The 55829-nt window shown below is 70.0% G+C and carries 57 protein-coding genes (2 of these 57 running past the window's edge); 36 read left to right on the top strand and 21 right to left on the bottom strand.

Annotated features, from left to right (window positions below):
* On the top strand, window positions 1–426 hold the 3' portion of the coding sequence (locus tag QRN27_RS13210) for an FMN-binding negative transcriptional regulator (protein ID WP_285042621.1). Its footprint begins 192 nt before the window's first position; the window shows 426 of its 618 coding nt (coding positions 193–618); the start codon falls outside the window, past its left edge; the stop codon is at window positions 424–426.
* Here the strand turns inward: QRN27_RS13210 and QRN27_RS13205 are convergent.
* Window positions 344–1324: a DMT family transporter gene (locus QRN27_RS13205; RefSeq protein ID WP_285042620.1), complete on the bottom strand. Its 981-nt coding sequence runs from the start codon at window positions 1322–1324 to the stop codon at window positions 344–346. The genes QRN27_RS13210 and QRN27_RS13205 overlap by 83 nt on opposite strands.
* A gap of 32 nt (window positions 1325–1356) precedes the next feature.
* Here QRN27_RS13205 and QRN27_RS13200 point away from each other — a divergent pair, with 32 nt between their 5' ends.
* Both QRN27_RS13200 and QRN27_RS13195 read left to right on the top strand, forming a co-directional pair.
* Window positions 1357–1944 carry a TetR/AcrR family transcriptional regulator gene (locus tag QRN27_RS13200; RefSeq protein WP_285042619.1) on the top strand — a complete coding sequence of 196 codons (588 nt, stop codon included), beginning with the start codon at window positions 1357–1359 and terminating at the stop codon, window positions 1942–1944.
* 55 nt (window positions 1945–1999) lie between these two features.
* The gene (locus QRN27_RS13195; RefSeq protein ID WP_285042618.1) at window positions 2000–2824 is read left to right on the top strand and encodes an SDR family oxidoreductase; all 825 of its coding nucleotides are present in this window, start codon (window positions 2000–2002) and stop codon (window positions 2822–2824) included.
* Here the strand turns inward: QRN27_RS13195 and mmuM are convergent.
* A complete protein-coding gene (gene mmuM / locus QRN27_RS13190; RefSeq protein ID WP_285042617.1) occupies window positions 2821–3741 on the bottom strand; it encodes a homocysteine S-methyltransferase in 921 nt (306 codons plus the stop codon). The genes QRN27_RS13195 and mmuM overlap by 4 nt on opposite strands.
* A 236-nt stretch (window positions 3742–3977) precedes the next feature.
* Here mmuM and QRN27_RS13185 point away from each other — a divergent pair, with 236 nt between their 5' ends.
* Window positions 3978–5561 carry an MFS transporter gene (locus QRN27_RS13185; protein WP_285042616.1) on the top strand — a complete coding sequence of 528 codons (1584 nt, stop codon included), beginning with the start codon at window positions 3978–3980 and terminating at the stop codon, window positions 5559–5561.
* Here the strand turns inward: QRN27_RS13185 and QRN27_RS13180 are convergent.
* The 5 genes from QRN27_RS13180 to QRN27_RS13160 form a co-directional block, all read right to left on the bottom strand.
* Entirely contained in the window at window positions 5542–6009 is a 468-nt protein-coding gene (locus QRN27_RS13180; protein ID WP_285042615.1) for a twin-arginine translocase TatA/TatE family subunit, read from the bottom strand. The two genes, QRN27_RS13185 and QRN27_RS13180, sit on opposite strands and share 20 nt — an antisense overlap.
* A gap of 30 nt (window positions 6010–6039) precedes the next feature.
* The gene (locus QRN27_RS13175) at window positions 6040–6255 is read right to left on the bottom strand and encodes a twin-arginine translocase TatA/TatE family subunit (RefSeq protein WP_502929525.1); all 216 of its coding nucleotides are present in this window, start codon (window positions 6253–6255) and stop codon (window positions 6040–6042) included.
* Window positions 6256–6312: 57 nt separating this feature from the next.
* A complete protein-coding gene (locus tag QRN27_RS13170; RefSeq protein ID WP_285042614.1) occupies window positions 6313–7311 on the bottom strand; it encodes an intradiol ring-cleavage dioxygenase in 999 nt (332 codons plus the stop codon).
* Between the two features lie 78 nt (window positions 7312–7389).
* Window positions 7390–8403: a squalene cyclase gene (locus tag QRN27_RS13165; protein WP_285042613.1), complete on the bottom strand. Its 1014-nt coding sequence runs from the start codon at window positions 8401–8403 to the stop codon at window positions 7390–7392.
* Window positions 8404–8475: 72 nt separating this feature from the next.
* Window positions 8476–8751, bottom strand: a complete 276-nt coding sequence (locus QRN27_RS13160) for a hypothetical protein (RefSeq protein ID WP_056781457.1) — start codon at window positions 8749–8751, stop codon at window positions 8476–8478.
* Window positions 8752–8848: 97 nt separating this feature from the next.
* Between QRN27_RS13160 and QRN27_RS13155 the strand changes: the two genes are divergently transcribed.
* The 9 genes from QRN27_RS13155 to QRN27_RS13115 all read left to right on the top strand — a co-directional run bounded on the left by QRN27_RS13155 (window position 8849) and on the right by QRN27_RS13115 (window position 19290).
* A complete protein-coding gene (locus tag QRN27_RS13155; protein WP_285042612.1) occupies window positions 8849–9544 on the top strand; it encodes an HAD family hydrolase in 696 nt (231 codons plus the stop codon).
* 143 nt (window positions 9545–9687) lie between these two features.
* A complete protein-coding gene (locus tag QRN27_RS13150; protein ID WP_285042611.1) occupies window positions 9688–11181 on the top strand; it encodes a glycoside hydrolase family 32 protein in 1494 nt (497 codons plus the stop codon).
* A gap of 87 nt (window positions 11182–11268) precedes the next feature.
* Window positions 11269–12630 (top strand): ABC transporter substrate-binding protein, encoded by a 1362-nt coding sequence (locus QRN27_RS13145; RefSeq protein ID WP_285042610.1) that lies wholly within the window; start codon window positions 11269–11271, stop codon window positions 12628–12630.
* A gap of 70 nt (window positions 12631–12700) precedes the next feature.
* A complete protein-coding gene (locus QRN27_RS13140; RefSeq protein WP_285042644.1) occupies window positions 12701–13582 on the top strand; it encodes a carbohydrate ABC transporter permease in 882 nt (293 codons plus the stop codon).
* Window positions 13579–14493 carry a carbohydrate ABC transporter permease gene (locus QRN27_RS13135; RefSeq protein ID WP_285042609.1) on the top strand — a complete coding sequence of 305 codons (915 nt, stop codon included), beginning with the start codon at window positions 13579–13581 and terminating at the stop codon, window positions 14491–14493. Before QRN27_RS13140 ends, QRN27_RS13135 begins: the two co-directional genes overlap by 4 nt.
* Entirely contained in the window at window positions 14490–15530 is a 1041-nt protein-coding gene (locus tag QRN27_RS13130) for a LacI family DNA-binding transcriptional regulator (RefSeq protein ID WP_285042608.1), read from the top strand. The genes QRN27_RS13135 and QRN27_RS13130 overlap by 4 nt, the downstream gene beginning before the upstream one ends.
* A 10-nt stretch (window positions 15531–15540) precedes the next feature.
* The gene (locus QRN27_RS13125; protein WP_285042607.1) at window positions 15541–17001 is read left to right on the top strand and encodes a glycoside hydrolase family 32 protein; all 1461 of its coding nucleotides are present in this window, start codon (window positions 15541–15543) and stop codon (window positions 16999–17001) included.
* Between the two features lie 80 nt (window positions 17002–17081).
* Window positions 17082–18668 (top strand): glycoside hydrolase family 32 protein, encoded by a 1587-nt coding sequence (locus tag QRN27_RS13120; protein ID WP_285042606.1) that lies wholly within the window; start codon window positions 17082–17084, stop codon window positions 18666–18668.
* A 34-nt stretch (window positions 18669–18702) separates the two neighbouring features.
* A complete protein-coding gene (locus QRN27_RS13115; protein WP_285042605.1) occupies window positions 18703–19290 on the top strand; it encodes a DUF1349 domain-containing protein in 588 nt (195 codons plus the stop codon).
* 23 nt (window positions 19291–19313) lie between these two features.
* On the opposite strand, the gene QRN27_RS13110 is transcribed toward QRN27_RS13115, so the two are convergent.
* Window positions 19314–20294 carry a helix-turn-helix transcriptional regulator gene (locus QRN27_RS13110; protein ID WP_285042604.1) on the bottom strand — a complete coding sequence of 327 codons (981 nt, stop codon included), beginning with the start codon at window positions 20292–20294 and terminating at the stop codon, window positions 19314–19316.
* 98 nt (window positions 20295–20392) lie between these two features.
* On the opposite strand from QRN27_RS13110, the gene QRN27_RS13105 reads away from it, so the two are divergent.
* On the top strand, window positions 20393–20851 hold the full coding sequence (locus QRN27_RS13105; protein ID WP_285042603.1) for a VOC family protein: 459 nt from the start codon (window positions 20393–20395) through the stop codon (window positions 20849–20851).
* A gap of 102 nt (window positions 20852–20953) precedes the next feature.
* On the opposite strand, the gene QRN27_RS13100 is transcribed toward QRN27_RS13105, so the two are convergent.
* Window positions 20954–21547 (bottom strand): DUF805 domain-containing protein, encoded by a 594-nt coding sequence (locus tag QRN27_RS13100; protein WP_285042602.1) that lies wholly within the window; start codon window positions 21545–21547, stop codon window positions 20954–20956.
* 481 nt (window positions 21548–22028) lie between these two features.
* On the opposite strand from QRN27_RS13100, the gene QRN27_RS13095 reads away from it, so the two are divergent.
* Window positions 22029–23300, top strand: a complete 1272-nt coding sequence (locus tag QRN27_RS13095) for an HNH endonuclease signature motif containing protein (protein WP_285042601.1) — start codon at window positions 22029–22031, stop codon at window positions 23298–23300.
* A 428-nt stretch (window positions 23301–23728) separates the two neighbouring features.
* Window positions 23729–25132, top strand: a complete 1404-nt coding sequence (locus tag QRN27_RS13090; protein ID WP_285042600.1) for a BNR-4 repeat-containing protein — start codon at window positions 23729–23731, stop codon at window positions 25130–25132.
* On the opposite strand, the gene QRN27_RS13085 is transcribed toward QRN27_RS13090, so the two are convergent.
* The gene (locus QRN27_RS13085) at window positions 25104–25415 is read right to left on the bottom strand and encodes a GNAT family N-acetyltransferase (RefSeq protein WP_285042599.1); all 312 of its coding nucleotides are present in this window, start codon (window positions 25413–25415) and stop codon (window positions 25104–25106) included. The two genes, QRN27_RS13090 and QRN27_RS13085, sit on opposite strands and share 29 nt — an antisense overlap.
* Before the next feature lie 179 nt (window positions 25416–25594).
* On the opposite strand from QRN27_RS13085, the gene QRN27_RS13080 reads away from it, so the two are divergent.
* The gene (locus tag QRN27_RS13080; protein ID WP_285042598.1) at window positions 25595–26863 is read left to right on the top strand and encodes an ammonium transporter; all 1269 of its coding nucleotides are present in this window, start codon (window positions 25595–25597) and stop codon (window positions 26861–26863) included.
* A gap of 52 nt (window positions 26864–26915) precedes the next feature.
* Complete coding sequence (locus QRN27_RS13075; protein ID WP_285042597.1) at window positions 26916–27539, top strand: hypothetical protein; 624 nt, start codon at window positions 26916–26918, stop codon at window positions 27537–27539.
* Here QRN27_RS13075 and QRN27_RS13070 read toward each other — a convergent pair.
* Together QRN27_RS13070 and QRN27_RS13065 are read right to left on the bottom strand one after the other, a co-directional pair.
* Window positions 27530–28048, bottom strand: a complete 519-nt coding sequence (locus QRN27_RS13070) for a DUF3592 domain-containing protein (RefSeq protein ID WP_285042596.1) — start codon at window positions 28046–28048, stop codon at window positions 27530–27532. The two genes, QRN27_RS13075 and QRN27_RS13070, sit on opposite strands and share 10 nt — an antisense overlap.
* A gap of 44 nt (window positions 28049–28092) precedes the next feature.
* Window positions 28093–28602 (bottom strand): DUF4188 domain-containing protein, encoded by a 510-nt coding sequence (locus QRN27_RS13065; protein ID WP_194670815.1) that lies wholly within the window; start codon window positions 28600–28602, stop codon window positions 28093–28095.
* 70 nt (window positions 28603–28672) lie between these two features.
* On the opposite strand from QRN27_RS13065, the gene QRN27_RS13060 reads away from it, so the two are divergent.
* Entirely contained in the window at window positions 28673–29314 is a 642-nt protein-coding gene (locus tag QRN27_RS13060; RefSeq protein WP_285042595.1) for a MerR family transcriptional regulator, read from the top strand.
* A gap of 3 nt (window positions 29315–29317) precedes the next feature.
* On the opposite strand, the gene QRN27_RS13055 is transcribed toward QRN27_RS13060, so the two are convergent.
* Together QRN27_RS13055 and QRN27_RS13050 are read right to left on the bottom strand one after the other, a co-directional pair.
* Window positions 29318–30235 (bottom strand): carbohydrate kinase family protein, encoded by a 918-nt coding sequence (locus QRN27_RS13055; RefSeq protein WP_285042594.1) that lies wholly within the window; start codon window positions 30233–30235, stop codon window positions 29318–29320.
* Window positions 30236–30260: 25 nt separating this feature from the next.
* Window positions 30261–31313 carry a LacI family DNA-binding transcriptional regulator gene (locus QRN27_RS13050; RefSeq protein WP_285042593.1) on the bottom strand — a complete coding sequence of 351 codons (1053 nt, stop codon included), beginning with the start codon at window positions 31311–31313 and terminating at the stop codon, window positions 30261–30263.
* Between the two features lie 150 nt (window positions 31314–31463).
* Between QRN27_RS13050 and QRN27_RS13045 the strand changes: the two genes are divergently transcribed.
* The 6 genes from QRN27_RS13045 to QRN27_RS13020 all read left to right on the top strand — a co-directional run bounded on the left by QRN27_RS13045 (window position 31464) and on the right by QRN27_RS13020 (window position 37459).
* Entirely contained in the window at window positions 31464–32846 is a 1383-nt protein-coding gene (locus QRN27_RS13045) for an extracellular solute-binding protein (protein ID WP_285042592.1), read from the top strand.
* Window positions 32846–33796: a carbohydrate ABC transporter permease gene (locus QRN27_RS13040; protein ID WP_082456108.1), complete on the top strand. Its 951-nt coding sequence runs from the start codon at window positions 32846–32848 to the stop codon at window positions 33794–33796. Before QRN27_RS13045 ends, QRN27_RS13040 begins: the two co-directional genes overlap by 1 nt.
* An 8-nt stretch (window positions 33797–33804) precedes the next feature.
* Entirely contained in the window at window positions 33805–34638 is an 834-nt protein-coding gene (locus QRN27_RS13035) for a carbohydrate ABC transporter permease (protein WP_082456107.1), read from the top strand.
* Between the two features lie 68 nt (window positions 34639–34706).
* Window positions 34707–36029, top strand: a complete 1323-nt coding sequence (locus QRN27_RS13030) for a glycoside hydrolase family 32 protein (RefSeq protein ID WP_285042591.1) — start codon at window positions 34707–34709, stop codon at window positions 36027–36029.
* A gap of 116 nt (window positions 36030–36145) precedes the next feature.
* Window positions 36146–36712 carry a DUF2231 domain-containing protein gene (locus tag QRN27_RS13025; protein WP_285042590.1) on the top strand — a complete coding sequence of 189 codons (567 nt, stop codon included), beginning with the start codon at window positions 36146–36148 and terminating at the stop codon, window positions 36710–36712.
* Between the two features lie 69 nt (window positions 36713–36781).
* Window positions 36782–37459, top strand: a complete 678-nt coding sequence (locus tag QRN27_RS13020) for a DUF8175 domain-containg protein (protein ID WP_285042589.1) — start codon at window positions 36782–36784, stop codon at window positions 37457–37459.
* A gap of 64 nt (window positions 37460–37523) precedes the next feature.
* On the opposite strand, the gene QRN27_RS13015 is transcribed toward QRN27_RS13020, so the two are convergent.
* Both QRN27_RS13015 and QRN27_RS13010 read right to left on the bottom strand, forming a co-directional pair.
* The gene (locus tag QRN27_RS13015) at window positions 37524–38360 is read right to left on the bottom strand and encodes an alpha/beta fold hydrolase (protein ID WP_285042588.1); all 837 of its coding nucleotides are present in this window, start codon (window positions 38358–38360) and stop codon (window positions 37524–37526) included.
* A 125-nt stretch (window positions 38361–38485) separates the two neighbouring features.
* Complete coding sequence (locus QRN27_RS13010) at window positions 38486–40117, bottom strand: helix-turn-helix transcriptional regulator (protein ID WP_285042587.1); 1632 nt, start codon at window positions 40115–40117, stop codon at window positions 38486–38488.
* A 264-nt stretch (window positions 40118–40381) separates the two neighbouring features.
* Between QRN27_RS13010 and QRN27_RS13005 the strand changes: the two genes are divergently transcribed.
* On the top strand, window positions 40382–43411 hold the full coding sequence (locus QRN27_RS13005; RefSeq protein ID WP_285042586.1) for a CLIPPER-2 domain-containing protein: 3030 nt from the start codon (window positions 40382–40384) through the stop codon (window positions 43409–43411).
* 86 nt (window positions 43412–43497) lie between these two features.
* Here the strand turns inward: QRN27_RS13005 and QRN27_RS13000 are convergent, their stop codons facing one another.
* The 3 genes from QRN27_RS13000 to QRN27_RS12990 all read right to left on the bottom strand — a co-directional run bounded on the left by QRN27_RS13000 (window position 43498) and on the right by QRN27_RS12990 (window position 44765).
* Complete coding sequence (locus tag QRN27_RS13000) at window positions 43498–43743, bottom strand: DUF2795 domain-containing protein (protein WP_285042585.1); 246 nt, start codon at window positions 43741–43743, stop codon at window positions 43498–43500.
* A gap of 25 nt (window positions 43744–43768) precedes the next feature.
* Entirely contained in the window at window positions 43769–44023 is a 255-nt protein-coding gene (locus QRN27_RS12995; protein WP_285042584.1) for a hypothetical protein, read from the bottom strand.
* Between the two features lie 115 nt (window positions 44024–44138).
* Complete coding sequence (locus QRN27_RS12990; protein WP_285042583.1) at window positions 44139–44765, bottom strand: amino acid deaminase; 627 nt, start codon at window positions 44763–44765, stop codon at window positions 44139–44141.
* Between the two features lie 144 nt (window positions 44766–44909).
* Between QRN27_RS12990 and QRN27_RS12985 the strand changes: the two genes are divergently transcribed.
* Genes QRN27_RS12985 through QRN27_RS12955 form a run of 7 tightly spaced genes read left to right on the top strand, consistent with a single transcriptional unit; the run spans window position 44910 to window position 51622 of the window.
* Window positions 44910–45623 (top strand): HAD family hydrolase, encoded by a 714-nt coding sequence (locus tag QRN27_RS12985; RefSeq protein WP_285042582.1) that lies wholly within the window; start codon window positions 44910–44912, stop codon window positions 45621–45623.
* Between the two features lie 31 nt (window positions 45624–45654).
* On the top strand, window positions 45655–46665 hold the full coding sequence (gene phnD / locus QRN27_RS12980; protein ID WP_056013183.1) for a phosphate/phosphite/phosphonate ABC transporter substrate-binding protein: 1011 nt from the start codon (window positions 45655–45657) through the stop codon (window positions 46663–46665).
* 55 nt (window positions 46666–46720) lie between these two features.
* Window positions 46721–47545 carry a phosphonate ABC transporter ATP-binding protein gene (gene phnC, locus QRN27_RS12975; RefSeq protein ID WP_285042581.1) on the top strand — a complete coding sequence of 275 codons (825 nt, stop codon included), beginning with the start codon at window positions 46721–46723 and terminating at the stop codon, window positions 47543–47545.
* Entirely contained in the window at window positions 47542–48351 is an 810-nt protein-coding gene (gene phnE, locus QRN27_RS12970) for a phosphonate ABC transporter, permease protein PhnE (protein WP_285042580.1), read from the top strand. Before phnC ends, phnE (QRN27_RS12970) begins: the two co-directional genes overlap by 4 nt.
* Window positions 48348–49229, top strand: a complete 882-nt coding sequence (phnE, locus tag QRN27_RS12965) for a phosphonate ABC transporter, permease protein PhnE (RefSeq protein WP_285042579.1) — start codon at window positions 48348–48350, stop codon at window positions 49227–49229. Before phnE (QRN27_RS12970) ends, phnE (QRN27_RS12965) begins: the two co-directional genes overlap by 4 nt.
* On the top strand, window positions 49210–50082 hold the full coding sequence (locus tag QRN27_RS12960; RefSeq protein WP_056013189.1) for a MurR/RpiR family transcriptional regulator: 873 nt from the start codon (window positions 49210–49212) through the stop codon (window positions 50080–50082). The genes phnE (QRN27_RS12965) and QRN27_RS12960 overlap by 20 nt, the downstream gene beginning before the upstream one ends.
* Before the next feature lie 37 nt (window positions 50083–50119).
* Entirely contained in the window at window positions 50120–51622 is a 1503-nt protein-coding gene (locus tag QRN27_RS12955) for an ABC transporter substrate-binding protein (protein WP_285042578.1), read from the top strand.
* Between the two features lie 42 nt (window positions 51623–51664).
* On the opposite strand, the gene QRN27_RS12950 is transcribed toward QRN27_RS12955, so the two are convergent.
* Window positions 51665–52270, bottom strand: coding sequence for a hypothetical protein (locus tag QRN27_RS12950; protein ID WP_285042577.1), 606 nt, complete (start codon window positions 52268–52270; stop codon window positions 51665–51667).
* A 45-nt stretch (window positions 52271–52315) separates the two neighbouring features.
* Complete coding sequence (locus tag QRN27_RS12945) at window positions 52316–52945, bottom strand: isochorismatase family protein (RefSeq protein WP_285042576.1); 630 nt, start codon at window positions 52943–52945, stop codon at window positions 52316–52318.
* A gap of 126 nt (window positions 52946–53071) precedes the next feature.
* On the opposite strand from QRN27_RS12945, the gene QRN27_RS12940 reads away from it, so the two are divergent.
* From QRN27_RS12940 to QRN27_RS12930, 3 genes are all read left to right on the top strand, one after another.
* Window positions 53072–54019, top strand: coding sequence for a GlxA family transcriptional regulator (locus tag QRN27_RS12940; RefSeq protein ID WP_285042575.1), 948 nt, complete (start codon window positions 53072–53074; stop codon window positions 54017–54019).
* Between the two features lie 9 nt (window positions 54020–54028).
* On the top strand, window positions 54029–55117 hold the full coding sequence (locus tag QRN27_RS12935) for a hypothetical protein (RefSeq protein WP_285042574.1): 1089 nt from the start codon (window positions 54029–54031) through the stop codon (window positions 55115–55117).
* Between the two features lie 136 nt (window positions 55118–55253).
* A protein-coding gene (locus QRN27_RS12930) for a sensor histidine kinase (RefSeq protein WP_285042573.1) crosses the window boundary here: on the top strand, window positions 55254–55829 show its beginning. 1059 nt of this gene lie beyond the right edge of the window; the window shows 576 of its 1635 coding nt (coding positions 1–576); the start codon lies at window positions 55254–55256; its stop codon lies beyond the right edge, outside the window.

The raw sequence follows: 55829 nt of genomic DNA, 5'->3' as shown, positions 1-55829 counted from the left end.
CACGAGCTCGGCACGCACGAGATCCTCGTGATCATCCAGGGGCCACACGACTACGTGTCGCCGAGCTGGTACCCGGAGGGCCAGCTCATCCCGACCTGGAACCACGTCACCGCCCACCTGTACGGCACGCCGGAGGTCCTCAGCGAGGACGAGAACTACGAGATGTTGAGCAAGCTGACGGACCACTTCGAGGACTCCCGCCCGGACGGCCGCCACCTGTCCGAGGACGAGGCCGGCACCCGGCGTGCGGCGAAGGGCACGGTCGGTCTGCGCATGCGGGTGACGCGCTTCGACGCCCGTGCGAAGCTCAGCCAGAACAAGGCGCCGGAGGTGGTGGACGACATCACCGAGCACCTTGCCGAGCACAATCCGGAGCTCGCCGAGGAGATGCGTCGTCAGCGGGGGCTCCGGACGCCGGGTCACTGACCCGACTCCGAGCACCGACACGACCGCGGGCGTCACTGACGAGCACGAGGGCGACACCCGCCGCGCTGAGCAGGAACCCACCGGCGGTCAGGAGGGTGAACGGCTCACGGAACAGGAGCGCCCCGGCGACGGCCGTCGTCGGGGCGACGAGGAACAGCAGGGCGTTCAGGACCGTCACGCCGATCCGCCGCAGCAACCACCAGTAGAGGCCGTAGGCCGAGAGCGTCGGCACGAGCGCGAGGAAGAGCGTCGTGAGCCAGAAGGTCGCGTCGCCCGGCGGCACGGCCGCACCGGTCGCGAGGGCGAGGACGGCGAGGAGCACCGTGGTCGCCGTCGCGTGGACGGTCAGGGTGAGGAGGACCGGGGATCGGTGCGGCGAGCGCCGTTCCAGGATCGTCGCGGTGATGAGGCTGACCATGGCCAGTGCGGGCAGGGCGTAGGCGATGGGCGGCGCGTCCGAGGCGCCGAACTGCGACTGCACGATGAGGAACACCCCGACCGCGCCGATGCCGAGCCCGAGCCATTGCGCGCCGGGGACGCGCACGTGCAGCAGCGGTCCGGCGAGTGCCGCGATGATGAGCGGCTGGACGGCGTCGATGAGCGCGGTCGTCCCGGTCGAGATGCCCACGGCGACCGATGCGTAGACGAACACGACGTAGCCGAACTGGGCGAACAGGCCGATGACGAGCTGTGACCGCAGTTGGGCGCGTCCGACGTCCCGCCACCGCCCGCTGACCAACAGCACGATCGCGAGCCCCAGGGCGAGGGGCACGAACCGCCAGAGCAGGACGGTGAGCACGGGCACGTCCTCGGTGCCGATCTTCGCGACGATGAACCCTGAGCTCCAGGCGAGGACGAAGGCTGCGGCCGCGAAAACTACACCGATCTGTTTACTCATTCCCGCAGTATACAGACTGGTATAGTTTTCGCATGACGGTCGACACGCCAGAGCTCGCACCCCTCACGCCGGGCGCCCGACGGGTGCTCGACGCCGCGTCCGTCCTCTTCTACGAGAACGGCATCCACGCGGTCGGCGTCGACACCATCGCGGAAGCGGCCGGGGTCACGAAGAAGACCCTCTACGACCGCTTCGGCAGCAAGGAGGCCCTCGTGCTCTCCTATCTCCAGCACCGCGATGCACGGTGGCGGGCCTGGCTCGACGAGGTCCTCGCCCGGCACCCGGCCCCCGGGATCGACCGGGTGCTCGCGATCTTCGATGCGGCGATCGGCTGGTCCGACGACAACAGCCCGAAGGGTTGCAGCGCCGTGAACGCCCGCGCCGAGATCCCCGATCACGCGACGAGCGGCCTGGTCCTCCCCGAGGTCACCCGGCAGAAGCAGTGGCTGCTCGACCGCTTCGCCGAGCTCATCACCGAAGCCGGCCTGTCGGATCCCGGAGCACGCGCCCGCGAACTCATGCTGCTCTACGAGGGCGCCATCGTGACCGTCGGGATGCGCACCTTCCGAGAGCCGTTCGAGACCGCCCGTTCGATCGCCGGTCGGCTCCTGTCCGCCTGACCAGGCCCGCCGAGTGACCTGTCGGCATCCACGCGACATCGCGTAGGGTCGGCGGATGGACTTCATCGACGACGCCATCGAGACCACCACCGACCCGGGCACCGATCGCCTCGCCACCGATCGCCTCGCCATCGTGACCGGCGTGGGGCGCCGCCGGTCGATCGGGGCCGGTCTCGCCGTCGGCCTCGCCGCCGACGGTTGGAACCTGGTCCTCAACGCGTGGCGCCCCTACGACGAGCGCCTCGGCTACGAACGGACCCCCGACGACCCGGAATCCATCGCCGAGGAGTGCCGTGCGCTCGGCGTCGCGGTCGACGTCGTGTTCGGCGACCTCGCCGACCCGGCCTTCCCCGCCGAACTCGTCGAGCGGGCGGCGCGCTCCGGTCGTGTGTCCGGACTCGTGATGTCGCATTGCGAGTCGGTCGACAGCTCGATCCTCACCACGGACGTCGACAGCTGGGACCGCCACTTCGCCGTGAACGCCAGGGCCACCTGGCTGCTCATCAAGGCGTTCGCCGAACAGCTCCCGGTGCAGGAAGGGACGCCGGAGGTGGCCGGCCGGATCGTCGCGCTGACGAGCGACCACTCGGTGCACAACCTCCCCTACGGCGCCAGCAAGGGCGCGCTCGACCGCATCGTCACGGCGGCCGCGGTGGAGCTCGCCGACCGCGGGGTGCGGTCGAACGTCATCAATCCGGGGCCGATCGACACGGGCTGGATGACCGAGGACATCCGTCGCGCGGGGGCCGAGGCGACGCCGGCGGGCCGGCTCGGCACGCCGTCCGACACCGCGGACCTCGTCCGGTTCCTGTTCTCCCCCGCAGGTTCCTGGATCAACGGCCAACTGCTCTCGAGCAACGGCGGGTTCAACGTCGGCTAGCCGGGCCCTGCCACATCGACTCCGGGCTCGAACGCGTCGACCCTGCCCCGGATGACGGCGATGTCGTCGGGCAGGATCCGGCAGCAGCCACCGACGACGCTCGCACCGGCCTCCAGCCAGGCGTCGACGTCGCCGACACCGCCACGCCCGCGCCAGACCCGCGCCTCGGCGTCCCACCGCTCGCCGGAGTTCGGGTAGACGACGATCGCGCGGTCCGTCACGGCGCGAGCGGCTCGGATGGCCGGCAGCACCTCGTCCGGATGGGAGCAGTTCACCCCCACCGCCTGGAACTCGTCGATGTCGTCGACCACCCGGAAGCCCTCCTCCATCGGCTCACCCGAGCGCAGGCGACCGCCCGAAACCGTGAACGACAACCACGCCGGGACGCCGCCGCCGCGCACGAGTTCGGCGAGCGCCTTGGCTTCGTCGAGGGACGGGATGGTCTCGAGGGCGAGGAGGTCCGGTCCGGCGTCGGCGAGGACCGTCAATCGTCGTTCGTGCCACCGACGCAGTTCCGCTCGCGTGAGGCCACTGTCGCCCCGGTATTCGGAGCCGTCGCCGAGGGTCGCACCGTATGGTCCGACGGAAGCCGCGACGAGGAGGCGACCCTCGTCGGCCGGATCCGTCCGCGTGTCGCGTGCTCGACGCGCGAGGTCGACGCTCGACCGCAGGAGGCGTTCCGTGTCCGAAGCGGTGAAGCCGATTCGCTCGAACGCCTCGAAGCCGACCTGATAGGAGGCGGTGATCGCGACCTGCGCTCCGGCGGCGAAGAACTCCTGGTGAGCAGCCTGAACTGCCGCTGGCTGATCGACGAGCAACCGGGCGCTCCAGAGCGCGTCGGAGAGGTCGTGGCCACGTGCCTCGAGGAGCGTCCCGAGACCGCCGTCGAGCGTCCACGAGCGCCGCCTCAGATCCATGCAGCCCATTGTGCCCCCACCACCGCTGGGAGGGGTGGCACTGAACACCTGGTATTGTCTATACCCGTCCAGAGCCGAGAGGACGCGTTCGCACCCGAACGAACCGCCACCCGACGTGCAGCTCCCCCGAGCTCCGTGCCAGTGCAGCATGGCGATCCTCCGGCATTTCTCGGGCACTGAGCGATTCCGCGAGTGCCGAATGATCCAATACGACTGTCAGGAAACGAGTACTGCTTGTGAACTCCACCGACAACACTGCATCATCGTCCCCCGCATCCCCCGCACCGAAACCCGGCCGGAAGCCGGCCCGCAAGACCAGGCGCCTCCGCGTCGACGACGTCCTCGTCGTGAAGCGGTCGCGCATCCGCACCGCCATCTCGGGCACCGTGGTCGGCAACTTCATGGAGTGGTTCGACTTCGGCATCTACGGCTACCTCGCCGTCACCATGACCGTCGTCTTCACCGAGGGGCTGCCGCCTGAAGCCGGCATCCTCGTCACCCTGTTCGGCTTCGCCGTGTCGTTCCTCGTCCGTCCGCTCGGCGGTCTGGTGCTCGGGCCGCTCGGCGACAAGATCGGCCGGAAGAAGATCCTCTTCCTCACGATGTCGATGATGGCTGCGGCCACCGCGCTCATCGGTGTGCTGCCGACGGCCGCGCAGATCGGCCTGTGGGCCATCGCGCCGCTCTACCTGCTCAAGATGATCCAGGGCTTCTCGACCGGTGGTGAGTACGCCGGCGCCTCCACCTACGTCGCCGAGTTCTCCCCCGACCGCCGCCGTGGGTTCTGGGCGTCCTGGCTCGACGTCGGCTCCTACGTCGGCTTCGCGGCCGGCGCCGGAACCGTCGCCCTCACCACGCTGATCGCGGAGGGCCTCGCCGGGCCGGACGCGATGACCGAGTTCGGTTGGCGCATCCCGTTCCTCATCGCCCTGCCGCTCGGTGCCGTGGCGGTGTGGTTCCGTCTCAAGATCCCCGAGACCCCGGCCTACGAGGTCGCCGAGACCGCCGGTGGGATCGAGGCCGAGCACGCCGACCCGATGGCCCGTCAGGGGATCTTCGGGATCTTCCGCCACTTCTGGCGTCAGATCCTCATCGCGATGGCGATCGTCGCCGCGACGAACACCGCCGGGTACGCCCTCACGAGCTACATGCCGACCTACCTCGAGAAGGACGTCGGCGTCTCCAACCTGACGGCCGCGGTGGCCACCATCCCGGTGCTGCTCATCATGTCCGCCTGCCTGCCGCTCGTCGGCCGCCTGTCCGACAAGGTCGGCCGCAAGCCGGTGTACCTCATGGCCGTCGGCGCGACCCTCGTGCTCATGGTGCCGGCGTTCGCGGTCATGCAGATCGGTGAGATCTGGGCGATCTTCATCGCGCTGTTCATGGTCGCCGCCCCCGTCGCCCTGTGGGCCGGACCGTCCGCGGCCTCGCTGCCGGCGTTCTTCCCGACGGCGTCCCGCTTCGGTGCCATGGCGATCGCGTACAACCTGTCGGTCTCCCTGTTCGGTGGGACGACGCCGCTGTTCAGCGAGTTCCTCATCCAGCTGACGGGCAACACCTTCATGCCGGCGTTCTACATCATGTTCTTCGCGGCGGTCGCCGGCGTCGGCGTGCTCACCATGCGGGAGACGGCTCGTCGTCCGCTCATCGGCTCGGTGCCGACGGTCGAGACGAAGGCCGAGGCGGTGGAACTCGTGAAGGGGCAGGACGACAACCCACTCATCGACACCCACACGATGCCGCTCGACATCCTGCCGCCCGCCGGTTCGTCCCCTGCAGCGGACGGCCAGGACGAGCGCGTCACGACGCCAGCCGGCTAGCGGGTTCGGCGACGACGACGCGTTCGCCCGGGACGACGCGTTCGGTGATCACGATCGGGGCGGGTGCGCGATGCGCATCCGCCCCGTCGCGTCCGACCCGCTCGAGGAACGCGGCCTGCCAGCCGCCGCTCACGAGAGGCTTCGCCGGGACAGGCGGCACGGTCGGCTCCTCGTCCGCAGCCGCCGGCTCGAGCGGCGCGTCCGGCCCATGTTCCTCGGCGAGTGCCTCCTGGATGATCCGACGGGGATCGAACTGTCGGGGGTCGAGTCGTCTCCACTCGGTCGGGTCGAACTCGGGGCCGAGTTCCTCGGCGGCGCGCGCCTTGGTCGTGGCGACGAGGTCGCGGACGGTGCGGACGAGCACCCCGAGTTTCTCGGCGTACACGGGCAACTGTTTCGGGCCGATGAGTACGGCCGCGATGATGCCGATGACGATCAGCTTGTCCATGGTGAGTCCGAACACGATGCGCTCCGGCGATCAGGCGGCAGGGGTGTCAGCGCGGGTATCAGCGCGGGTGTCAGCGCGGGTGTCGACCCGGGTGTCCACGTCGCCCGACACCTCGACCTTCAGGATGCGCGCCGACTGCCCGACGCTGCGGGCGAGACTCGGGAGCTTCGCGGCGCCGAAGAACAGCAGGATGACGGCGAGGACGATGAGGGCGTGCCAGCCGGTGAGGTTCTGGAGGATTCCCATGACGGGTCCTTTCGGGTCGATGCGGGTCAGGGCGGGTGTGCGTGGAGGTGTCGGCGGTCAGCGGCCGTTCGGCGGCGTTCCTCCGCCACCGCCGGCTCCAGCACCGCCGGACGGAGCGGCACCGGCGGTCGGCGTCGTCGTGGTGTCCACCCGCACGGTGAGCGCCACCTGGTACCCAGAGGTCGCATCGCCCGTCACCGTCGCGAGCTGCAGGGCACCGCCGTCGTCGCCGAAGACGTTGTCGGCGTCGAGGCTCACCTGGGCGAGGTTCGCGCTCGAACCGTCGTAGCCGGACGAGGCGTAGACGGCGTCGCACGCCGCCTGCGGGAGGGCGACCTGGGAGGTCGCGATGGCGTTCGCGGAGTCCGAGATGTCGTCCACCGTGGGGTACACCTCGAAATGGATGTGCGGCCACCGACCCGAGTAGCAGGCCGGGAAGATCGAGGTGTACGAGACGGTCCCCGAGTTGTCGGCGACCTGGACGCCGCGGAGGTAGGTCTCGTCCTCGATCCCGTCGGAGTACATCGAGTAGCCGCCCGACGCGTCGCAGTGCCAGACGTACACCGCGACGTCGGCGAACGGGGCGTCACCGTTCGCCATGTCGAGGATGGTGAGCGAGAGGGCCATCGGGACCCCGCTCGCGGTGGTGCCGGACCCGATACTCGACCGGATGTCGCTGCGGACGATGCCGGACTCCTCCAGCACGTCGGCGCCGTTCGAGCCGTCACCCGGGTAGGGGCCCGCGGTCTCGTCGGGGATCTCGCCGGCGGGGAGGTCTCCGGTCGCGGTCGCGGTGCTCGTGCCGGACCCCGCGGCGCCGGACCCGGCAGCGCCGGTGCTCGTACTGCTGCTGCCGGACGCCCCGGTGGAGCAGGCGGCCAGCGCGACGGCCCCGACCCCGGCACCCACGAGGCTCAGGATCGTGCGCCGGCTGACGAGGGTTCCGAGGTCGAACGCGACCCCCTGGTCGACGACCTCCTCGTCGGCGCGGTCCAGCAGGCGGCCCTCGTAGGCCGGGCCGTCCGGGGTGTGCTCGGGTGCTGGGATCCTGCTCATGATGCGCCTCGCCTTCGTCTGCGATCGGTGGTCCCGATCGGTCGTGGGACGAGCCTCGGCGCGCAGGCTATGGGCCTCCTATGAGCCGTCCATCCCTCGTCCATGGGTCTGCTGGGCGGTTGCCGAGCCCGGTTCGTCCCACCAGGCGAGGACCCGGGAACCGATGAGCGTGAGCCACTTCGACGGCTCCCCCTCGGGCACGTCGACGTCGAACCAGACCCGACCGGGCAGACGCGCCCCCTGCAGCCAAGTGCCGTCGGCTTGCCGTGCACGGCGGACGAGTTCGACGGCGTCCGCGAGTCGAGGGTCCGGCGGGGTCCCCTCGGTGATGGACACGGCCCGGAAGTGGTCGAGGGCGACGAGGGCGCTGTAGCGATAGCGGTTCGGGTAGACGAAGTGCTCGACGAAACCGCCGACCCGCTCCCCGGTGGACGCGCGGTTGAGCAGCCGGCGGGAGAGCAGGTACTCCTCGCCGCTGCGGCGGGTTTCGCGCACGCTCGTGTCACCGGTGGTCGTCTCGTACGCGAGGAGACCGCGGACGGCGTTGAGGGTGGAGTGGAAGGATGAACGGACGGAGTCGCCCTCCTCCGCCTCGCAGTTCCAGCCGCCGTCGGCGAGGCGGTGCGTGGTGAACCATGTGGCCAGCTGGGTCACGTCGATGCCGAGCCAGGCGCCGCTCGCGAGGGTGAACGCGTTGATACAGACGTCGACCTCGCCGCCCCAGTAGGGCAGGTCGTCGTAGTCCCAGCGACTATTGGCCGCCAGGCGCGCGGCCGTGTCGGTCAGGACGGCCGCATCAACGCCCCACTCGCGGAGGTCCTTGAGCGCCCAGGTGGTCGCGACCCAGGGCTGGCCGGGTTGCTGGGCCTCTGGGCTGTCGAAGAAGCCGGCCGGGAAGAACGCGCCGCCCGCCCACTGCCCGTCCGGGTCTTGATGAGCGAGGAGTGCCGCGCCGAACCCGGTGGAGGGGATGCTCGCCCGAGTGGCCTCCCACACCTCGGGCAGCGCCCCCGCCAGGTCTCGTTCGACCTGCCAGCGGAGGGCCGGGTCGGAGTCGAGCATCCAGTCGAGCAGCTTCGCGTCGATCGCCATGCGGGAACGCTACTCCTCGCGGGGCGCGGCCGACAGGGTGGTGTCGGCCGCGCCCGGCGTCGGATCGGACCGTCAACGCGGGGTGGCTTTGAGGCCGTTCGGTGGGCCGTCGCGATCGGACGAGGTGCGGAGGACGTCGTAGCGGACGAGGGCGTCGGCCTGTTCGAGGCTGGGCTGCACGCTCATGAGCACGCGTTTCGTCGGATCGATGTCCCACGCGATGACGAAGTAGGCGTCGGACCCCGACCGGTCGCGCCGTCGTTCGATGACCGCCTTCGGAATGACCGGGTCGTTCCGCATCACGAGCCACGTGTTGTGGTCGAGTCGGATCGGACGGGGGCGGGTCATGTATCGAACATACGTTCGAATCTCTGGTGAGGCAAGCTGAGATGCGCGTGACGCGTCGGCAGTTGGCGACCGAGATGGATGTCGTTACCGTTGGCACGTGCGCACGCTTCGGGCAGTCGGGTTCGACCTCGACGGCACCTTGTTCGACCACCGCGGCTCCGCCCGCGACGGGGTGCACCACTTCCTCCGATCACTGGGAGTCGAGCCATCACCAGGAGCCCTCCGATCCTGGTTCACTGCCGAGGACACCCAGTTCGAACGGTGGCGGGCCGGGGAGATCAGCTTCCAGGAACAGCGACGACAGCGCCTGCGAGCCGTGCTGCCAGTACTGGGCGTCACGCTGCCGACGGACGACGCGGGGCTGGACGCATTGTTCGACCGTTATCTCCAGGCCTACCGGCAGTCATGGCGCGCGTTTCCGGACAGCCGAGCACTGATCCACAGCCTGCGCGCCAGCGGCTACCGCGTCGGCCTCTTCACGAACGGAGCACAGGCACAGCAACTCGACAAGCTGCATCGGACCGATCTGTTCGACGGGTTCGACACGGTGTGCATCTCCGAACACCTCGGCGTGCAGAAACCGGATCCCCAGGCGTTCGCCATCCTCGCTACACGGTTGGGTGTCGCGCCAGAGGAGTGCCTGTTCGTCGGCGACCATCAGGCGCACGACGTCGACGGCGCCCGGTCGGCCGGCATGCGCGGGCTACTCGTCGATCGCTACGCGACGCATACGGCGGGCATTGCGGACGTCGTCCTGGGCGAACTTCGCGCCGGCGTCGAGCCCGCCAGATAAGCCGACGCCGAAGGACTTCGCGACCTCGAGAGCAGGGCTCGTCGAGGGCGAGTTGCTTAACTTTGCTTAACCGCTTGACCAGCTTCTCGGCATCCCGCTACGGTGTCTGCGTAACCGATTAACCACTCACAGCAGAGGACGTCATGAACCAACGAGGGTTCCACCAGCCGAACGGCGCATGGGTCGGAGACGTCATCCCGTGGCAGGAGGACGGTGTCTTCCACCTGCTCTACCTGCACGAGTCGCGTCGCGTGCCGAAGATCGGCATGCCGTGGCACCGTGTCACGACCGAGAACCTGGTCGATTTCCACGACGAGGGGGCGGCCCTGCCCTCCGGCGGCCCGACGGCGTCCGACTTCAACGTGTACACCGGAAGCGTCGTCCTCGCCGAGGACGGCACCAACCACGTCTTCTACACCGGCCACAACCCTGACCACCTCGGGGCGGACGGCCAGGCACTCCAGCTCGTCATGCACGCCATCAGCACCGACGGCATGCGCACCTGGGACCGCCTCGAGGCCGACACCTTCGGCGCCACCGCCGGGTACGAGACCGCCGACTGGCGCGACCCGTTCGTCTTCTGGGACGAGGAGGCCTCGCTCTGGCGGATGCTCATCACCGCCCGCCACGCCGACGGGCCCGAGCGCCGCCGAGGCGTGATCGCCCAATGCACCTCCACCGACCTCTCCACCTGGGAACCCGTCGAGCCGTTCTGGAACCCCCGCCGCTACATCGCCCACGAGTGCCCCGAAGTCTTCCAGTGGGGTGACTGGTGGTACCTCGTGTACTCCGAGTTCAGCGAATCGTTCACGACGCGGTACCGGATGTCCCGCACGCTGCACGGCCCCTGGCTCGTCCCCGAGCACGACACGCTCGACGGTCGCGCCTACTACGCGGCGAAATCCGCCGCCCGCGACGGACGCCGGTTCTTCTTCGGCTGGATCGCCTCCCGCGACGGAGCCCAGGACGCGGGCGCCTGGCAGTGGGCCGGCACCATGTCCGTCCTGGAAGCGGAGCAGCGTACCGACGGCACTCTCGCCTTCCATCCGCCGATCGAGTTGCGTGACACCTTCGCACCCGCCGGGGATCCGAACGACACCGTCGTCCCCTCGGGCACGGTGCTCAGCGCGCCCGACGGCTATGCCGACGCCCTGTCCTCCGCCGACGCACCGGATTCCTTCCGACTCGTCACCCGGTTCGACATCGCCCCCGGCACGACCGAGTGCGGCGTCCTCCTCCGTGCGAGCGCCGACGGCGACGAGGGCTACGTCCTGCGTCTGGAGCCGAAGCGCGACCGCCTCGTCTTCGACCGCTGGCCGCGCTCCAGCACCGGCACCGAGCAGTGGCAGATCTCGGGGGACGTCCCGTTCGCCGTCGAACTCGAACGCCCCTGCCACCTCGCCCCCGGACGGCACGAGCTCGAGGTGATCGTCGACGGCGACCTCTGCGTCGCCACCGTCGACGACAGGGTCGTCCTCAGCACACGCCTCTACGACCGGCCGACCGGCCGCGTCGGCGTCTTCGTCGGCGAAGGGACCGTCACCGTCGAGGAATGCACCCTGCTGGAACGTCGTGACGCCGACCTCGACGACGACCACGCGACATCGCGCCGACTCGCCACCAGCACGACGTCCTGATCCCGACACCACGCTCCGCCTTCCTGCACCACCCAGCACACCCGCACACCCGCACCCACCTGTGATCGATCAACGGAGATTCCGACCATGCCAACCACCGCACGCACACGCACCATGCGCCCCACCCGCAGCACCGCCTTCGTGTCCCTCGTCGCCGCGTCAGCGCTCGCCCTCTCCGGCTGCGCCGGCGGATCGAGCGCCACGGACCCGACCGACGTCGACCCGAAGGGCGACATCGTCCCCCGCGAGATCTCATGGCTGCTCTCCCGCCCGGCCGACGGCGGCGTGATCACGGCGATGGAGCAGATCGCCGACGAGTACGCGAAGGACCACCCCGGCTTCTCGCTCAACCTCATCACCACGCCCGACCGCCCGTCCTACATCCAGAAGTACGAGACCCTCGCAGCGGCCAACAAGCTGCCGGAGCTCTTCGACACCGACGCGACACCGTTCGCCCAGAAGCTCGCGAAGCAGGGTCGGATGGTCGACGTCGACCTGCTCCTCGAGGACCTCGGTATCGCCGACTCCTACCGCGAGGCGGCGCTCAACTACCAGCGGTTCGACGACGGCTCGCTGTACATGGTGCCGTTCGAGTTCCAGCTGGAGTTCTTCTGGTACAACCGCTCCCTCCTCGCGGACGCCGGTGTCACCGTCCCGGCCACGCTCGACGACTTCCCCGCCATGTGCAAGGCGCTCCGTGCCAAGGGCGTCACCCCGATCGCGCTCGACGGGCAGGACCAGTGGCCGCTCGAACGCTACATGGCCTACTACCCGTTCCGGATGGCGGGTCCCGAGTACATCCAGGACCTGAAGGCCGGGAAGGCCTCGTTCTCCGACCCCGCCGGGAAGGCCGCGGCCGAGTGGCTGTACGACCTCGGGCAGGCCGGCTGCTTCCAGGAGGGCTTCTCCTCGACCGGCTACGCGGACGCGCAGGCGCTCTTCACCTCGGGCGAGGCGGCGGTCTACAACATCGGCACGTGGGAGCTCTCGAACCTCGCGACCGACGCCCTCGACCCTGGCGTCCGTGACGCGGTCGGCACCTTCACCCTGCCGACCATCGACAACGCCGTCACCGCCGACAACGAGTACGTGACCCCGTCCGGCATCGGGATGGCGGTGAACGCGAAGACGTACGACCCGCTCGTCCGCGACTTCCTCGCCTTCGCCCTCGAGCGCTACCCGGAGCTCTACGCCGCGACGGGCGCACTGTCGCCGACGACCTCCGCGCAGACGACCGTCCCTGCGAACGCGACCGAGCTGTACGCGAGCTCCGTGGCGCAGGCCGACGGCGTCGGACCAGCGATCGCGATGCCCTGGGACACCCAGCTCGACCCGGCCACGAACACCCGACTCCAGCAGGAGCTGACCCTGCTCGTGCAGGGCGACATCACGCCGGACGAGTTCATCGCGACGATGGACGCCGCCCTCACGGAGAACGTCGATGACTGAGCTCACCCAGACCGCGGTGGGCGCGTCACCGGCCCGCCCACCGCGGCGGCGGAAGCCGATGTCCACGTCCATGCTGCCCCGCCGGTCGACGCTGTCGGTCCTCGTGTTCCTGGTGCCACCGCTCGTCCTCTACGGCATCGCGGTGCTCCTGCCGATCGTGCAGTCGCTGTTCCTCAGCCTCTTCTCGTGGGACGGCATCACCGACATGGCGTTCGTCGGACTCGACAACTACGTCAAGATGCTCACCCGCGACGACGTGTTCTGGACGTCGTTCGGCAACGCGCTCGGCTACCTCGCCATCTGCCTGGTGCTCCAGCTCGGTGGGGCGCTCCTCGTCGCCGGGCTGCTCACCGCCCTCCCCCGGGCCCGCGAGCTCGTCAAGACGCTCTACCTCCTGCCGGCCGTCATCTCGACGGTCGCGATCGCCATCCTGTTCCAGCGGCTGTACGCGCTCGAACCGGTGGGGCTCATCAACCAGCTGCTCGCCTGGGTCGGTCTCGGTGACCTCCAGACGGCCTGGCTGTCCAATGTGCAGACCGTCCTCGCAGCCGTGTCGATCCCCGAGGGCTGGCGGTTCACCGGGCTGTACATGCTCATCATCTACGCCGCCCTCATGGCCGTGCCACGCGACCTCGAGGAGGCCGCCCGGCTGGACGGCGCGTCCTGGTGGCAGATCTTCTGGCGGATCCGCTTCCCCTACATCCGGCCGGTGTGGATCACGACGACGGTCATGGCGACGACCTTCGCCCTCCGCGGCTTCGACATCCCGTACCTGCTGACGAACGGCGGGCCCGGCCAGTCGTCCGAGCTACTGACCACGTACATGTACAAGACGGCGTTCGTCCACACGGACTACGGCTACGCCAGCGCGATCTCCATGTTCATCGTCGTCGAGTGTCTCGTCGCCGTCGGCCTCATCTTCCTGCTGCTCCGACGGAAGGACAAGTCATGACCGCCACCCTCCCCGCCCGGCCGACCGAACAGGTCGCGCCCGCGGCTGCGCCGGCACCGAAGCGGAAGCCCCGGCACACCCCACGCGTGCGGGTGCAGCGGACGATCCTCACCGTGACCGTCGTCGCGATCGTGCTCGTCCAGGTCTACCCGCTCGTCTGGCTGCTGCTCACGAGCTTCCGGACGGCGGCGGACTTCGCCGGTGGCAACCCCTTCGCGCTGCCGTCCGAGTGGACGCTCGAGAACTATGCGCGGGCGTTCTCGACCGGCAACCTCGGGCTGAACATCGTCAACAGCCTGATCGTCACGCTCGGGTCGAGTGCCCTGATCGTCATCGCCGGCATGATGGCGGCCTACGCGCTCCAGGTCCTCGGCTTCCGGTTCAGCGGGCTCGTCCGCGGCCTGTTCCTCCTCGGCATCATCGTGCCCGTGCAGATCGCGCTCGTCCCCCTGTTCATCGACTACTCGCAGGTCGGTCTGCTCGACACCCATCTGTCGATGATCATCCCGCTGGCGGCGTTCGCCCTGCCGATGGCGGTCTACCTGTTCTCCTCCTTCTACGAGTACATCCCGAGGGAGATGTACGAGGCCGCGTCGCTCGACGGCGCGGGCCCGTACCGGATCTTCGGCCAAATCACCTTCCCGCTCTCGGTCAACACGATCATCACGGTCGTGCTCGTCAACAGCATCTTCATCTGGAACGACTTCATCTTCGCGAACACCTTCGTGCTGTCGGACGGATTGAAGACCATCCCGCTCGGCCTGCAGAACTACATCGGGGCGATGGGGAACACTGATTGGACGGCGACGTTCGCCGCCGTCTGCGTCACGGTCACACCGCTGCTGCTGGTGTTCCTCGTGTTGAACAAAGCGATGATCAGCGGCCTCGAGAGCGGAGCGACCAAGGGATGAGCAGCACGGACCAGCCGAAGCCCGGCGCAGACCACCCGAAGAACACCTCGGGCATCACGATGCGCGACGTCGCGAAGGCTGCCGGCGTCTCCGTCGCGACCGTCTCGCACGTCGTCAACGACAAGCCGGGGTCGCGGATCGGCGAGGACGCCAAGCGTCGGGTGCACGAGGCGGTGGCCGAGCTCGGCTACCGGCCGAACGCCCTCGCGAAGACGCTGTCCCAGGGGAACTCCCGCTTCATCGGCCTCGTCGCCGACGCGATCGCGACGACCCCCTTCGCCGGCCAGATCATCCACGGCGCCCAGGACGAGGCGTGGCGACACGGCTACGTCCTGCTCGTCGCCAACACCGACGGCAACACGGCCGCCGAGGACGAGGCGATCGCGATGATGCTGGAGCACCAGGTCCGCGGGATCCTGTACTCGACCTGGTTCCACCACGAGATCACCGTGCCGGAGGCGCTCCACCAGACCGACACCGTGCTCGTCGACTGCTTCGCCGGCGGCAGCGGACTCCCCGCCGTCGTCCCCGACGAGGAGCAGGGCGGACGGACCGCGACCGAGGCACTGCTCGCGGCCGGCCACCGACGGATCGCGTTCGTCAACACCACGACCCCCTCACCGGCACAGACCGGACGGCTCGCCGGGTACCGCTCGGCGTTGCAGGCCGCGGGGGTCGCGTTCGACGACGCCCTCGTGTTCCCGGCCTCGCCGGAGCAGGAGGGCGGGTACGCGGCGACCGCCGAGGTCGTCGACTCAGGCGCCACCGCGGTGTTCTGCCACAACGACCGCGTGGCCATGGGACTCTACGACGGGCTGCGGGAACGCGGACTGCGGATCCCCGACGACATGGCGGTCATGGGATTCGACAACCAGGACGTCATCGCCGCCCACCTCCGGCCGCCGCTGTCGACGGTCGCCCTCCCCCACTACGAGCTCGGAGCGGCCGGTGTCCGTCGGCTGCTCGGCCTCGACGCCACGCCGTCCACCGGGCCGCAGCTCATCGCCTGCCCCGCCGTCCCGCGGCACTCCGTCTGAGGGCGCGGCCATGCACGACGAACCGAGCGTCCTCCCGAGGCCTGGCTTCCACCTGACGCCGGAGCGCAACTGGATGAACGACCCGAACGGCTTGGTCTTCCACCACGGACGGTGGCACGCCTTCTTCCAGTACAACCCGGAGGGCAGCGACTGGGGCAACATGAGCTGGGGTCATGCGACGAGCGTCGACCTGCAGCACTGGGACGAGCTCCCGGTCGCCCTGCGGTTCACCGCCGAGGAACAGGTGTACTCGGGATCCGTGGTCGCCGCAGGGCCCGACGGACGGCTCACGGCGTACTACACGAGCGTGTCCACCGACGGTCGGCAGGCGCAGTCCCGCGCGACCAGCGACGATGACGGACTGACCTGGCAGCGCGATCCGGCCAACCCGATCCTCGACCGCGGTTCGCAGGCGTTCCGCGACCCGAAGATCATCCGTTACGAGGACGCCGACGGCCTTCGCTGGATCATGCTCACCGTGGAAGCCGTCGAGCGGCAGGTCCTCGTGTACTCCTCCACCGACCTCCGCACCTGGGAGCACGTGAGCACCTTCGGTCCGGTCGGTCCCACCGGCGTGGTGTGGGAGTGCCCCGACCTCATCCCGCTCGCCGTCGACGGTCGCCCCCAGGAGACCCGGTGGGTGCTGATCCTCAGCACCAATCCGGTCGGTGACGCGCAGGACCCGGACGGATCGTCGATGAGTTACCTCGTCGGCGACTTCGACGGCTCCACCTTCACGCCTGAGCGGGCCGAGCTGCAGCGGCTCGACCACGGCCGGGACTTCTACGCGGCGGTCGGCTTCGACAGCGCTCCAGGCGGTGAAGCGGTCATCCTCGGCTGGATGGGCAATTGGCGGTACGCCGCCGACCTCCCCGCCTCGCCGTGGCGGGGCGCGATGTCGCTCCCCAGACGGCTCTCGCTGACCACGGTCGACGACGAGCCACGACTCGTGCAGGAGCCGCCGGCCTTCGTGACGGAACGGTTGGCCGCGATCGAACCGACGACCGTCGCCGTGTCCTCCGAAGCCGTCGACCTGATGCTCGACGGCTTCGGCGTGGTCGAGCTGCGCTGGGATCCGTCGATGACGGGCGAACTGCGGCTCCGGCTGACGGCCGACATCGATGGCGAGGTCGTCATCATCCACGACCCGACGTCGGCGTCGGTCTCGGTCACGCGGTCGGGCGGCGCCATGGACACGGTGCACCCCGACTTCGCCTCGACCAGCATCGTCCCACTCGCCGGCGACGGGCCGGCGCGGCTGCTGCTCAGCCTCGACGGCCCACTGCTCGAGCTGTTCGTCGACGGTGGTCTCGCCACCGTCTCCGACCTCGTCCTCCTCGGGAGCGAACGGCCCCGACTCACGCTCGCGAGCGAACGTGCCAGCCCCGTCACGGTCGCCGTCGCCGTCCTCCACCGGGCAGCCGTCGTCGACCGGGCAGCCGTCGTCGACCAGCCGCACGCGTTCGCCTGACGCTCCTCCATCACACGATCCAGCACCATCCCGCCACGGGTGCCTTCGGCGCGCCCGCAGCACCGACGAAAGGAACCGCAATGACGCACGACCTCTCCAGACGGACCATCCTCCAGGGCGCAGGCCTCGGGGCGCTCGCACTGTTCGCGAGTACCGGGGCTCCGCTCACGGCCCAGGCCGCTCAAGCGACGACCTCCGCCCAGGCACAGGCGTCGCTCCGCTCGGTGTTCCACATGACGCCGCCGTCGGGGTGGCTCTGCGACCCGCAACGACCGGTGTTCACGAACGGCGCGTACCAGCTGTACTACCTCCACTCCGGCCAGAACAACGGCCCGGGCGGTTGGGATCACGCGACGACGACCGACGGCGTCGCCTTCACCCACCACGGGACGGTCATGCCGCTGCAGCCGGACTTCCCGGTGTGGTCGGGATCCGCCGTCGTCGACACCGCGAACACGGCGGGTTACGGTGCCGGGGCGGTCATCGCCCTCGCAACGCAGCCCACGGACGGGGTCCGGAAGTACCAGGAGCAGTACCTGTACTGGTCCACCGATGGCGGCTTCACCTTCACGATGCGCCCGGATCCGGTGATCGTGAACACCGACGGACGCACGGCCCAGACCGCGGCGGAGATCGACAACGCCGAGTGGTTCCGGGATCCGAAGGTGCACTGGGACGCGGCGCGAAGCGAGTGGGTCTGCGTCATCGGCCGTGCGCGCTACGCGGCCTTCTACACCTCGACGAACCTGATCGACTGGCAGTTGCAGCACAACTTCGACTACCCGAACCACGACCTCGGCGGCATCGAATGCCCCGACCTGTTCCAGATGCGAGCGGGCGACGGCAGCTGGCACTGGGTGTTGGGCGCCAGCATGGACGCCTACTCGATCGGCCTGCCCATGACGTACGCCTACTGGACGGGCACCTGGGACGGGACGCGGTTCACGGCTGACGACCTCACCCCGCAGTGGCTCGACTGGGGGTGGGACTGGTATGCCGCGGTCACCTGGCCGAAGGCGGAGTCGCCCGATGACCGCCGGCTGGCGATCGCCTGGATGAACAACTGGAAGTACGCGAACCGCGACGTCCCCACCGACGCCTCGGACGGGTACAACGGCCAGAACTCCGTCGTCCGGGAGCTGCGACTCGAGGCGCAGTCCGGCGGTCGGTACAGCCTGCTCAGCTCGCCCGTCGACGCCCTCGCCGGGTATGCGACCGCGACGCTCACCCTCCCCGGCCAGACGGTCACCGGGAGTGCCGTCCTCCCGTGGAGCGGCCGGGCCTACGAGATCGAGCTCGACCTCGCCTGGGACACCGCGACGAACGTCGGTTTCTCCGTCGGGCGCTCGGCGGACGGCTCCCGGCACACCAACATCGGCAAGGCCGGGGCCGAGCTCTACGTCGATCGGGCGCCGTCCGATCAGGCAGGCTTCTCACTGCAGCCGTACACGCGGGCCGCAGCGCCGATCGACGCGGCCGCGCGCTCGGTCCACCTGCGGGTCTTCGTCGACACGCAGAGCGTCGAGGTCTTCGTCAACGCCGGCCACACGGTCGTGTCGCAGCAGGTCCACTTCGCCGAGGGCGACACGGGGATCTCGTTCTACGCCGACGGCGGACCGCTGACCGTCTCAGGGATCACGATCCGCGAGTTCGGTACGGCGATCTAGGCGAGCGCGCTCATCCGTGCGTCAGGATGGACGGATGGATCTCCAACACCTGACCGAGCACGGACGATGGACGACGACCCCTGCGGCGGTGACGACGGAGCCGGACGGTTCGCTCCTTGTCACCGCCGTCGAGGGCAGCGATGCCTGGCGCCACACCTCGTACGGGTTCGTCCACGACACGGAGCACGCCCTGGTCGCCCCGATGCCACACCGCGGGGCCGTCGAGGTGACGTTCGTCCTCGACGGCTCGGAGCAGTTCGATCAGGCCGGGGTGTTCCTGCGGGTGTCCGCGACGAGCTGGCTCAAGGCCGGTGTCGAGGTGTCTGACGGGGTCGCCCAGCTCGGCGCGGTCGTCACGCACGGCACCTCCGACTGGTCGGTCGCGCCCGTCCCGGACTGGCTCGGGCGTCCCGTGACCATCCGAGCGAGCCGAGACGGCGACGCGGTGACCGTGCGCGCTCGGGTGGACGACGAGGACTGGCGCCTGGTCCGGGTGGCGCACCTCGACCCGGACGCCGAGGTCGAGGCCGGGCTGTTCTGTGCGGCACCGACCCGCGCAGGACTCACCGTCCGGTTCACTGCCGTCCGCCTCGGCCCGCCGGACGACGCGCTGCACGGCTGACCGCAGTCATCACGGCGACACGATCACCGCTGCGCCGGCGCCCCGCGGGTCGCCGTCGCCGCATTGCGATCCGCGAGCACCGCGAACGCCGCAGCCAGTTCCGGGGGCTCGACCACCTCGATCTCCGTGTCGAACCGGTTGAGCGAGGCGGCGAGCGCCACCCACGACCAGGCGCCGGAGGTGTACCGGGTGCGATCGTCGCCTGCCGCCTCGGCCGTTCCATCACCGACGAAGGGCTGCACGGCGGTCAGCGGGAGGTGCAGGAGGACGGTCCCGACGCACGGCCACCGGTCGGCGTGCTCCGAGCCCTTGAACCGCGCGGCGACGAATACCCGCACATCTCCCCCGGGCACGGTGCGGGGGTGGAAGCGCGGACCCGTCGGCGTCCGCGGCACGAGGCGGTCGGCGCGGAAGATCCGCCAGTCGTCGCGGTCGAGGTCCCAGGCCACGAGGTACCACCGCTCGTCGGACAACACGAGGTGATGCGGTTCCACCCGACGCGGCGGTGCCGGGTCATCGACCGCCCGGCCGAAGCGGAGCACGTGCCGGTCCCGGATGGCGGCTGACACCGAGAGCAGCACCTCGGAGGAGACCGTGGGCGTCGGCGCGGCACCGGCGCGGGCCACGTTCGCGACCTCCAGGGCATCCAGCCGGTGGCGGACCCGCGACGGCAACACCTGTCGGACGGTGGTCAGGGCTCGCAGCGCCGCCTCGCCGATGCCCTCGCCCGCCACCGCGGCGGTTTGGAGCGCCACCGTCAGCGCGACCACCTGGTCGTCGTCGAACAGGAGCGGTGGCAGCTCACTCCCGGCGTCCAAGCGATACCCGCCGTCCGGACCCATCGTCGCCTCGATCCGGTAGCCCATCTCGCGCAGGCGGTCGACGTCGCGCCTGATCGTGCGATGGCTGACGCTCAGTCGATCGGCGAGCAGCGCGCCCGGCCAGTCCCGCCGGGCCTGGAGCAGGGAGAGCAGCTGCAGCAGGCGGGAGGTAGGTGAGGACATGGTCCGAGCCTAAGTCGAGTAGCGGACACGATCTGTCCTAGACACCGGTCATCATGGTGCTCAGCCGGGAGGAGCCCGGTCCGAATCGAGGAGCACTCATGAGCATCACGACCACCACCCACCTGAACTTCGGCGGCGACGCCCGCACGGCACTGGCCTTCTACGCGTCCGTCTTCGGCGGGCAGACGACGATCGCGAGCTATGCGGACTTCGGTATGCCCAAGGACGCTCCCGGGGCGGAGCTGGTCGTCTTCGGACAGCTCGAGTCCGCCGACGGGTTCCGGATCATGGCGTACGACAGCCCGGGCGCCACGGGCGGCTCGCTCATCGGCGGTGGCGCGACCCGCAGGGAGCAGGGCACGACCGTCACGGAGCAGTCGTGCTTCGTCTCAGTGCGCGGCGAGACGCTCACGGAGGTCGAGGTCTTCTGGGCCAAGCTCACCGAGGGCGGTACCGTCGTCGAGGAGCTCGCGGCGTCCGCGTGGAGCCCGGGCTTCGGCATGGTCACCGACCGGTTCGGGGTCACCTGGATCCTCGACGTCGCGACGGCCGGCTGAGACCACCGCGCTCGCTGAGCGACCGCACTCACTGAGGCGGACACGGAACGGGCCGGTGCGGAGGTCATCCACACCGGCCCGTTCGGTTCACCAGGCGAACCCTTAGCGTCCCTTGTCGAACCGCTGGCCTTCCGCCTTCGAGGGCAGGAGGAGGAGGACGAGCAGGATGATGCCGCCGACCGACGGGATGAGCGAGAAGAAGTAGAACGGGCCGGGGAAGTTGGCGTCGTGCAGTCGGCGCCAGATGAGGGCCAGGCTCGGCACGATGGTCGCCAAGCCGATGAGCATCAGGAGGACGAAGCCGACGATGATGAGCGGTGCAGCCCCCGGGATCTCGAGGATGCCGGGCTGGGTGTAGTAGGTCTTCGAGCCGGCACTGTTGTCGAACACGATCGCCTCGCGCTGTGCGGCAGCCGACGACGCACCGATCGCGACACCCGTGATCAGCAGGATGTTCGGGATGAGCGTGACCAGGAAGAGGAAGAGCGTGACCCACCAGTACTCGCTCCGCGAGGCACGGCCGGAGAAGGTCGCGTACTTGCGGAGGTAGCGCTTGGCTGCCTGCGGCAACGTCGCGCCGTAGAGCGGCAGCGAGAGGTCGTCGGGCGAGGTGGCTCCGCGCGGGGCCTGGGGCGCGTGGTTCGGGGCCGCGTACGTCGGGGTTGCGGGGTATTCGGGTGTCGGGTTGGAACTCATGGCTGCTTTCGGTCGAAGTCGGTCGATGACTCAATTCTGGCAGCGGCGGAAATCACCCCCGGACGGGTTGCGTTCCGCTGGGGTGGGCTGGTTCCCTTCCGGCGCGATCCGCGGAGCCCGAGCCGGTCGCCGAGCCCGCACCGGTCACCGAGCCTGCGCCGGTCACCGAGCCTGTGCCGGTCACCGAGCCTGTCGAGGTGCACCCTTCGACAAGCTCAGGGACCGGAACGTGCCCGGTCCGCGACACCCGGTCACTGAGCCTGTCGAAGTGCGCGAACCGGCAGGCACTCGACCCGCTCAAATCCCCACAACCACACCCGGTCACTGAGCCTGCCGAAGTGCGCCCAGCGGCAGGCTCGCAACCTGACCAAACACCACAGCCACACCCGGTCACTGAGCCTGTCGAAGTGCTCACGGGATGCCTCCACAGCAGCCCGAACTCAGCATCTGGAATGTCAGTGGTCCATGGTGGACTGGAGTCATGACCGAGAGCACCGCCACCGCGATCCGCGCGAGCGACGAGTACGCCGCGCAGCTCGCTGAGTTCTCTGACGAGTACGCGAGCATCTGTCGCCGGCGCGCGGCCTTGGATGCAGAAGAATCGCGGTTGCTCGCGCGGTCGGCCGCGTATGCGGACGCCCTGGCGGACACCGTCGTCCCGGCCATCTACCCGCCCGCCGAGCGCCGGGCGCTGTCGCGCCGCTCGACGTGCGCGATGCTCGCGATGGCCACCCGTGCTTCAGAACAGACGGTCCGACACGCGACCGACGACGCCGAACAGCTCGTGAACGAGGCGCCTACCGTGCTGGCCGCGCTCGAGGCGGGCAAGATCTCGAGTCGACACGCGCGTACGATCACCGATCAACTCCGCGACGTGCCAACCGCTGGACGCGCGTCGTTTCTCGCCGAGGTACTCCCGATGGCCGAGCGATTGACCGCTACGCGGCTCAAGAAACGCGCGAAGGACCTCCGTGAGCGGCTGCACCCGGAATCGATCACGGCGCGCGCGATCCGTTCGGAAGCGGACCGCCGCGTGGAATTCGAGCCCGCCTCGGACGGCATGGCATGGGTCCACCTCTTCACCACCGCGCCCATCGCGCAGGGCATCATCGAGCGCCTCGAGGCCGCAGCTGCGGAGTCACGCAAGGCGGGCGATACTCGCACCTGTGGACAGTTGCAAGCCGACGCCCTCGCAGCCCTGGCCCTCGCCGGCGTTACCCCGGACGATGTCGCGTCGAACCCGGTGCTCCCGCATCCGATCGAAGTGCAGGAGCACATCAAGCCCACCGTGCAGATCACCGTCCCAGCACTCAGCATGGCCGGCGTCTCCGACGCACCTGCCACGCTCGACGGCTACGGGCCGATCGACCCGGACACCGCAGCGCGCATCGCGGTCAACGCACCCTCTTTCACCCGCATCCTCGTCCAGCCCGAAACCGGTGCCTTACTCTCGGTCGGCCGCGGCCAGTATCGCGTTCCCGCCGATCTCCAGCGGGCGGTGCGGCTTCGGGACAGCACCTGTCGCGCACCAGGTTGCGGACGTCGAGCCAGGGCATGCGACCTCGATCACTCGGTTGCCTGGCACGACGGCGGGACAACGGACGTCGGGAATCTTGCCTGCCTCTGCAGACATCATCATCGGATGAAGCATCTCCCGGGCTGGAACCTCGACCATCAACCGGGCGGCGTCCTCGACTGGACCACACCCGACGGCAAACACCACCGAACCGCACCGGACCCTGCACCGTTCTGAACCCCGGCCCGTGCCTGAGCCTGTCGAAGGGTTCCTCGTGGGCACTTCGACAGGCTCAGTGACCGGTGGAGGTGTGGGCGGATCAGCCCGGTCCCTGAGCTTGTCGAAGGGTTCCTCGTGCGCACTTCGACAAGCTCAGTGACCGGAGTCGAGCGCGCGCACAGGCAGGACGCTGCCTGTGTCCCTCAACACTTCGACAGGCTCAGTGACCGGTGGAGGTGTGCCGGATCAGCTCGGTCCCTGAGCTTGTCGAAGGGGTTCTCGTAGGCACGTCGACAAGCTCAGTGACCGGACAAGACGCACCGGGAACACCCCGGTCCCTGAGCCTGTCGAAGGGTACCCAGGCGCGGCACCACCCCTTGGAAAGCGCTTGCCGAGTACGCGGTCACACCGATAGCCTCGTCCGGAACCCCACCCGGAAGGTCGCAATGCCGCGCCGACACGACAGTCCATCCACCAGGGACCACCCCACACCGATCGTCGTCAACGACAACGCCGCCTGGTGCTGGTTCCAAGACGAACGCGCACTCGCCGATCCGGTCGCCGGCCTCCTCCTCGTGGGGTCGATCGCCTCGACCACCGGTGTCGACGGCGAGCGCCGCGGCGGCAACGTCGAGGTCACGGTCGTCGACCTCACCACCGGCACCGCCGACGTCGTCGTCCTCCACGAGCGACTCGAATCCGACGACCACGACGTGCCCGCCCTCTGGCACCGTCCCGACGGCCGCTGGCTCGCGATGTACACCCGCCACAAGACCGACGACCTCACCCGCTGGCGCATCAGCGAACCCGACGACCCACACCACTGGGGACCCGAGCAGACCTTCGACTGGAGCCCCCACACCGGCGGTTCCGGCGTGACCTACGCGAACCTCCACGAACTCGACGGCCGCCTGTACTGCTTCGCCCGCGCCGTCAACGACGACCAGTGCGCCCTCATCTCCGACGACCACGGCGACACCTGGCGGTACGCCGGCAAACTCTTCACCCGCCCCAAGGTCGGCTACGTGAACGGGTACACGCGCTACACCTCCACACCCACCCGCATCGATCTCATCACCACCGACCACCACCCACGGGACTACGACAACAGCGTCTACCACGGGTTCCTCGACGCCGACGGACTCCGCCGCACCGACGGCAGCATCGTCGACCCGCACCCGCTGAACGGTGACGCACCCTCGCAGGCGGACCTCACGACCCTCGTCGCCGCCGGGTCGACGCTCCCCGACGACGGCCGATGGCCCGGGGTCCGCCTCGGCCACGGCTGGACGGTCGACCTCCGGGGAGCCGCCGACGGCACCCTCGCCGCCATCGTCTCCGCCCGCGCGGATGATGGTCCGGCCCATCCCGACGAGGCCGCCGAACGCTACCGGCCCGTCCTCGACCACCGCTTCCTGTACGCCCACCTACCGCCGGGAGGCGAGTGGTCCGTGCACCCGCTCGCCCTGGCCGGTGCCGGGCTCCTCCCCCACGAGCAGGACTACACGGGCCTCGTCGCGATCGATCCCGACGACCTCGACTCCGTCTACCTCTCGAGCGCGATCGACCCGCGCGACGACACGACCCTGCCGCACCACGAGATCTTCCACGGACGGACCACGGACGCCGGAGCGAGCTGGTCGTGGACGCCGGTGACGGAGCATTCGGCGCACGACAACCTCAGACCGATCGTCGCACCGGGCGATCCGTCGACCGTCTCGCTGCTGTGGTTCCGCGGCAGCATGGCGAGCTCGCAGGACTACCGCTGCGAAGCCGTCCTCCTGCGCCTGCCACGCGTCCCGCACCTGCCGCGGGAAGCGGTCACTCCGGCCAGGACACCTCGCCGCTGAAATCCGGGTGCTTCCGCAGGTAGGCCTGGATGAAGGGGCAGTAGGGCACGATCGTCAGGCCGCGCTCGGCGGCGTCGTCGAGGGCTGCCGACGCGAGGATGCTGCCGAGCCCCTGCCCGCCGAAGTCGGGATCGATCTCCGTGTGGGTGAAGAGGATCCGGCCGGGTTCGTCGCGGTACCCGGCGATGCCTGCGACGCGGTCGCCCACGCGGATCTCGTACTCGTGGCTCTCGTCGTTGCGGACGACCTCGGGGGTGTCCGCGTCGGTGCTGGGTGTCGTCATCGGGGCTCCGTTCCACTCAGTTTCACTGTACGTCCGATGCGTCCCGTCATGAGCTGTTTACACGGGGTCCGGATCCGCAACCTGTTGGAAACACGGGCACACGCCGACGGAAACACGGTGGTGTCACGCTGGGCGCACCCGACGCGCTCCAGCCGCGTCCCTGCGGAGAGGCACCTCGAATGGATCAAGGAAACACAGCATTCCTGCTGATAGCTGCGGCACTCGTCCTGCTCATGACACCAGGACTCGCATTCTTCTACGGCGGCCTGGTGAAGGCGAAGAGCGTCATCAGCATGATGATGATGAGCTTCGGCGCACTCGGCCTCATCGGCGTCCTCTGGGTGCTGTACGGCTACGCGATCGCGTTCCCCGGCTCCGAAGGCACCGTCGCACCATGGGCGATCGACACCGCGAACATCGGCCTGACCGGTGCGCTCGAGACGCCGGAGGGTGCCGCGTACCCGCCGCTCGCCTTCGTCGCGTTCCAGGCGACCTTCGCGATCATCACCGTCGCGCTCGTCTCCGGTGCGATCGCGGACCGCGCGAAGTTCGGCTCCTGGATGATCTTCGCCGGGATCTGGGCGACCGTCGTCTACTTCCCCGTCGCCAGCTGGGTCTTCAACTTCGGCCTCGCCGATGACGGCAGCTTCGCCTACGGCGGCTGGATCACGCACGGCCTGCAGGACGTCTTCGGCGTCGGCGTCATCGACTTCGCCGGTGGTACCGCAGTGCACATCAACGCCGGTGCGGCAGCGCTCGCCCTCGCGCTCGTCCTCGGTCGTCGCGTCGGGTTCAAGAAGGGCGCCTACGTCCCCCACAACCCGCCGTTCGTCCTCCTCGGCGCCGGTCTCCTCTGGTTCGGCTGGTTCGGCTTCAACGCCGGCTCCGAGCTGGCCGCCGACGGCACCGCTGCACTCGCCTTCGTCAACACGATCGCCGCTCCGGCCGCCGCGCTGCTCGCCTGGCTCGTGGTCGAGCGCGTCAAGGACGGCAAGCCGACCTCCGTCGGTGCCGCATCCGGTGCGGTCGCCGGTCTCGTCGCGATCACCCCGGCGTGCGCCTCACTGCACCCGATCTGGGCGATCGTCCTCGGTATCGTCGCTGGCGCGGTCTGCGCCCTCGCGATCGACCTGAAGTTCAAGCTCGGCTTCGACGACTCGCTCGACGTGGTCGGCATCCACCTCGTCGGTGGCCTCATCGGCACGCTGTACCTGGGCTTCTTCGCCAACGGCACCGGCCTCTTCATGGGTGGTGACGGTTCGCAGCTGCTCGTCCAGGCGATCGCCGCCTTCTCCGTCCTCATCTACTCCTTCGTGCTCGCCTTCATCATCGGCTTCGCGATCGAGAAGACGATCGGCTTCCGCGTGAAGAACGAGGACGAGATCGCCGGCATCGACACCGTGGTCCACGGTGAAGAGGGCTACATCCTCGTCGACGCCAAGGCCTGACCGACCGCACCACCGACCGACCTGCACCACCTCCCGACCCGACGAGGACGAGATGCGCGCAGCAGCTGGACCCGAACCGGCTGCCACTCCCGCTCATCTCGTCCTCGTCGACGTCGTCTCACGACCACCCGCGACACCAGGGCCATCACGGATCATCCGATTCGACGACCTCGTCCGGCAACCGCTCGACCGGGGCCGCGGCAGCGTCCGGGACGTCTGGATCAGCACCGACGTCGACCATCGCATCCGGTGGCGACTGCAGCTCGTCGAGCTGCGGGACGCGAGCGGCCTCATCTCCGCCCCCGACGACCTGAACCACGCCATCGTCGGCTTCGCCGGCCCCCAGGTCATGGTGAGCGCCGGCGGCGGCGACGCGACCGGCGCCGGTCGGATCCTCCACCGGGAGCAGGTCCTCACCGTGCACGAGTCGTCGGTGCGGTTCTCCAGACCGCGCCTCCGGGCCTCCGGGTCGAGCTCGATGATCGTGCTCAGTTACAGCGTCTCCGAGGACCCGCCGACCCTGACGTTCCGGCACGCGGACGCCGCGACCGACCCCGCCGACGGCCTGCAGATCGTGCTCGCCCTCGGGACGCCGGTACGGCACGGCTCTGGTGAGATCCCCCGAGGGGCCGCACTCGTCTCCGCGCCGCTCGCCGTTCCGCCGCGCTACCGCTGACCGGTGGGCGGCTGCATCGCTGCGCGCCGCGCCTGTGCGCGCTCCGACCGGCCCCGAGCGGCCATCACGAGCATCATGATCCCCGTCCCGCCGAGGATGACGGTGAAGACGACTCCGAGTCCGGTCATCCACTCGCCCTCGCCGCCGTAGCCTTCGACGACAGCCGCCCCCGGATCGGAGGCCCGGTAGACGATCGTGACCTCGTCGCCGACGGACGGTCGGTCGCTGATGTCCCACGACTCCCAGACCGTGTGCACGGTGTCGTCGGTGGCACGGTACTCGACCCGGAAGTCGAGGTCCGAGGCCTCCACGCCGTCCTGCACCTCGGTGATCGTGCCGGTGGTGCGCGTGCCCGTCTGGAGCAGCTCGTCGTCCGCCAGCCGGAGGCCGACCCCGATCGCGATCATCACCGGGCCGACGAGCAACATGCCGAGGATGAGGGCGACCATGCCGGAGCGCTTGCGGGTCGGGTTCGACGCCGCTGGCGCCGGTTGCTTCTGGAGGTCCACCCGCCTATCTCAACACAGCTCGGATGCGGCTCGACACAGCTTCCTCAAGCCGACGCCTCCGGCGCCTCCGTCGCTCCGGTCCGGCCGTCGGCGAAGCGCTGGCGCGCGTGCTGGTTGCGGGAGCCGATCGGCACCGCCTCGGTCGCCGCCGGCAGCCCCATGGCGGGCGTCGACACGTAGATGCTCTCGGCCCGCTCGACCAGGAACGTCTCGTGCCAGACCCCGACCGCCTTCGGTGCCGACCGGGCACGCCGGTTGAACCGCGACCAGGCGGGTCGATGCTCCGAGGCGGGCGCTGAGGCGTAGGCGTAGAGCTTCTCGATCGACGACCAGTACTGGACGAGGTACGGTCCGGACGCACCGAGCAGGATGTGGGAGCCGAGGAGGCCGGAGTCCGGGTCGGTCATCAGCTCGCGCAACATGCGTGGCATCTCTCCGAAGATCGGCATCCACTGGTCGGGACGCCACCACTGGTTGACGGTCATGCCGATGTGGAAGACGACGAGCTCCCCCTCGTGACGGTGGGTGATTCGGCCGGCGACGACGCGTGACATACACTGCTCCTTGTTCGATAGGGACGCTATCCAAGTTGGATAGTAGCACTATCCATGCGAGAAGGACACGATGCGAATCTCCGAACTCGCCGCGGCATGCGAGGTGCCGGTGGCGACCATCAAGTACTACCTGCGCGAGCGACTCCTCCCGGAGGGCGAGCGCACCTCGGCGACCCAGGCGCGGTACGGCGACGCCCACCTGTCCCGACTCCGGGTCATCAGAGCCCTCCTGACCGCCGGCGTCAGCATCGCCGAGACCCGGAACGTCGTGGCCGCCCTCGACGCACCGCCGCCCGGCCCGTACGACCTCCTCGGCGTGGCGCACGCCGCCGTCACCCCGCGCCCCGCAGGTCCCCTCGACACCACGCGCGCGCTCGAGCTCTACGAACGGCTCGGCGGCGTCGCGGCGCAGTGCGACCCCGGGCTCCTCGCCGGCCTCGCCCAGGCGCTCGACACCCTGGAGCGCGCCGGCTTCACCGTGCCGCCCGAGGTGCTCGACCGCTACGTCGAGGCCGCTCGTCGCATCGCCGAAGCGGAGATCGACGGCATCCCGGCAGACTCCCCCGAGCTCGCCGTGCAGTACATCGTGCTCGGAACGGTCCTCACCGAACCGCTCATCCTCGCCCTCCGCCGGGCGGCACAGCAGGTGGTGTCCTCGGCGCGGTTCGGCGGGCCGGACGCGACGATGCCGGTGACGCCGCAGGAGTCCTGAGCGTCAGGCGTCCAGTTCCGCCAGCGTCGGCGGGTTCGCCCCTGGGCGCGACACCGTGACACTCGCTGCCCGCGCAGCACGCTCGAGGAGTCGTCGGAGGTCGTGGTCGGAGATCGCCCCGAGCCGCTCCTCGGCCGCAGGCCCCGAGACCCCGGCGGTCAGCAGGCCGTCGATGAGCGCACCCATGAACGTGTCGCCGGCACCGACGGTGTCGGCCACCGTCACCCGTGGCGTCGCGATCTCGAACACCGATCCGGCACGCACCACCAGGGCTCCGTCACCACCCCGCGTCACGACGACGAGCCCGGGACCCGACGACACCCACTGCTTCGCCGCGTCGACGAGCGCGAGGTCCGGGTGCAGGAAGGCGACGTCCTCGTCACTCGCCTTCACCACGTGGGCTCGCGCGATGCACTCGAGCGCCGTCCGCCGCACGCGCTCGGCGTCGTCGACGAGCGTGGGACGGATGTTGGGGTCGTAGGTGATGAGCGCCGCATCCCGACGAGCCTCCACCAGCGCACGCAGGCGACTGGCACTGGGCTCGAGCACCGTGGCGATCGAGCCGGTGTGCACGACGGGCGCGTCCGGAGCATCCGTGGCGTCGAGGTCGAGGGAGAGGTCGAACTCGTAGGTGGCCGCACCGTCCGCATCGAGCGTCGCCTGTGCCGTGGACGTCCGGCCGGTGGGCGCCGACACCAGCGAGACCCCGGACGCGTCGAGCCAGGACCGGATCGCCGCCCCGCGCTCGTCGTCCCCGACGTGGGTCACGAGGGCCGGGATCCGGCCGAGCCGACCGAGGGTGATGCCGACGTTCGCCGGGCTGCCACCGGGACTCTCGGCCTGCGTTCCGTCGAGTCGACGGACGATGTCGATGAGCGTCTCGCCGGCGATGAGCACGTCGGTCGTCGGGGTCGTGTGCATGGCTGTTCTCTCTGCTGGGTCCGGGTCAGACGGCGACGGGTGACGGGGTGGCTGGTGACAGGGTGGCGAGCGAGTCCCGCTCGATGATCGGCATGGTGACGAGCTCGTGCCCGAGGGCGTGCCGACCGAGGAGCATCGACGCTCCGAGCGCGCCGATCTCCTGGTAGGGCAGCCGGGCAGTGGTGAGCCCTGGACGGAGGTAGCCCGCGAGGATCTCGTCGTCGAAGGAGACCACGGAGACGTCCTGCGGGATCCGGCGTCCCCGTTCGAGCAGCACCTGGTAGGCACCGAAGGCGACGCCGTCGTTCGCGGCGAGGATCGCGGTGACGTCGGGATGCCGGTCGAGGAGCGTGCGGGTCGCCTCGTAGCCGGGCTCCGGCTGCCACTCCGGGATGTCGACGCGCACCGGTTCGACGCCGGCCTCCGCGAACGCGGCGGCGATGCCCTCGAATCGCAGCGCCACCGTAGCGGTCTGACGGAGGTCGCTGATGACCTCGCGCGGGAGGTCGCCGACCACGCCGATGCGGTGGTGCCCGGCGTCGACGAGTCGCTTGGCGACCGCATAGCCGGCGGCGCGTTCGTCGGGCAGGACGTTCGCGTGGCCCGACGACGACGCTCCGTTCAGGACGACGACCGGGACGCCGGTCGAGGTACTCGGGAGGTCGATGAGGCGGGCGCCGAGCAGGCCGATGAGGATGCCGTCGACGCGGTGGTCGATCATCGTCTCGAACGCCCGAGCGAGACCGCCCTCGATCCCCTCGGTCTCGGCGATGAGCATGGTGTGGTCGTTCGCCTTCGAGACCTCGAGCGCGCCGCCGATGAGTCCGGAAGCGTGGCGGGTCAGCGTCACCTCGTCGGAGATGAAGCCGATCGTCCGGGTCTTGCCGCGCCGGAGCACCTGGGCTGCGGGGTTGGGGCGGTAGTCGAGTTCTGCAGCGGCCGCACGCACCCGCTCCACGGCGTCCGCCGACAGCCGCGACCCCGGGCGGTCGTTCATGATCATGCTGACGGCGGCCTTCGACATGCCCGAGCGCTCGGCGACGTCCGCGAGGGTCGTGCGGCGGCGCTGGGTGGACATGACACTCCTTCGTGCGGGTTGCTGAATCAGTTCAGCATATCGCGCGGAGCTGTGTTATGTTTCGTTTGCTGAATCCGTTCAGCACTCCCATTCATGGCTCATCGTCCGCGCCCTGCGAACGGTCGGCCCCGATTTCGCAGGAGCAACAACGTGGTTGATCTGAGTCGCAGGGCGGCACTCGCCCTGCTCGGTCTCGGTCTGGCGGGCACGGCCATCTCCTGGCCACGCCTCACCGGCGGAGACATCCCAGGCCGTGGCGACGACGCCCTCACCGTCGCCCTCTTCGGCACCGCCCAGGACGCCGCCGCCCGGCAGTCGCTCGTGGACGGCTTCCAGAAGCTGCACCCCGACATCCCCGTCCGGATCATCGCGATCCAGGGCCAGGACTGGGGCAACTTCTTCGCGAAGATCCTCACGATGGTCGCAGCGGGCACCCCGCCGGACATCGTGTCGGTGGCGACCGAGGGCACCCAGCTGTTCGCAGAACGTCTTGCCCACCCCATCGACGAGTACGTGCAGCGCGACGCCGCCGAGCTACAGGAGTACTTCGACGACGTGAACCCCTCGCTCATCGAATCGTTCATGTACAAGGGCAACCTGTTCCAACTGCCCGACAACTTCAACGCCGCGAACATGTACTACAACACCTCGGCGTTCGAACGCGCAGGGCTCGAGCGCCCACGGGACGACTGGTCGGTCGACGACTTCTTCACCGTCGCCCGCACCATGCAGGGCAGCGCCCCCGGCTCGTTCCTGCCGTACTTCTGGAACAACCGGCTCTGGGGCGGCGTCGTGCCGTGGCTGTACATCAACGACACGAGCTTCCTCACCGAGGAGAAGGCGCCGGGCGGCGACTGGATGTGGTCCAGGTTCTACCCGAACGAGACGCCCCGCGGCGGCGGCTACCTCTGGGAGCACGCCGACGCCCTCAGCGACCGCACCGTGGAGAGCTTCGAGGTCCTCGAGCGCATGGTCTCCGAGGGGATCGCCGCGAACCCCGCGCAGGGTGGCGGCAACGAGCTCGTCTCCCTCTTCTCCCGCGGATCGGTCGGCATGACGCCGGCCGGCGGGTTCTGGGTGAAGGGGCTCAACGACGCCGGCCTCGGCAACGACGAGTACGACGTGACCTACTTCCCGAAGATGCGCGGCCAGCGGCACCAGTTCGGCGCCGGCGGTTACGCGATGATGCGGACCTCCGAGCGCAAGGACGAGGCGTGGGAGTGGATGAAGTACTGCATCTCCGTCGAGGGGATGTCGATCGCGCATCAGCAGCCCGACTCCTCGCTCCCCCGCCGGTCCCTCAATGCCGAGCTGTACGGCGGCGACATCGGACCGAAGCACTGGGAGGTCTTCTATGACACCCTCGACCGCTTCCCGACGACGGGCCCGATGCCCGCGCCACCCCAGCAGGCCGCCGTCGAGTCGGCACTCGTCAAGAACGTGGTCGGCGCGATCACCAACGGCCAGACCGGGGTCCGCCGGGGCCTCGAGACGATGCAGCGGGACCTCGCACTCGCACTGAAGGGACGATGATGGCACTGCAGTCACCGACGGCGACCCGCGCGCTCGTCGTCCCACCCGAAGCGAAGTCCGGACGCCGACGTCCCGCCCCGCGCGGCAGCCGGTTGCTCGTCTGGGTGTTCCTCGCCCCGACGCTCATCGGACTCGGCCTCTTCAGCTTCGTCCCGATCATCGGCTCGTTCCTGCTGGCGTTCTTCCGCTGGGACATCATCTCGGCGCCCGAGTTCGTCGGTGTCGGCAACTTCGTCGACCTCGCAGCCAACCCGACGGTGCGCGTGTCGTTCCTCAACACGGTCGGCTTCGTCGTGGTCGCCGTGACGCTGCAACTGGCCGTCGCCCTCCTCCTGGCGATCCTCGTGCAGTCCCGCATGCCGGAGTGGATCCGGACCTTCTTCCGCTCGGCGCTGTTCTTCCCGCTGGTCCTCTCGGCGGCGTCCGTGTCCCTCGTGATGTCGTACCTGTTCAACCAGGAGTTCGGCCTCGTCAACGAGTTCCTCGGCCTCTTCGGCGTCGGGGACATCGGCTGGTTGACGACCGGGTTCGGGGCGAAGATCGTCGTGCTGCTCGTCTACGTGTGGCAGAACTTCGGGTTCACCTTCCTGCTGTTCATCGGCGGGCTCGCCGCGATCCCGCGCGAGGTCTACGAGGCGTCGTCGCTCGACGGCGCGCACGGCTGGAGCCAGTTCCGGCACGTGACGCTCCCGCTCGTGAGCCCGACGATGCTCGTCGCCTCCGTCATGGCCATCATCAGCGCCCTGCAGATCTTCGACCAGCCGTACGTCCTCACCCGCGGCGGGCCGGGGGACGACACCCGCACGGCCGTCATGGTGATCTACGAATCCGCGTTCCAACAGCTCGACTTCGGTCTCGCTGCAGCGATCGGCATCGTGCTTACGCTCCTGATCATGCTGGTCACCGCCGCGCAGTTCCGGCTCAGCAAGCGTTTCGTCTTCTACGGATGAGGTCCACGATGTCCACCGCAGTTATCGCCCCGAACCAGACGCGCCGTCGACTGGCCACGGCGGGGAAGTTCCTCGTCCTCATCATCGCCGCCTTCCTCACGCTCGCACCGGTCGTGTGGACGCTCGTCACGGCGCTCACCCCGGCGAACGTCGACACCGGGCAGACCGAGTTCGGCCCCGGCGCGTTCATCGACGTGTTCCAGAAGATCCCGATCCTGCTCTACACCTGGAACAGCGCGCTCGTGACGCTGCTCATCGCCGCCGGGCAGATGCTCAGTGCCGCCATGGCCGGCTACGTGTTCGCGCGCTTCGACTTCGGCGGGAAGCGCATCCTGTTCGGGCTCATCCTCGCCACGATGATGGTGCCGATGCAGGTGACGATCGTCCCGGTCTTCATGCTCATCCGCGGCATGGGGCTGTCGGACACCCTGCTCGCCCTCATCATCCCGATGATCCCGACAGCGTTCGGCACCTTCCTCATGCGCCAGTACTTCATGGGGTTGCCGCCGGAACTCGCCGAGGCGGCACAGATCGACGGTGCCGGGCCGTGGAAGATCTTCTTCCGCATCTACCTCCCGTTGGCTGCGCCCGGCCTCGCGATCGTCGGCATCCTCGCGTTCAACTACCACTGGAACGAGTTCTTCCGACCACTGATCCTCACGATCAGCGAGCAGAACTTCACCCTCCCGCTCGGGCTCGTGACCCTGCAGGGCAACCTCGGCACCGGGTCCGTCGCGACCGTGCTCGCCGGCGTCGTCCTGTCGATGATCCCCGCCGCCCTCGTGTTCGTCTTCGGGCAGAAGCCGTTGCGCGAGGGACTCACTGCCGGCGTCAGCAAGTGACCGACGTCGACACCCGCACCGCGATCCGAACCACCTCGACCAGACCGATCTCCGACCGAAAGGGAGCCATGACCGGCCTCCAGTCCCAGCAGCACGCCGACCGCAGCTTCCCGCGGTTGCACCCGAGGCCCGAGGCCGGCTGGGTGAACGACCCCAACGGCATCATGTTCGTCGACGGCCGCTGGCACGTCTTCTTCCAGTACAACCCGGGATCCGCCCGGCACGAGGACATCCACTGGGGACACACGAGCTCCGCGGACCTGCTGGCCTGGGAGGAACACCCGGTCGCCCTGCACCCCCGCCCTGGCACCACGGACGGCTTCGGGTGCTGGAGCGGCGTCGGGGTCATCGACGACGGTCTGCCGGTGGTCGTCTACTCCGCCGCCCGCGACCGACACGGGCGCTCCGAGGTGGTCGTCGTGCACGGCTCGGCCGACGCCCGCGACTGGAGCGGTGAGCGCGTCGTCGCCGCCGCCCTCCCCTCGGACGAGCGGGTGACGATGGTGCGGGACCCGTTCCTCTTCGAGCTGGGCGGGCGCCGCTGGGCGATCCAGGGCGCCGGCCGCTCCGACGTGGGCGGCGCACTGCTGCTCTACCGCGCGGACGACCTCGACGCCTGGACGGAGGAGGGGTACCTGCTCGACGCCGAGGCGCCGGTGGTCTCGGACCTCGCGCCGTGCGAGGGCTGGGAGTGCCCGCAGCTGGTCCAGGTGGGCGAGGACTGGGTGCTGATCATGTCGCTGTGGTTGGACGGGCAGCCGCACCGCGGGGTCGCGTGGGCGCTCGGCTCGCTGACCATCGATGAGGGCACCGGCCGCCCCGGGTTCAGCGCACGCCGCACCGGCCTCATCGACGAGGGCTCGAGCTTCTACGCGCCGCAGGCCGTGCAGTCCGACGGCTCCGACGGGCAGCCGGCGCGCGTGCTCCTCTGGGGGTGGGCGCAGGAGCTCGCGCCGGACGGCGTCCGCGGCCGGACCCAGGCGGAGGTCGACGAGCACGGGTGGTCCGGCATGCTGACCTTCCCGCGCGAACTCGTCGTCCGCGACGACCAGGTCGAGCTCGTCCCCGCCAGGGAACTGACGGCGCTCCGGGCCGAGCCGGTCGAGGTGGCCGCGCTCCCCGACCAGGCCGAGGTCGTGTTGACCGGAGCTGGGACCGCGGCACTCGTCCTCGGCGGCTCGGCGGAGCAGACCGTCTGGCAGGGCGAGCTGGCCACCGGTGACGAGGTGCGGGTCCTCATCGACGCGTCGATCGTGGAGATCCACCGGACCGGCCGTCCGGCCCTCACCTTCCGCGCCTACCCCTCGGACGGCGAGCACTACGCCCTGCGGCACGACGCGGGCGTGACGGCGGAGGCGTGGTCGCTGCGGGTCCCGACGCCGACCGCCTGATCCGCTGACGAGCGGGTCGTCTGAGAATCTGGCGCCGAGGGCAGACCGCGCACCATGCGTGGCCCCTCGGCGTCAAGGTCTCCACCCGGGTTCGCGCAGCGGCGTAGCGTCCCCGTATGACGACCGACACGCCACGACGCCTCGCACCGGACCTCGTCGAGCTGAGCCTCCGCCGGGCGAAGCGGCCGAGATCCATCCTCGCCGGACCCTACGGACACCCGCTGCACGCCGTGGCGGTGACCGTGCCGATCGGGGCGTGGACGGCGAGCCTCGTCTTCGACCTGGCCACCCGCTTCGTCGCCAAGCCGGCGTCGTTCGCCCGCGGTGCGACCTGGCTCGTGGGCATCGGCCTCGTCGGTGCCGCCGACGCCGGGTCGCTCGGTCTCCTCGACCTGCGCACCATCGATCGAGGCACCCACGCGCGGCGCATCGCCCTCGTGCACCTCACCGCGAACGTCGCGGCGTCGTCGCTCTTCGCCGGCAGCTGGCTCGTGCGATCGCGGTCGCGGCACCACCGGGCCGGGGTCGCCGGGGTGCTCCTGAGTCTCGTCGGCTACGGCCTCGTAGGCCTGTCCGGTGTGCTCGGTGGCGAGCTCACCTACCGGTACGGCGTCCGCGTGGCCGACGAGGACACGCAGCGCAGCGGCTTCGCGCCGGCGGGCGACGGCCTGCCACAGCGCTGACCGCGGGCACCTTGCTAGGGTGAGCGGAACGTCGGGCCGGGGGTCGGGCCGACGTCCTCAGGGGGAACGATGCGCGGACGCACGGCCATGCTCACGATCGGGGTGCTGGCGCTCGCGCTCACCGGCTGCACCGCCCCGCTGCCGCCCGCACCCGACGCCACCCAGGCCGTCGACGAGACGGTGACCACCAGCGACAGCGTGTGCGGCATGCAGACGGTGGAGACCACGAACACCCTCACCGCCGCGCCGACGAACCAGTGGGAGCTCGTCGGAACCATCGCCGTCACGGCCGAGAACAGCGGCGGCGGCCCCTTCGTCGTCCGAGAGAACGAGCGGTTCTGCTTTGCGCGCACGGCGTACGGAGCCCTCGCCGCGGCGGTCAACTACACCGCGTTCGCCTCCGAGACCAACCCGGAGGTGCTCGCCGGACTCGTCCCGATGCTCGTCGCCCCTGGGCCCGGGCGTGACGCTGCGCTCGCGACGCCCACCGCCCTCCCCAACGGTGCGCTCGGATCACCGCAGGTCGCCGGCTTCGCGATCGATGCGTACGACACCGACGCGGCCATCATCGACCTCGTCTGGGTCGACGCGGACCAGGGCGGCGCGCTCGTCAGCTCCCCCGTCTCACTACAGTGGGTCGAGGGCGACTGGAAGGTCGTCCTCGACGATCGGGCGCAGTCACCACTGCCGGCGGCGGTCATCGACTCCCTGGACGGCTACCTGCCCTGGTCGGACGACTCGCGCTGACCGCGCGAACGTCGGGCGATGGGGCACGGGGCACCCACCGCCCGACGCTCACGCGCATCCGCGACTACCGCGCGAGGAACTCCAGGACGACCCGGTTCCACTCCTCCGCGTGGCTGACGTTCACGCCGTGCGGAGCTCCCGCCACGACGTGGAGCGTCGACGACGGGATCGCCGCATGCGTCCGCGCACCGGAGCCCTCGAGCGGCACGGTCGCGTCGCTGTCACCGTGGATGACGAGCGTCGGCACGGTGACGTTCGGCAGGTCGTCGCGGAAGTCGGTGTTCGCGAACGACGCCATCGCCTCGAGGGCGGCCGGCTTGAAGGCCTGGTGCGCAAGCGCGAGTGCCTCCTGACGCTGCTCCTCGGTCACCTTGAGCTCACCGTCGACCGAGAAGAAGTCGGTCGTGAACTGGTCGTAGAAGGCGTCCTGGTCGGCCGTCAGACCGGCCGTCATCTTCGCCGCTTCACTGACGGCAAGCGGGCCGTCCGGGTTGCCGGGCGTCTGCAACAGGTAGGGCGGCACGGCGGAGGCGAACACCGCACTGTGGATGCGCTCGGCCCCGTGGCGGGTGAAGTAGCGGGCGACCTCGCCGCCACCCATCGAGAACCCCACGAGCGTGACGTCGCGCAGGTCGAGCGCCTCGAGCACGGCCTGCAGGTCGTCGGTGAGCCGGTCGTAGCCGTAACCGGTCAGCGGCTTGTCGCTGCGACCGAATCCACGTCGGTCGTACGTGACGACCCGGTAGCCGGCAGCCTCGAACGCCGGGACCTGTTCCTTCCAGGATTCGCCCGACAGCGGCCAGCCGTGGATGAGGACGACCGGGCGGCCGGAGCCGCCGGTGTCGTCGACGTGCAGCTTCGTGTCCTTCAGCAGGCCGTGGTGGGCGGTGATCTCCGTCATGGCATTCCTCTCCCGGGCTGCGCGTCGCAGCCCCTCGTCCTCAGCTTCGGAGCTGCCGCTCGGAACCGATGGGGGCTTGCGACCGGCCACGCGATGTCCTAACCCTGCCGGTCGACGCTTGCAGCTCACCGTTGGGGCGGCAGCAGTCCCAGTCTTCGAGCGGTGGCCAGGGCGTCCTCGCGGGAGTCGACGTCGAGCTTCCGATAGACGTTCCGGAAGTGGAACTTCACCGTGTTCGCGGACACGTACAGCTCCAGCGCGATGTCCTGGCGGCTGCGTCCCTCGGCCGACAGGAGGAGGATCCGGCGCTCGGTCGCGGTGAGCTCCACGAGGTGCGCGCGCTCGGGTGTCGGCTCGGGGCTCGACACCAGCATGCGGTCGATCCGGGTGTGCGTGTCGCTGGGTGTCATCGTGCCGAGCAACTGACGGAGCGGCGTCCGGGGTGCGACCACGAAGGGGGTGAGCATCCCCGTCCGCGCCGTGGTCGCGATCGCCTGCATGAGGTGTCGCCGGCCGTCCTCGTCGGACGCGTCGGCGAGCGCCGAGGCGATGAGGAGGTCCGTCTGCGCGCCCGCGTCGATGTTCACCTCCGCGAGGCCGGCGGTGGCGAGTTCGCGGGCGAGCGGTTTGCGATCGGTGAGGAGCGCGAGACGCGACGCGACGGCGGCCGTGTAGGCGTTCCGGTCGCGGTCGTCGAGGAGCGCGCTCGCCTCGGTGGGGCGTTCGAGGGCGAGCAGCAGGGAGGCCTCCACCGCATCGAGGAGTCGTTCCGCGCCGGCCTGACGCAGGCTGCGACCGGCGAACAAGCGGGTGCGTTCGATGATCTGCAACGCCGCCCGCCGGTCGCCCCAGAGGAGCGCGTACTGCGCCTGGGCGTAGGTGATGAAGGGCGCCCAGGACCGCTCCCGGTTCACCTGCAGTTCGAGGGACGCGAGGGCGGCCTGCGCGGCGGGTTGGTCCATGCGGGCGATCGCGATGAGCGCCCGGGCGATCGCCCCGGACAGGCGGACGAGCGGCACCATCCAGCCATGGGCGCCGTCACCTTCGTCGTGTCGTTCGAGCCAGCGCTCCGCATCGACGATCTCGCCGCGGACGGCGTTCAGCAGGGCCAGCTTGCCGGAGGCGTCCGGCCCGTTCCGGCCGTCCCAGGACTCGGAGCGGAGTTCGTAGGCCTCACGCAGCACCAGGCTCGCCTCGTGGTGGTCGCCGACGAGCAGCTTCGTGATCCCCACCTGCAGCAGGGCGGTGGGCACCCTGGGCACGAACTCGTTCGGCTGGTGCACGCGGGCCCGCCGGGCGAGCTCCTCCGTGATCCTCGCGTAGTGCAGCGCCTGCTGATGCCGGCCGTGCACCCGGTAGGCGATCATGAAGGCGGTCGCCGCACTCAGGCTGATCCGGGCGAGCTCGGAGCGGGCACGGTCGCGGAGGTCGTCCGGCTGGATCGGGAGGTCGACCCGGCCGGCAGAGTGGTCGAGTCCGTCGGTCTCGCCGCGGATGTTGAGCCGGATCTCGCGAACGGCGAACACGATCGGGTGGGCGGCGAGCATCCGTGCCGGGAGGGCCCGCAGTGCCCGGTCGAGCGTGGGCAGGTCGAGGGCCATGAGGATCCCCCACTCGTGCTCGATCACCGAGACGACGGTCTCCCACTCCTCATCCTCGATGGCGGTTGCGAGGAGTCCGGTGACGGGGGCGACGTCTGCGGGGTGCAGGAACCCGGCCCCCAGGGAGGGAAAGTACCTATTCCGACCGATGTGCACGCGTCCACCCTAGGTGACCCTCACCTGTCGCGGAACATCCGGGGCTGGATGGGGGGTGGTCTTTCCCCGATCCACCCGAACGGCAGCCCTTCCACCGGTCTACTGATCGTCGGCCCCTCAGCTGGGGCCAGGTTTTCGGCGGGCGAACCGCCGCATCACGGGGAGGCAGCACACATGCAGCAGCACACGGCTCGAAGGCGCCATCGCGCGCGATGGCGGAACCGGTGGCAGGCACCGTCCGCCGGTCGCACCACCATGGGGATCATGGGGGTGACCCTCCTGTCGGCGCTCTCGCTCGTCGGGGTGGGGTCGAGCGCACAGGCGCTCCCCGGCACCCCGGGAACCGCGCAGAGCGGTTCGGTCGTCTACTCGGAGGACTTCGAGAGCGGGACCGTCTCCCCCACCTCCCTCCAGGACTACGTCGGTGCGGACGGCGCCCGGTACACCTCGGACCCCTCCTGGCGCGACCAGACGCAGTGCAACGGCACCATCACGAGCTTCGCCTCCTCCGCCGAGCCCCTCTGCCTCGCCGCGACCGCCTCGGGTGAGGGCCGCACGCGGCAGCTCGCCTGGGCCCTGGGCGGCGGCGACACCACCAACCACTCCGTCAGCGCCTGGACGTCCACGCAGACGCTGACGATGAACCCGCCGAACGCGGTCGAGTTCGCGACGGTCGACCCGATCGCCCTCGTGAGCGCGAACCGCTACCTCACGACCTCGGTCGACCTCGCCGCCGTCTCCTGCAACGCGTCGCAGCAGCCGATCCTGGAGTTCTTCCTCGCCGACGACCAGGGCACCGAGCACTCGGTCGGCGCGATCAACGGCTGTACCGCTCCCGGCTCCCGCTCCGTCACCGCTCCCGCGACCGGTGCAGCCGGGGCCGAGACCGTCCGCGTCGGTACCTACGTATCGCCCGGGGCCGTCCTGCTCCCGGGAGCGACCGTCGGCATCGTCGCACGGAATCTCACCGGTGGTGGCACCGCCGGCAACGACCACGCGTTCGACAACATCCAGGTGCTCGACGTCTCGCCGCAGCTCGACAAGTCCTTCAGCCCGGCGAGTGTCGTCGCCGGCGAGACCTCGACGCTGACGCTCACGGTCACGAACACCGATGAACTCGCTGCGAAGAACGGCTGGTCCTTCACGGACGCGCTGCCCGCCGGCCTGACCATCGCCGACGGCGACGCCTCGACGACCTGCCCCTCCGGCGTGGTCACCGCTCCCGAGGGCGGTACCTCGGTCGCCGTCACCGGGAACCTCAGCCAGGGCATGACGTCCTGCGCGATCACCGTCGAGGTCACCTCGCCGGTCGCGGGGACGTTCACGAACGGACCCGACAACATCACGAGCGTGGGCCTCAACCCGCCGGCGGACGCCACGGTCGAGTTCGTGCCCCAGGCTCCCGCGATCACCGTCGTGAAGTCGGCGTCGCCGGTCGCGGCCGAGTACGCCGTCGGTGACGAGATCACGTACTCGTTCGTCGTCACGAACACCGGCAACGTCCCGCTCACCGATGTGCAGGTCGACGAGGGGGCGTTCACCGGAACCGGTGACCTCTCCGACGTCGTGTGCCCGGCCGGTGCCGCGACCCTCGCGCCGACTGCCGCCATCACCTGTGAAGCGACGTACACGATGACGCAGGCCGATGTGGACGCCGGCACCGTGACCAACTCGGCCACCGCGACGGGGACGCCGCCGCAGGGCCAGCCGCCGGTGTCGCCGCCGTCCGAGGTCATTATCCCGGGCGTCGCGCAGGCCCCGGCGCTCACGGTCGTGAAGTCCGCGACGCCGACCACGGTCTCGACCGCCGGCGAGGACGTCACGTACTCGTTCCTCGTCACCAACACCGGCAATGTCACGCTCTCGAACGTGTCCGTCGTCGAGGGTGACTTCTCCGGCACCGGCGAGCTGTCCGACGTCGTCTGCCCGACAGGGGCCGCGTCTCTCGCTCCGGCTGCGACGGTCACCTGTGAGGCCACCTACACGGTCACCCAGGCCGACGTCGACGCAGGTTCCGTGACGAACACCGCCACCGCAACCGGCACCCCGCCCGGTGGTGGCACTCCTCCGGTCTCACCGCCGTCGGAGACGACCGTCGAGTTCCCGGCAGCACCCGCCATCACGGTCGTGAAGTCGGCGACGCCGACCACGGTCTCGACCGCCGGTGAGGACGTCACGTACTCGTTCCTCGTCACCAACACCGGCAACGTCACGCTCTCGGACGTCGGCGTCGTCGAGGGTGCGTTCACCGGCACCGGGGCGCTGTCCGACGTCGTCTGCCCGGCAGGGGCCGCGTCCCTGGCGCCGGCTGCAACGGTCACCTGTGAGGCCACCTACACGGTCACCCAGGCCGATGTCGATGCCGGCTCCGTGACGAACTCCGCCACCGCGACGGGCACCCCGCCCGGTGGCGGAACGCCCCCGGTCTCACCGCCGTCGGAGACGACCGTCGAGTTCCCGGCAGCACCCGCGATCACGGTCGTGAAGTCGGCCGACACCGCCGCCCAGGACCGCCTCACGGTGGGCCAGGTCGTCACGTACTCGTTCCTCGTCACCAACACCGGCAACGTCACGCTGACGAACCCGCGCGTGGTCGAGGGCGACTTCTCCGGAGCCGGCGAGCTGTCCGAGGTCGTCTGCCCGACGGACGTCGGCCCGCTGGCGCCCGGAGCGACCGTGACCTGCGAGGCGACGTACACCGTCGTGCAGGCCGACGTCGACGCCGGACAGGTCACGAACTCCGCGACCGCGACCGCGACGCCGCCGAGCAGCGTGACGGGCGTCCCGCCGGTCTCGCCGCCGTCCGAGGTGACGATCCCGTCCCCGCCCGTGCCCGGCCTCTCCGTCGTCAAGACGGCGGACGTCGAGCGCGCGACAGCGGTCGGTCAGGTCATCACCTACTCGTTCCAGGTGACGAACACCGGCAACGTCACGCTCCGTGACGTGGCCGTCACCGAGGGCGACTTCACCGGGACCGGCATCCTGTCGGCGATCACCTGCCCCACGGGCACGGCGCTCCTCGCCCCCGGACTCCAGATCGTGTGCACCGCCACGTACACCGTCACCCAGGCCGACCTGAACGCGGGATCCATCCGCAACACCGCGTTCGGCACCGGGACGACCCCGGGCGGCGACCCGTTCACCTCTGACCCGTCGACGGTCACGGTGAGCACGCCGGGTCCCGTCCTCGCCTCGATGGGCGCGAACGTGGCACCGCTGGCGATCGGCGCGGCGGTCCTGCTGTTGCTCGGTGCCGCGCTGGTCGTCCGACGCCGTCTGCACACCGGGCGCTGATCCGGAACTGATCAGGAACTGATCGACACGGACGGGTCGGGCCTTCGGGCCCGGCCCGTCCGTGCGTGTGCGTGAGGGTCTCTCGTTCAGGCGCCGACGAGCTCGCGCTGCGCGGCGGCGCTCCGCCCGTTCCGCGCGAGCTGACGCCGCACGTACCAACCGCCCTCGTAGCTCTGGTCGGGGAGCGCGGCGAGCGCCGCGAGGTCCTCGCTGCCGAGGCCGTCGCGCGCTGCTTCGCGGACGAGGTCGTAGCGGGTGGCCGGGTACTCCATCGTCGAGAGGAAGACGTCGAGGGCCGGGTCGGTGCTGATGTCGGTGATCACGGTGGTCATGTCATGCCTTTCTGCGGTGAAGGGGTCAGGGTGCGGTCGCGCTGAGGACGATCGCGAGGGCGGGGACGGCCAGCAGCGCGGCCCAGCCGACGATGCACGCGGCGGCGATGCCGACGAGCAGGATGTAGCCGCCGACCGCAGTGCCGAGGTCCCGGAGGATGCCGCGTCGCGGTGTCGGGGTGACGCGACGCATGGTGCGCGGCAACGCGGTGAGGGCGGCCAGTGCCTGACGTGGGGCGTCTCGTCGACGGTCGGTCAGCACGGCGGGGTCGGTGGTCATCTCCTGCTCCAAAGAATCTGTGTTGATCGCTACAGATTTTTTATACGACAGACGTTCAGTGATCGCAAGTCGTCGGTGCAGGGCTTGACGGCGACGTGCTCATCCGCTCCGGTGATCAGCCGACGGTGTCGGCGACGGCATTCCAGCGGAGACGCTCGGGATCGGCGTCCCACTCTTCGAGGACGCCGGCAACGGAGGCGACCGGGAACGTGGTGATCAGGCGACCCGCGACCCCGTAGACCACCGCGGACGACGACCCCGCAGCTCCCACGACCGCGAGGCGGCGCGCTCCGTCGGGACCCGCCGCGGATCGCACCGGCTGGTCCAGTGCCGGGAGCGCCGCAGCCGTCACCCGTGCCAGCAGCGTCGCCTCGCGAGCCCACGGGACGAACGCGTCCGCCGGCAGCGCGAACGCGCCGGCGAGCGCGCCATCGAGCCAGCGCTCGCGCTTCAGGCCGTAGGGGGTCGGCACCGTCGACAGCAGGTAGCCGTAGGTGTGGAGGAGTCCGGCGTTGCCGATCGGCCAGGCGGCTCGGAGTCCGGCCCGCTCGTGCAGCGCCTCGAACAGCGCACGGGCGACGACCGGCGTGCCCGTGTGCTCGTCGACCACCGTGGACGCACCCCAGACGGCGAAGCGGTGGGCTGCGGCATCCTCGTCGATCGCCGGACCGAGCCAGGAGCACTCGTCGAGCACGCTGCCCGGTTCCACCTCGGCACGCCGCGCCAGCTCCTCGATCGTCACAGCACCACAGCCTAGGGGGCCCGGTCCTCGACGAATTCACCCGGCGTTCACGTTGCGTGGTGATTGCGTCCACACTCGTTGGTCATCATGGACGCAGCGTCCGCAGGTGCGGTCGCACGAACGACACGCTCAGAAGGAGCGCCTGTGCCCCCCACCATCCTCTTCGACTTCGACGGGACCCTCGCCCTCGGCGACGGACCGATCACGGCCTTCGCCCGCGCCATCGCCGAGCGCACCGCGGACGCCTCGTTCGCCGCCCGCGCCGAAGCGGCCATCGCCGACTTCGCGGCCGGCACCGCCGACGCCCGGGACGGCTACGACGCCGTCACCCGGATCGCCCGCGACCAGGGCGTCGACGCCGCCGTCATCGGAGCCGCCTACGACGACTCCCGAGCGCTCCTCGGCACCGACGAGGCAGCGGTGGTCTCCCCCGACGGCCTGGCGGAGTTCCTCGACACGCTCAGCGGCCACGCCCGCCTCGTCCTGGCCACCAACGCGCCCGGCGACGGCATCACGGAACTCCTTGACACCTGGGGCGTCACCGAGCGGTTCGACGCCGTGCACTTCGCCGTCGGTAAACCTGCCGGGCTCGTCCCCCTCATCCGCGAGGCCCTCACCACCGGCCCGCTCCTCGCCGTCGGCGACATCGTCGAGAACGACCTGGCGCCGGCCACCGAGCTGGGCGCCGACACCGCGCTCGTCGGAGCGACGTTCGAACGGTCCACGGCCGACGCGACGATGCGCGGGCAGTCGCTCGCCGACCTCTACGACCGGATCCTCGACTGGGCACGATCCGCATCGTCCGCCCCCGCGTCCTCCTCCGACTCCACGTCTTCCTCCTCCACCCTGCAGTCCTGATCACCCTCACTCTCCGAAAGGCACCCTGAACATGCGCAAGATCCTGCTCGTCTCCGGCGTCGCGGCCATCACCGCCCTCGCCCTCGCCGGCTGCAGCCCCGCCGCCTCCACCCCCTCCGCCACGGGAACCGCCGCCTGGCCGGACTCGATCACCATCTCCCTCGTCCCCTCCGTCGAGGGCGAAGACCTCGCGGAGGCACTCGACCCGCTCACCTCCTACCTGTCGGAGAACCTGGGCATCGAGGTGAACGGGGTCGTCGCGACCGACTACGCCGCCACCGTCGAAGCGCTCGGCAGCGACCAGGCGCAGGTCATCATCACCGACGCCGGTTCCCTCTACAACGCGACCGAGCGGTACGACGCGAACCTCGTCCTCCGCGACGTCCGGTTCGGGGCGACCTCGTACGCCTCCGTCGCGTACACGAACAACCCCGACAAGTACTGCGACGACGCACCCGTCATGGTCACCTACGCGGCGAGCGACACCCCGCTCTCCTACTGCAACGGGATCGAACCGGGTGCCGAGGCCGCGACCGGCTCCGGACCGGCGGCACTGAAATCCCTCGACAAGATCTCGAAGGGCACCAAGGTCGCCCTGCAGGCCGCGACCTCCCCCGCCGGCTACCAGTACCCCGTCGTCGCCATGCGTGACGCCGGCATCGACACCGACGCCGACATCACCCAGGTGCCGGTCGAAGGCAACAACAACGCGGTCCTCTCCGTCTACAACGGTGACGCCGAGGTCTCCTTCGGCTACTGGGACGCCCGCACGACCGTCCTCAAGGAGGCGCCCGACGTCGCCGACAAGGTCGTCGCCTTCGCGTACACCGAGATGATCCCGAACGGCGGCGTCGCGGTCTCCAAGTCGCTCCCGAAGGACCTCACCGAGCAGCTCACCAAGCTCATGGCGGGCTACGCGGACTCGTCCGACGAGGCGAAGCAGGTCATGTTCGACCTCGTCGGCCTCTCCGGCTGGACCGACAAGACCGCACCGGACGAGATCACCCGCTACGGCGAGATCCTCGACCAGTTCTCGAACTGACCAGGCGCCGTCCTGTCCCCCACCCCACCCGTCACTCCCTCCAGGAATCCGGTGCATGAACACTGATCAGCATCGCGCGGAGGCCCGAGCCCAGCTCGCGGCCTCCGCGTCGTGGTCCATCCGTCTCGACGACGTCTCGGTCACCTACCCGAACGGCACGAGGGCGCTCCGCAACGTCTCCCTCGACATCGCCGCCGGCGAGATGGTCTCCGTCGTCGGGTTGTCCGGCTCCGGCAAGTCGACGCTCATCCGCACGATCAACGGCCTCGTGCCCGCGACGAGCGGGACCGTGACCGTCGGCCCGCACCTCGTCACCGGTCTGCGCGGCCGCCGACTCCGCAGCCTCCGCGGGCACATCGGCATGATCTTCCAGGGATTCAACCTGGCCGACCGCGCCAGCGTGTACCGCAACGTGCTCGTCGGACGGTTCGCCAGCACGCCCACCTACCGGACGCTGCTCGGGCTCACGACGGTGACCGACCGGGAGCTCGCCCTGCGCTCGCTCCAGTCGGTCGGCATGCTCGACAAGGTCTGGACGCGCGCGGCACAGCTCTCCGGCGGACAGCAGCAGCGCGTCGCGATCGCCCGCGCGCTCACGCAGCAGCCGAGCGTCATGCTCGCCGACGAACCGGTCGCGAGCCTCGACCCGCCGACCGCGCACACGGTCATGAACGACCTGCGCCGCGTGAACACCGAGACGGGTCTCACGGTGCTCGTCAACATCCATCTGATGGACCTCGCCCGCACCTACACGACCCGCATGATCGGACTACGTGACGGCGAACTCGTCTACGACGGGTCCGCTGCCGACGCGACCGAAGCGGACTTCGAGCGCATCTACGGTCGTCCCATCCAGCCGGACGATCGGCTCGACCGGTGACCGCCACCGGCACCGACTGGAAGCTGCCGCCGAAACCGACGGCGAGACTCCGCACCGCCCTGATCCTGGGAGCGGTCGCCGCGTTCACGATCGCGACGTGCCTGCCGGCGATCGGTGGCGTGCAGCTCGACTTCGGCGCGCTCATCAGCCACTGGGACAACGGTTCCGGGCTCCTCGTCCAGCTGTTCCAACCCGACTTCGCGTTCCTGCCGCGGACCGTCCAGCCGATGCTGGAGACCCTCCAGATGGCGCTCGTCGGAGCGGTCGCGGCCGCACTCCTATCGGTGCCGCTGACGCTGTGGGCGGCCGCACCGACGAACCCGAACGCGGTCTCGCGTCGTGCGCTGCGCGCCGTCGTCAACGTCGTCCGCGCCGTCCCCGACCTCGTGTACGCCACGATCCTCGTCGCGATGGTCGGCGTCGGAGCACTGCCCGGCCTCCTGACCCTGTTCCTGTTCGACATCGGCATCATCGTCAAGCTCGTCTCCGAGGCGATCGACTCCGCAGACCACCCCTACCTCGAGGCCGGTCGGGCGGCGGGCGGCACACAGACGCAGATCAACCGCGCCACCGTCCTCCCGCAGGTGTGGCCGCTGTTCGCGAACCAGTGGCTGTACACGCTCGAACTCAACGTCCGCATCTCGGCCATCCTCGGAATCGTCGGCGCGGGCGGCATCGGGCGCCTCCTCGACGAGCGCCGGGCGTTCTACGCCTACGACGACGTCTCGATCATCGTGCTCGAGATCCTCGTCGTCGTCGTCCTCATCGAGATCGCGTCGAACCTGCTGCGGAGGCGCCTCGTATGAGCACCATCGACCTGCGGCCCGAGCTGCCGCGTCACCCCTCCCGTCTGCTGCCGACCCTCGCCGCCGTCGCGGTCGCGATCGTCGTGGTCGCGGCCACCGCCGGCCTCCCCATCGACTGGAGCGATCTCGGCGCGGTCCCGGCGCAGCTGGTGCACTTCGGCGGGCTCATGTTCGAGAGCCCCAACTGGGAGAAGCTGCCTCGCGCCCTCACCGAGATGTGGCGGTCGATCTCGATGGCCTGGATCGGCGCGATCCTCTGCGTCCTCATCTCGATCCCGCTCGGCATGCTGGCCGCCCGATCCGTCGGTCCGGTCTGGCTGCGGCTCCCGTTGCGCGGCGTGTTCGCCGTCATCCGCGCCGTGCCCGAGGTGATCATCGCGCTCATCCTGCTCACCATCACCGGGCTCACCCCGTTCACCGGGGCGCTCGCGCTCGGCATCGCCGGCATCGGCACGCAGGGCAAGTGGGTGTACGAGACGATCGAGTCCGTGCAGGAGGGCGCGTCGGAGGCCGTGCGCGCCGCAGGTGGTGGCACGGCCGAGGTCACCCGTTGGGCACTCTGGCCCGCCGCCGCCCCTGCCCTGCTCTCGCTCGCGCTCTACCGCTTCGAGATCAACCTCCGTACCTCGGCGGTCCTCGGGCTCGTCGGAGCCGGCGGGATCGGCAGCATGTTGGCCAACTACACCAACTATCGGCAGTGGGATACAGTCGGGATGCTGCTGATCGTGGTGGTCGTGGCGACCATGACGATGGACGCGATCTCGGGGGCGATCCGCCGCCGGATCACGCAGGGGCCGGGCGTCCGGACCACGCGCGCCACCCGCACCACCCTTCCCGCCCGCACGACGAGGAGCCGCAATGTGGACAGGGTCGGCTGACGCCCCACCGACGGCGCGGATCGCGATGCTCGCGCCGTCGCTGCAACCGAGCGAACGACGCGTGGCCGAGACGGTCGCCCTCGACATCGAAGCGAGCATCGAACGCACCGCGCAGGAGGTCGCCGACCTCGCCGGGGTCGGGCGGGCGACGGTCATCCGGACGGCGCAGTCGCTCGGCTACGAGGGCTACCCGCAACTCCGGGTCGCCCTCACCCGTGAAGTCGCCCTCGGCACGCCGGCCGCGCGGAACGACGGCGACGACACCATGCTCGGCTCGCTGCGTGGTGCCATCGACCGGTTCGCCGGTCGGCTCGGGCAGACGACGTCGGCCATGACGGAGGAGACGCTCGAGCGCTTCGTCCAGGTGCTCGACGAGGCCCCGCGGCTGCTGATCGCCGCGAACGGCCTCTCCTCGCCCCTCGGCTCGGACCTCGCCATGCGTCTCATGTCGGCCGGGCGCCCCGCCGAGTACCTGCCCGACACCATCGGTCAGCGGATCGCGGCGACCCACCTCGGGCCGGGTTCGGCGTGCCTCGTCCTCTCCGGCTCGGGGGCCAGCCGTGCGTCCGTCGAGGTGGCCGCCGCCGCCCGCGCCAGCGGTGCCACGGTGCTCGCGATCACCTCGTTCCCCCGATCCGCGGTCGCCGAGCTCGCCGAGGTGGCGCTCATCGTCGCCCCCATCGACGCCACCTTCCGGGACGAGCTCGTCCACACCTCGCGGGCCGCCATCATGCTCGTCACCGAGTCGGTCGTCGGCCTGCTCGTCGCCCGGCGCGGCGAGCGCGCGCAACGCGCCCAGTCGGCGACGCTCGCCGTCATCAGCGACTCGCTCTCGGACGACGCCTCGGGGTGATCCCGGGGCGGGGTCCCGATCGGCGAGAATGTTCCCCATGCCCCAACACCGACTGCGTCGTCAGCTCCTCACCGCCGCGATCGCCGTCGCCGCCCTCGTCCTCACCGGGTGCGCCGGTCCCTCGGCAGCGCCGACCCCCGACGCCGACGCCACCCTCAGGGTCGGCCTCGTGCTCGAACCGTCCGACCTCGACATCCGCACGACCTCCGGTGCCGCGCTCGAGCAGATCCTCATCGACAACGTCTACCAGGGGCTCGTGTCCCGCACCGCTGACAGCCGGATCGTCGACACCCTCGCGTCGAGCCACGAGATCAGCGCCGACGGCCTCACCTACACCTTCGTCCTGCGCGACGGCGTCACCTTCCACGACGGCGCACCGCTCACCGCCGCGGACGTCGTCGACTCGCTCACCCAGGTGCAGCAGGATGCCTCGTTCGTCGACCACCTCGCGCTGGAGCAGGTCGAGAGCATCACCGCGGTCGACGAGGGCACCGTCCGGTTGCAGCTCGGCTCGCCCGACGCCGACCTGCTGTGGGCGCTCACCGGCCGCGCGGGCCTCGTCCTGAGCCAGGGCGCCACGAACGACCGTTCCACGACCGCCGTCGGCACCGGGCCGTTCACGCTGCAGAGCTGGAAGCAGGGTGACAGCATCACCTTCGAGCGCAACGACGCGTACTGGGGCGATGCCCCGAAGGTGCAGGAGGTCGTCTTCAGCTACATCCCCGACGCCGCCTCCGCCGTCAACGCGACCCTCGCGGGCGAGCTCGACGCGCAGATCGGCCTCGACGCCAACCTGCGGGACCAGGTCGCTCGGGCCGAGGGCTTCACCGTCACCGAGGGCAAGACGACCGACAAGTACACCCTCGCCTTCAACAACCAGCGTGCTCCGCTCGACGACCCCCGCGTGCGTGAGGCACTCCGCACGGCGATCGACCACGCCGCGATCGTCGAGGCCGTCGGTGGTGCCGCCGTCGAACAGTACGGTCCCATCCCCGAGCTCGACCCCGGCTACGAGGACCTCACCGGGGTGGTCAGCTACGACCCCGATCGGGCGAAGGCGCTCCTCGCCGAAGCCGGGCAGGAGGACCTCGCCCTCACCCTCGTCATCCCGAACCACTACGGGACCGCCGCGTCCAAGGTGCTGGTCTCCCAGTTCGCGGCCGTCGGCGTCACCCTCACCGTCGACAGTGTGGAGTTCCCCACCTGGTTGAACGACGTCTACACGAACCACGACTACGAGCTGAGCTTCGTCAACCACGTCGAGGCGCGTGACTTCCAGAACTGGGCCGACCCGGACTACTACTACGGCTACGACAACCCACGGGTGCAGGCGCTGGCCGCCGAGGCGAGGACGGCGACCGACCCCGCGACGGCGGACGCGAAGCTGCGGGAGGCCGCCGCCCTGGTGTCGAACGACCACGCCGCCGACTGGCTCTACACCGCGATCACCCTCACCGTGGTGCGCGACGGCGTGACCGGCTTCCCCACGGCCTTCGTGAGCGAGAACCTCGACCTCTCGGACGTCGCGGTCGCCGGCTGATCCGGGAACCGGTCCTGCCGTTCGCTCTCCTGCCGGCTCGGACTACCGGGGCGTGAGCGGGGTGATCGACCGGCTGGCCGGGACGGTCTCGCCGTTCTTGCTGCCGCCGATCACCTTGCCCTCGTTGCGGTTGTAGACGAGGTCGTACTCCGTGACCTCGTCTGAGAGCCAGGCGCCGATCCACCCCGTCTGGGTCTTGCCGGCGGGAACCGCCTGCAGCGGGGTGTAGCCGGCTGCGGACATCGCCGTCACGAGCTCCTTCGGGTTACCGAGACCGAGGGTGATGTAGTCGAGGTTGCCGTTCCGACGGGTGATGGACGCAACCGAGGGGTGGACGCTGCCGCCGTAGACGTCTCCCGCCTCGAGCTTCACCTTGATGAGCACCGGGTGGATGCCAGCGGTCGACCCCTCGGGGGCCGGGAAGTCGGTCACGATCGCGAGCGGAGTCACCTTCGTCCCGTCGATGTCGTCGGACAGGGTGGTCTCCACGACGGGGGTGCTCGGCGGCTCGGACTCGGTCGGGGTGGCCGACGCCGTCGGTGAACCCGCTCCGGCACCACCCGGCGAGGACGCGCATCCGCCGAGGGCGAGTGCGGAGATCACGACGATGACGGGGAGGAACCGGGTTCGGGCGGAGTGCGAGCGCATCGACCCATCCTGTCATCCGACGCACCGAACCCACCAGCGCCGCGACTACCCGCGCTGCGCACCACGGGTCGCCGAGGAGACCAGGTCGTCCTTCGGCAGCGCCGTCCCGTCGGCCAGCGCCTGCGCCCAGGCCTCCGTCGTCGCGACCGCGGCGAAGTTCGAGTCGAGGATGGCCATGAGCGTCGTGTGGACGGTCTCGGCGGTCGCCGACCCGGCCGTGTTCTCGATCGCGATCGCGCCGGTCGCGTCGGACAGCACCTCGACGGCGATACCGAGCTCCTCGGCCGCCGCTGCGGAGGCGATGATGCAGTTGTTCGTCATGTACCCGACCAGGGTCACCGTGTCCGCGCCCTGCTCGCGGAGCCAGGCCTCGAGGTCCGTCCCGGCGAAGACCGAGCCGTACTGCTTCACGACGGGCTTCCAGGACGGCTGCACGCGACGCGCGACCTCGGGGTGCAGCTCGAAGGCGGCGGTGTCCGGGTCGAACACGGGAGCGCCCGCTCCGGAGGTGTGCTGGACGACGGCGACGGGGAGGCCGGCGTCCGTCGCGGCGTCGATGGCCGCGCCGATCCGTTCTACGGACCGGTCGCGCGGCGGGTACTGGATCGCGAGCGGACCCGCGAAGTACTCCTGCTGGACGTCGACCAGGACCAGGGCGCGGCGGTTGGTGTTCACGGGGTGTCTCCTCTGTTCGGTGCTGGCGTCGGGACGACGACCGGTCCATCGTCTCCCGGGCCCGACGGCGACACCATTGGCACGAATGCACAATACTGATGAGATCAGGCCAGATCGGAGCCGACCATGCGCATCGCCATCCACGCCTTCGACGACGTCACCATGTTCCACCTGTCCGTGCCGCAACTGGTGTTCGACGAGGTCCGCCATCAGGGCCTCGCCGACTGGGAGTCGTTCCTCGTCGCCGACCAAGCGGGGTCGATCCGCACCGCCGAGGGGTACACGATCGCCGACGTCCGGGGGTTGTCGGCGATGACCGACGCGGACATCGTCGTCCTCCCGTCATGGACGGAGGACGGAAGCGCGGTGTCGCCGGAGCTCCGGGCAGCCGTCCTCGACGCCCACGGACGCGGCGCCACGATCGTCGGGCTCTGCCTCGGAGCGATCGCCGTCGCCGACGCCGGACTCCTCGACGGCCGGACGGCGGCGACCCACTGGCACGCCGCGGGGCACCTGGCGGAGCGGCACCCGGCGGTGACCGTGGACGCGACCGCCCTCTACGTCGATCACGGCGACGTCCTCACCTCGGCCGGCACCGCCTCCGGTCTCGACGCCTGCCTGCACCTCGTCCGCACCCGGCTCGGTGCGGAAGCGGCGAACCGCGTCGCCCGGAGCCTCGTCGTCGCCCCGCACCGCGAGGGCGGCCAGGCACAGTTCATCGAGCGACCGGTGCCGCGGGCCGAGACGCAGGATCCGATCGCGGTGGCGACGGCCTGGGCGTCGACCCACCTCGATGAACCACTCACCGTCGACCGCCTGGCCGCCGAGGCGCACCTCAGCCGGCGGTCCTTCGTGCGCGCCTTCCGGTCGACGATCGGCACGACCCCGGCCGCGTGGGTCCGCGCGCGTCGCCTCGACGAGGCCAGACGGCTCCTGGAGACCACCGACCTCCCGGTCGACCAGGTCGCCGTGGCCTGCGGATTCACCCCGGTCACGTTCCGCCAGAACTTCGTCGCGGCGTTCGACAGCACGCCGTCGCGGTATCGACGCCGGTTCGACGCGCGCCACCGATAGTCTCGGCGCATGGGGATCAGGGGCACGGGAAGACGGTCGTTCGGCATCGGGGCGGGAATCGCGGTGGTGGTCGTGTTGACGGCTTCGTCGTGCGCCTCGACGGCGGCTCCGAGCACCGCGGCGTCCACCGAGCTCCTGGGGTGCGACGACCTCGCGACACTCGACACCGTCGCCGCCGTCCTCGCCGCCGAACCGGCCGACGTCGTCGAAGCGGTCCAGCCGTCCGACGCGGTGGACCGGGCCGTCCTCACCGCTGCCGGTGGGCTCGCCTGCTCGTGGCGGGTGGGCACCGCTCAGCAGTCGATCGGCGATGGGGCCGGCGACTGGGCCTATCTCTCGATCGAGATCCTGCCGGGCGCCGCGGACGTCTGGGCCCCGCCCTACGCCGGCGACACCCCGTCGGAGGACACGAGGACGATCGCGGGCGTCGAGGCGACCACCGCGTCCGGCGAGACCGGTTGGCGTGTGTCTGCGCCCGTCGGCGAGGCCTGGGTCGATCTGTCCATCACCGCCGCGGGACTCACCAGCACCGGAAGCCGCTTCGACGACGCACCAGCCGGTGAGGTCCTCGACAACCTCGCCGAAGCCGCCGAGTCGACCTTCACGACGGTGGAGCCTGCTTCGAAGGTCCAGCTCGCCTTGCCCGCGCTGGCACCGCGGGAGGGCGACGCCACCTGTGACGGCGGGCTCGACGAATCCGGCATCGCGGCGGCGCTCCAGTACGGCGACACCCCCACGACGTACGCGGTCATCGATCCACGCACCCAGCCGATCGTCGACCTGGAGGATGCGGCGAGCGCACGCGTCGGCGCGTTCAGCTGCGAACTCTTCGCGGAGGGGTTCGGTTACACCGACATCCTCGTGGTCCGCGGCGGCGCCGCGATCATCGACGGGCTGGCAGCGCAGCCCGACATCGCGGCGGCGGTCGAGCCCATCACCCTCGAGGGTGCGGTCGGCGGCGAATCAGCCCTCGTCGCGCGTCGCAGCGACGGGCCGCGCTCCCCACTCTCCTTCACCCTCGGTGACACGTTCTACACGGTGAACTCCGGCGACGGTGCGCAGACGGTCGCCGAGGCGATCATCGCGCGGACGCGGTGACGGCACCCATCCGCTGAGCGCGCTCCCCAGGTGTCCGCGGTCCAGAACCCTCGGACGGGTTCGCGCCCCAGCGCCGTGATGCTGCCGATCGCCCTGTAGATTTCGATCCACACCATCACCCCGGAAAGCAGGCGACGTGCCACTCCTGGAACACGAGGCGTCCCGGCCGGGCCGACTCCGGGTCTTCCTCCGCGCTCAGCTGCCGTTCGCCGTCGCGACGGCCCTCGTCGGCGTCGCGATCGCCCTCGCGCTGCCCCAGCACGTCGGGACGCCGCTGTTCCTCGGCGGCCTGTCGGTTGCGGCGCTCAGCACCCTGCTGGCGGTGCTCGTGCCCTGGGAACGGTGGTCGAGCAACACCATGGCGTGGATCGCCCTGCTCGACCTCGTCGCCGTGGCGTTCCTCCGCACCGAGCTCGTGCACGTCGCACCGGCGGTCAGCTTCCTCTGCGTCTTCCCGATCCTCTGGCTGGCCTACGGCTTCACCCAGCGGATGATGGTGGTCGCCGTCGCCGGCACCCTGCTCATCGCCGCGTTCCCCTTCATCGTCGAAGGACGCGTCCCGACCACCCCGCTCGACTGGCTGAGCCTGCTCCTCTTGCCGTTCCTCACCATCGGGATCGCCATCGCGGTGAACATCGGCGCTCGGCAACTCCGGCGGACACAACGCGCGGTGCGTCAACACGCCACCGAGGTGGAGGAGTCGCTCGCCCGC

Origin of the sequence: Plantibacter sp. LMC-P-059a (assembly GCF_030209505.1) — a bacterium.
GTDB lineage: Bacteria > Actinomycetota > Actinomycetes > Actinomycetales > Microbacteriaceae > Plantibacter.
The sequence above is the reverse complement of the archived record's forward strand: the minus strand, read 5'-3'. Positions and strand labels throughout refer to the sequence as shown.

Excerpts from the sequence above, each read along its gene's own strand:
- QRN27_RS13205 (WP_285042620.1), bottom strand. The coding sequence starts at position 1,324 with ATGAGTAAACAGATCGGTGTAGTTTTCGCGGCCGCAGCCTTCGTCCTC.
- QRN27_RS13200 (WP_285042619.1), top strand. The coding sequence starts at position 1,357 with ATGACGGTCGACACGCCAGAGCTCGCACCCCTCACGCCGGGCGCCCGA.
- QRN27_RS13195 (WP_285042618.1), top strand. The coding sequence starts at position 2,000 with ATGGACTTCATCGACGACGCCATCGAGACCACCACCGACCCGGGCACC.
- mmuM (WP_285042617.1), bottom strand. The coding sequence starts at position 3,741 with ATGGATCTGAGGCGGCGCTCGTGGACGCTCGACGGCGGTCTCGGGACG.
- QRN27_RS13180 (WP_285042615.1), bottom strand. The coding sequence starts at position 6,009 with ATGGACAAGCTGATCGTCATCGGCATCATCGCGGCCGTACTCATCGGC.
- QRN27_RS13175 (WP_502929525.1), bottom strand. The coding sequence starts at position 6,255 with ATGGGAATCCTCCAGAACCTCACCGGCTGGCACGCCCTCATCGTCCTC.
- QRN27_RS13170 (WP_285042614.1), bottom strand. The coding sequence starts at position 7,311 with ATGAGCAGGATCCCAGCACCCGAGCACACCCCGGACGGCCCGGCCTAC.
- QRN27_RS13165 (WP_285042613.1), bottom strand. The coding sequence starts at position 8,403 with ATGGCGATCGACGCGAAGCTGCTCGACTGGATGCTCGACTCCGACCCG.
- QRN27_RS13160 (WP_056781457.1), bottom strand. The coding sequence starts at position 8,751 with ATGACCCGCCCCCGTCCGATCCGACTCGACCACAACACGTGGCTCGTG.
- QRN27_RS13150 (WP_285042611.1), top strand. The coding sequence starts at position 9,688 with ATGAACCAACGAGGGTTCCACCAGCCGAACGGCGCATGGGTCGGAGAC.
- QRN27_RS13145 (WP_285042610.1), top strand. The coding sequence starts at position 11,269 with ATGCCAACCACCGCACGCACACGCACCATGCGCCCCACCCGCAGCACC.
- QRN27_RS13140 (WP_285042644.1), top strand. The coding sequence starts at position 12,701 with ATGCTGCCCCGCCGGTCGACGCTGTCGGTCCTCGTGTTCCTGGTGCCA.
- QRN27_RS13135 (WP_285042609.1), top strand. The coding sequence starts at position 13,579 with ATGACCGCCACCCTCCCCGCCCGGCCGACCGAACAGGTCGCGCCCGCG.
- QRN27_RS13130 (WP_285042608.1), top strand. The coding sequence starts at position 14,490 with ATGAGCAGCACGGACCAGCCGAAGCCCGGCGCAGACCACCCGAAGAAC.
- QRN27_RS13125 (WP_285042607.1), top strand. The coding sequence starts at position 15,541 with ATGCACGACGAACCGAGCGTCCTCCCGAGGCCTGGCTTCCACCTGACG.
- QRN27_RS13120 (WP_285042606.1), top strand. The coding sequence starts at position 17,082 with ATGACGCACGACCTCTCCAGACGGACCATCCTCCAGGGCGCAGGCCTC.
- QRN27_RS13115 (WP_285042605.1), top strand. The coding sequence starts at position 18,703 with ATGGATCTCCAACACCTGACCGAGCACGGACGATGGACGACGACCCCT.
- QRN27_RS13110 (WP_285042604.1), bottom strand. The coding sequence starts at position 20,294 with ATGTCCTCACCTACCTCCCGCCTGCTGCAGCTGCTCTCCCTGCTCCAG.
- QRN27_RS13105 (WP_285042603.1), top strand. The coding sequence starts at position 20,393 with ATGAGCATCACGACCACCACCCACCTGAACTTCGGCGGCGACGCCCGC.
- QRN27_RS13100 (WP_285042602.1), bottom strand. The coding sequence starts at position 21,547 with ATGAGTTCCAACCCGACACCCGAATACCCCGCAACCCCGACGTACGCG.
- QRN27_RS13095 (WP_285042601.1), top strand. The coding sequence starts at position 22,029 with ATGACCGAGAGCACCGCCACCGCGATCCGCGCGAGCGACGAGTACGCC.
- QRN27_RS13090 (WP_285042600.1), top strand. The coding sequence starts at position 23,729 with ATGCCGCGCCGACACGACAGTCCATCCACCAGGGACCACCCCACACCG.
- QRN27_RS13085 (WP_285042599.1), bottom strand. The coding sequence starts at position 25,415 with ATGACGACACCCAGCACCGACGCGGACACCCCCGAGGTCGTCCGCAAC.
- QRN27_RS13080 (WP_285042598.1), top strand. The coding sequence starts at position 25,595 with ATGGATCAAGGAAACACAGCATTCCTGCTGATAGCTGCGGCACTCGTC.
- QRN27_RS13075 (WP_285042597.1), top strand. The coding sequence starts at position 26,916 with ATGCGCGCAGCAGCTGGACCCGAACCGGCTGCCACTCCCGCTCATCTC.
- QRN27_RS13065 (WP_194670815.1), bottom strand. The coding sequence starts at position 28,602 with ATGTCACGCGTCGTCGCCGGCCGAATCACCCACCGTCACGAGGGGGAG.
- QRN27_RS13060 (WP_285042595.1), top strand. The coding sequence starts at position 28,673 with ATGCGAATCTCCGAACTCGCCGCGGCATGCGAGGTGCCGGTGGCGACC.
- QRN27_RS13055 (WP_285042594.1), bottom strand. The coding sequence starts at position 30,235 with ATGCACACGACCCCGACGACCGACGTGCTCATCGCCGGCGAGACGCTC.
- QRN27_RS13050 (WP_285042593.1), bottom strand. The coding sequence starts at position 31,313 with ATGTCCACCCAGCGCCGCCGCACGACCCTCGCGGACGTCGCCGAGCGC.
- QRN27_RS13040 (WP_082456108.1), top strand. The coding sequence starts at position 32,846 with ATGGCACTGCAGTCACCGACGGCGACCCGCGCGCTCGTCGTCCCACCC.
- QRN27_RS13035 (WP_082456107.1), top strand. The coding sequence starts at position 33,805 with ATGTCCACCGCAGTTATCGCCCCGAACCAGACGCGCCGTCGACTGGCC.
- QRN27_RS13030 (WP_285042591.1), top strand. The coding sequence starts at position 34,707 with ATGACCGGCCTCCAGTCCCAGCAGCACGCCGACCGCAGCTTCCCGCGG.
- QRN27_RS13025 (WP_285042590.1), top strand. The coding sequence starts at position 36,146 with ATGACGACCGACACGCCACGACGCCTCGCACCGGACCTCGTCGAGCTG.
- QRN27_RS13020 (WP_285042589.1), top strand. The coding sequence starts at position 36,782 with ATGCGCGGACGCACGGCCATGCTCACGATCGGGGTGCTGGCGCTCGCG.
- QRN27_RS13015 (WP_285042588.1), bottom strand. The coding sequence starts at position 38,360 with ATGACGGAGATCACCGCCCACCACGGCCTGCTGAAGGACACGAAGCTG.
- QRN27_RS13005 (WP_285042586.1), top strand. The coding sequence starts at position 40,382 with ATGGGGGTGACCCTCCTGTCGGCGCTCTCGCTCGTCGGGGTGGGGTCG.
- QRN27_RS13000 (WP_285042585.1), bottom strand. The coding sequence starts at position 43,743 with ATGACCACCGTGATCACCGACATCAGCACCGACCCGGCCCTCGACGTC.
- QRN27_RS12995 (WP_285042584.1), bottom strand. The coding sequence starts at position 44,023 with ATGACCACCGACCCCGCCGTGCTGACCGACCGTCGACGAGACGCCCCA.
- phnD (WP_056013183.1), top strand. The coding sequence starts at position 45,655 with ATGCGCAAGATCCTGCTCGTCTCCGGCGTCGCGGCCATCACCGCCCTC.
- phnC (WP_285042581.1), top strand. The coding sequence starts at position 46,721 with ATGAACACTGATCAGCATCGCGCGGAGGCCCGAGCCCAGCTCGCGGCC.
- phnE (WP_285042579.1), top strand. The coding sequence starts at position 48,348 with ATGAGCACCATCGACCTGCGGCCCGAGCTGCCGCGTCACCCCTCCCGT.
- QRN27_RS12960 (WP_056013189.1), top strand. The coding sequence starts at position 49,210 with ATGTGGACAGGGTCGGCTGACGCCCCACCGACGGCGCGGATCGCGATG.
- QRN27_RS12955 (WP_285042578.1), top strand. The coding sequence starts at position 50,120 with ATGCCCCAACACCGACTGCGTCGTCAGCTCCTCACCGCCGCGATCGCC.
- QRN27_RS12950 (WP_285042577.1), bottom strand. The coding sequence starts at position 52,270 with ATGCGCTCGCACTCCGCCCGAACCCGGTTCCTCCCCGTCATCGTCGTG.
- QRN27_RS12940 (WP_285042575.1), top strand. The coding sequence starts at position 53,072 with ATGCGCATCGCCATCCACGCCTTCGACGACGTCACCATGTTCCACCTG.
- QRN27_RS12935 (WP_285042574.1), top strand. The coding sequence starts at position 54,029 with ATGGGGATCAGGGGCACGGGAAGACGGTCGTTCGGCATCGGGGCGGGA.